Source organism: Guyparkeria sp. WRN-7, from assembly GCF_001641825.1.
Lineage (GTDB): Bacteria > Pseudomonadota > Gammaproteobacteria > Halothiobacillales > Halothiobacillaceae > Guyparkeria.
In genome coordinates this window covers 172,211-229,317 of the sequence record NZ_LRFH01000002.1, presented here as the reverse complement: position 1 = coordinate 229,317, position 57,107 = coordinate 172,211, and the positions used below count along the sequence as shown (strand labels likewise).

Annotated in this window: 49 protein-coding genes, 1 other RNA gene and 2 pseudogenes (2 of these 52 running past the window's edge); 36 read left to right on the top strand and 16 right to left on the bottom strand. The window is 66.5% G+C overall.

The features are described 5' to 3' along the window. The 4 genes in view from lptA to AWR35_RS01225 are tightly spaced (at most 41 nt apart) and all read right to left on the bottom strand, a layout consistent with a single transcriptional unit that may run on beyond the window. Window positions 1-94, bottom strand: partial view of a lipopolysaccharide transport periplasmic protein LptA gene (gene lptA / locus AWR35_RS01240; protein WP_058574140.1) — the beginning only. 455 nt of this gene lie to the left of the window's left edge; 94 of the gene's 549 nt are visible here — the first part of the coding sequence; it begins with the start codon at window positions 92-94; its stop codon lies off the left edge, out of view. Window positions 95-135: 41 nt separating this feature from the next. Next, window positions 136-744 (bottom strand): LPS export ABC transporter periplasmic protein LptC, encoded by a 609-nt coding sequence (gene lptC, locus AWR35_RS01235; RefSeq protein ID WP_058574139.1) that lies wholly within the window; start codon window positions 742-744, stop codon window positions 136-138. 3 nt (window positions 745-747) lie between these two features. After that, window positions 748-1,281, bottom strand: a complete 534-nt coding sequence (locus tag AWR35_RS01230; RefSeq protein WP_058574138.1) for an HAD-IIIA family hydrolase — start codon at window positions 1,279-1,281, stop codon at window positions 748-750. Beyond that, window positions 1,281-2,267, bottom strand: a complete 987-nt coding sequence (locus AWR35_RS01225; RefSeq protein WP_058574137.1) for a KpsF/GutQ family sugar-phosphate isomerase — start codon at window positions 2,265-2,267, stop codon at window positions 1,281-1,283. Before AWR35_RS01225 ends, AWR35_RS01230 begins: the two co-directional genes overlap by 1 nt. Window positions 2,268-2,412: 145 nt before the next feature. On the opposite strand from AWR35_RS01225, the gene AWR35_RS01220 reads away from it, so the two are divergent. The 16 genes from AWR35_RS01220 to recR all read left to right on the top strand — a co-directional run bounded on the left by AWR35_RS01220 (window position 2,413) and on the right by recR (window position 15,699). Then, on the top strand, window positions 2,413-3,279 hold the full coding sequence (locus tag AWR35_RS01220; RefSeq protein WP_058574136.1) for a formylglycine-generating enzyme family protein: 867 nt from the start codon (window positions 2,413-2,415) through the stop codon (window positions 3,277-3,279). 75 nt (window positions 3,280-3,354) lie between these two features. Beyond that, window positions 3,355-3,843, top strand: a complete 489-nt coding sequence (locus tag AWR35_RS01215; RefSeq protein ID WP_058574135.1) for a hypothetical protein — start codon at window positions 3,355-3,357, stop codon at window positions 3,841-3,843. 23 nt (window positions 3,844-3,866) lie between these two features. Continuing rightward, complete coding sequence (locus AWR35_RS01210) at window positions 3,867-4,667, top strand: ATP-binding cassette domain-containing protein (protein ID WP_058574134.1); 801 nt, start codon at window positions 3,867-3,869, stop codon at window positions 4,665-4,667. After that, window positions 4,664-5,452 carry a lipid asymmetry maintenance ABC transporter permease subunit MlaE gene (gene mlaE, locus AWR35_RS01205; protein ID WP_058574133.1) on the top strand — a complete coding sequence of 263 codons (789 nt, stop codon included), beginning with the start codon at window positions 4,664-4,666 and terminating at the stop codon, window positions 5,450-5,452. The genes AWR35_RS01210 and mlaE overlap by 4 nt, the downstream gene beginning before the upstream one ends. 4 nt (window positions 5,453-5,456) lie before the next feature. Then, window positions 5,457-5,915, top strand: coding sequence for an outer membrane lipid asymmetry maintenance protein MlaD (gene mlaD / locus AWR35_RS01200; protein ID WP_058574132.1), 459 nt, complete (start codon window positions 5,457-5,459; stop codon window positions 5,913-5,915). After that, the gene (locus AWR35_RS01195; protein WP_082663826.1) at window positions 5,912-7,312 is read left to right on the top strand and encodes a TolC family protein; all 1,401 of its coding nucleotides are present in this window, start codon (window positions 5,912-5,914) and stop codon (window positions 7,310-7,312) included. The genes mlaD and AWR35_RS01195 overlap by 4 nt, the downstream gene beginning before the upstream one ends. Next, window positions 7,309-8,010, top strand: coding sequence for an ABC transporter substrate-binding protein (locus AWR35_RS01190; RefSeq protein WP_156413889.1), 702 nt, complete (start codon window positions 7,309-7,311; stop codon window positions 8,008-8,010). Before AWR35_RS01195 ends, AWR35_RS01190 begins: the two co-directional genes overlap by 4 nt. Beyond that, window positions 8,000-8,329 (top strand): STAS domain-containing protein, encoded by a 330-nt coding sequence (locus tag AWR35_RS01185; RefSeq protein WP_058574129.1) that lies wholly within the window; start codon window positions 8,000-8,002, stop codon window positions 8,327-8,329. Before AWR35_RS01190 ends, AWR35_RS01185 begins: the two co-directional genes overlap by 11 nt. A 28-nt stretch (window positions 8,330-8,357) precedes the next feature. Then, window positions 8,358-9,617, top strand: a complete 1,260-nt coding sequence (gene murA, locus AWR35_RS01180) for a UDP-N-acetylglucosamine 1-carboxyvinyltransferase (protein WP_058574128.1) — start codon at window positions 8,358-8,360, stop codon at window positions 9,615-9,617. Between the two features lie 5 nt (window positions 9,618-9,622). Continuing rightward, complete coding sequence (hisG, locus tag AWR35_RS01175) at window positions 9,623-10,264, top strand: ATP phosphoribosyltransferase (RefSeq protein ID WP_058574127.1); 642 nt, start codon at window positions 9,623-9,625, stop codon at window positions 10,262-10,264. After that, window positions 10,264-11,565 carry a histidinol dehydrogenase gene (gene hisD / locus AWR35_RS01170; RefSeq protein ID WP_058574126.1) on the top strand — a complete coding sequence of 434 codons (1,302 nt, stop codon included), beginning with the start codon at window positions 10,264-10,266 and terminating at the stop codon, window positions 11,563-11,565. Before hisG ends, hisD begins: the two co-directional genes overlap by 1 nt. A 3-nt stretch (window positions 11,566-11,568) precedes the next feature. Beyond that, entirely contained in the window at window positions 11,569-12,654 is a 1,086-nt protein-coding gene (hisC, locus tag AWR35_RS01165; RefSeq protein ID WP_058574125.1) for a histidinol-phosphate transaminase, read from the top strand. 97 nt (window positions 12,655-12,751) lie between these two features. Beyond that, window positions 12,752-12,848: signal recognition particle sRNA small type (gene ffs, locus AWR35_RS01160), an RNA gene on the top strand. Between the two features lie 26 nt (window positions 12,849-12,874). Further along, window positions 12,875-14,668, top strand: coding sequence for a DNA polymerase III subunit gamma/tau (gene dnaX / locus AWR35_RS01155; RefSeq protein ID WP_058574124.1), 1,794 nt, complete (start codon window positions 12,875-12,877; stop codon window positions 14,666-14,668). Between the two features lie 22 nt (window positions 14,669-14,690). Next, window positions 14,691-15,014 carry a YbaB/EbfC family nucleoid-associated protein gene (locus AWR35_RS01150; protein ID WP_058574123.1) on the top strand — a complete coding sequence of 108 codons (324 nt, stop codon included), beginning with the start codon at window positions 14,691-14,693 and terminating at the stop codon, window positions 15,012-15,014. A gap of 79 nt (window positions 15,015-15,093) precedes the next feature. Beyond that, on the top strand, window positions 15,094-15,699 hold the full coding sequence (gene recR / locus AWR35_RS01145) for a recombination mediator RecR (RefSeq protein ID WP_058574122.1): 606 nt from the start codon (window positions 15,094-15,096) through the stop codon (window positions 15,697-15,699). A 48-nt stretch (window positions 15,700-15,747) separates the two neighbouring features. Here recR and AWR35_RS01140 read toward each other — a convergent pair whose 3' ends face one another. Then, window positions 15,748-16,833, bottom strand: coding sequence for a GGDEF domain-containing protein (locus AWR35_RS01140; RefSeq protein WP_058574121.1), 1,086 nt, complete (start codon window positions 16,831-16,833; stop codon window positions 15,748-15,750). Window positions 16,834-16,928: 95 nt separating this feature from the next. After that, entirely contained in the window at window positions 16,929-17,300 is a 372-nt protein-coding gene (locus AWR35_RS01135; RefSeq protein WP_058574120.1) for a PilZ domain-containing protein, read from the bottom strand. Window positions 17,301-17,427: 127 nt separating this feature from the next. On the opposite strand from AWR35_RS01135, the gene AWR35_RS01130 reads away from it, so the two are divergent. Next, window positions 17,428-17,841 (top strand): secondary thiamine-phosphate synthase enzyme YjbQ, encoded by a 414-nt coding sequence (locus AWR35_RS01130; RefSeq protein WP_058574119.1) that lies wholly within the window; start codon window positions 17,428-17,430, stop codon window positions 17,839-17,841. After that, entirely contained in the window at window positions 17,838-19,790 is a 1,953-nt protein-coding gene (gene mnmC, locus AWR35_RS01125; RefSeq protein ID WP_058574118.1) for an FAD-dependent 5-carboxymethylaminomethyl-2-thiouridine(34) oxidoreductase MnmC, read from the top strand. The genes AWR35_RS01130 and mnmC overlap by 4 nt, the downstream gene beginning before the upstream one ends. A gap of 21 nt (window positions 19,791-19,811) precedes the next feature. Here mnmC and AWR35_RS01120 read toward each other — a convergent pair whose 3' ends face one another. Together AWR35_RS01120 and AWR35_RS01115 are read right to left on the bottom strand one after the other, a co-directional pair. Then, complete coding sequence (locus AWR35_RS01120) at window positions 19,812-22,664, bottom strand: valine--tRNA ligase (protein ID WP_058574117.1); 2,853 nt, start codon at window positions 22,662-22,664, stop codon at window positions 19,812-19,814. A 45-nt stretch (window positions 22,665-22,709) separates the two neighbouring features. Next, on the bottom strand, window positions 22,710-23,153 hold the full coding sequence (locus AWR35_RS01115) for a DNA polymerase III subunit chi (RefSeq protein ID WP_058574116.1): 444 nt from the start codon (window positions 23,151-23,153) through the stop codon (window positions 22,710-22,712). Between the two features lie 241 nt (window positions 23,154-23,394). Between AWR35_RS01115 and AWR35_RS01110 the strand changes: the two genes are divergently transcribed. Further along, a complete protein-coding gene (locus tag AWR35_RS01110) occupies window positions 23,395-24,315 on the top strand; it encodes a lysylphosphatidylglycerol synthase domain-containing protein (RefSeq protein WP_058574115.1) in 921 nt (306 codons plus the stop codon). Here the strand turns inward: AWR35_RS01110 and AWR35_RS01105 are convergent. Then, the gene (locus AWR35_RS01105; protein ID WP_058574114.1) at window positions 24,293-27,871 is read right to left on the bottom strand and encodes a diguanylate cyclase; all 3,579 of its coding nucleotides are present in this window, start codon (window positions 27,869-27,871) and stop codon (window positions 24,293-24,295) included. The two genes, AWR35_RS01110 and AWR35_RS01105, sit on opposite strands and share 23 nt — an antisense overlap. Window positions 27,872-28,212: 341 nt before the next feature. Here AWR35_RS01105 and AWR35_RS01100 point away from each other — a divergent pair, with 341 nt between their 5' ends. From AWR35_RS01100 to moeB, 7 genes are all read left to right on the top strand, one after another. Next, window positions 28,213-29,256, top strand: coding sequence for a glycosyltransferase family 2 protein (locus AWR35_RS01100; protein ID WP_058574113.1), 1,044 nt, complete (start codon window positions 28,213-28,215; stop codon window positions 29,254-29,256). Continuing rightward, entirely contained in the window at window positions 29,253-30,077 is an 825-nt protein-coding gene (locus AWR35_RS01095; protein WP_058574112.1) for a phosphatase PAP2 family protein, read from the top strand. The genes AWR35_RS01100 and AWR35_RS01095 overlap by 4 nt, the downstream gene beginning before the upstream one ends. A gap of 48 nt (window positions 30,078-30,125) precedes the next feature. Further along, complete coding sequence (gene hemA / locus AWR35_RS01090) at window positions 30,126-31,454, top strand: glutamyl-tRNA reductase (protein ID WP_082663821.1); 1,329 nt, start codon at window positions 30,126-30,128, stop codon at window positions 31,452-31,454. Between the two features lie 113 nt (window positions 31,455-31,567). Next, window positions 31,568-32,659 (top strand): peptide chain release factor 1, encoded by a 1,092-nt coding sequence (gene prfA, locus AWR35_RS01085; RefSeq protein WP_058574111.1) that lies wholly within the window; start codon window positions 31,568-31,570, stop codon window positions 32,657-32,659. After that, complete coding sequence (gene prmC, locus AWR35_RS01080) at window positions 32,656-33,546, top strand: peptide chain release factor N(5)-glutamine methyltransferase (protein ID WP_156413888.1); 891 nt, start codon at window positions 32,656-32,658, stop codon at window positions 33,544-33,546. The genes prfA and prmC overlap by 4 nt, the downstream gene beginning before the upstream one ends. Window positions 33,547-33,646: 100 nt before the next feature. Then, a complete protein-coding gene (locus tag AWR35_RS01075) occupies window positions 33,647-34,063 on the top strand; it encodes a hypothetical protein (protein WP_058574109.1) in 417 nt (138 codons plus the stop codon). 97 nt (window positions 34,064-34,160) lie between these two features. Next, on the top strand, window positions 34,161-34,922 hold the full coding sequence (gene moeB, locus AWR35_RS01070; RefSeq protein ID WP_058574108.1) for a molybdopterin-synthase adenylyltransferase MoeB: 762 nt from the start codon (window positions 34,161-34,163) through the stop codon (window positions 34,920-34,922). Between the two features lie 7 nt (window positions 34,923-34,929). Here moeB and AWR35_RS01065 read toward each other — a convergent pair whose 3' ends face one another. Then, window positions 34,930-35,985: a quinone-dependent dihydroorotate dehydrogenase gene (locus AWR35_RS01065; protein WP_058574107.1), complete on the bottom strand. Its 1,056-nt coding sequence runs from the start codon at window positions 35,983-35,985 to the stop codon at window positions 34,930-34,932. Between the two features lie 147 nt (window positions 35,986-36,132). On the opposite strand from AWR35_RS01065, the gene AWR35_RS01060 reads away from it, so the two are divergent. The 10 genes from AWR35_RS01060 to AWR35_RS01015 all read left to right on the top strand — a co-directional run bounded on the left by AWR35_RS01060 (window position 36,133) and on the right by AWR35_RS01015 (window position 47,732). After that, window positions 36,133-37,698, top strand: coding sequence for a glycosyltransferase family 39 protein (locus tag AWR35_RS01060; RefSeq protein ID WP_058574106.1), 1,566 nt, complete (start codon window positions 36,133-36,135; stop codon window positions 37,696-37,698). Between the two features lie 130 nt (window positions 37,699-37,828). Next, window positions 37,829-38,320, top strand: coding sequence for a DsrE family protein (locus AWR35_RS01055; protein WP_058574105.1), 492 nt, complete (start codon window positions 37,829-37,831; stop codon window positions 38,318-38,320). A 51-nt stretch (window positions 38,321-38,371) separates the two neighbouring features. Next, window positions 38,372-39,415, top strand: a complete 1,044-nt coding sequence (pyrC, locus tag AWR35_RS01050) for a dihydroorotase (protein WP_058574104.1) — start codon at window positions 38,372-38,374, stop codon at window positions 39,413-39,415. Continuing rightward, window positions 39,408-40,553, top strand: a complete 1,146-nt coding sequence (locus tag AWR35_RS01045) for a tRNA pseudouridine(13) synthase TruD (protein WP_058574103.1) — start codon at window positions 39,408-39,410, stop codon at window positions 40,551-40,553. The genes pyrC and AWR35_RS01045 overlap by 8 nt, the downstream gene beginning before the upstream one ends. A gap of 47 nt (window positions 40,554-40,600) precedes the next feature. After that, window positions 40,601-41,080 (top strand): TspO/MBR family protein, encoded by a 480-nt coding sequence (locus AWR35_RS01040; protein WP_058574102.1) that lies wholly within the window; start codon window positions 40,601-40,603, stop codon window positions 41,078-41,080. An 85-nt stretch (window positions 41,081-41,165) separates the two neighbouring features. After that, on the top strand, window positions 41,166-41,732 hold the full coding sequence (yjgA, locus tag AWR35_RS01035) for a ribosome biogenesis factor YjgA (RefSeq protein ID WP_058574101.1): 567 nt from the start codon (window positions 41,166-41,168) through the stop codon (window positions 41,730-41,732). Then, a complete protein-coding gene (locus AWR35_RS01030) occupies window positions 41,729-43,096 on the top strand; it encodes a UDP-glucose/GDP-mannose dehydrogenase family protein (RefSeq protein ID WP_058574100.1) in 1,368 nt (455 codons plus the stop codon). The genes yjgA and AWR35_RS01030 overlap by 4 nt, the downstream gene beginning before the upstream one ends. A gap of 41 nt (window positions 43,097-43,137) precedes the next feature. Next, a complete protein-coding gene (locus AWR35_RS01025) occupies window positions 43,138-43,827 on the top strand; it encodes a rhodanese-like domain-containing protein (protein ID WP_197408093.1) in 690 nt (229 codons plus the stop codon). A gap of 285 nt (window positions 43,828-44,112) precedes the next feature. Beyond that, window positions 44,113-45,072, top strand: a complete 960-nt coding sequence (locus AWR35_RS01020) for an ABC transporter substrate-binding protein (RefSeq protein WP_058574098.1) — start codon at window positions 44,113-44,115, stop codon at window positions 45,070-45,072. Next, window positions 45,069-47,732, top strand: coding sequence for a PAS domain S-box protein (locus AWR35_RS01015; protein WP_058574097.1), 2,664 nt, complete (start codon window positions 45,069-45,071; stop codon window positions 47,730-47,732). The genes AWR35_RS01020 and AWR35_RS01015 overlap by 4 nt, the downstream gene beginning before the upstream one ends. Window positions 47,733-47,816: 84 nt before the next feature. Here the strand turns inward: AWR35_RS01015 and AWR35_RS01010 are convergent, their stop codons facing one another. The 6 genes and pseudogenes from AWR35_RS01010 to AWR35_RS00985 all read right to left on the bottom strand — a co-directional run. Beyond that, the gene (locus AWR35_RS01010) at window positions 47,817-49,535 is read right to left on the bottom strand and encodes a BCCT family transporter (RefSeq protein ID WP_058574096.1); all 1,719 of its coding nucleotides are present in this window, start codon (window positions 49,533-49,535) and stop codon (window positions 47,817-47,819) included. Between the two features lie 120 nt (window positions 49,536-49,655). Beyond that, window positions 49,656-50,213, bottom strand: a complete 558-nt coding sequence (locus tag AWR35_RS01005) for an SgcJ/EcaC family oxidoreductase (protein ID WP_058574095.1) — start codon at window positions 50,211-50,213, stop codon at window positions 49,656-49,658. A gap of 172 nt (window positions 50,214-50,385) precedes the next feature. After that, entirely contained in the window at window positions 50,386-51,570 is a 1,185-nt protein-coding gene (locus AWR35_RS01000) for a hypothetical protein (RefSeq protein ID WP_058574094.1), read from the bottom strand. A gap of 986 nt (window positions 51,571-52,556) precedes the next feature. Next, window positions 52,557-53,357, bottom strand: coding sequence for a hypothetical protein (locus AWR35_RS10550; RefSeq protein WP_197408092.1), 801 nt, complete (start codon window positions 53,355-53,357; stop codon window positions 52,557-52,559). Window positions 53,358-53,473: 116 nt separating this feature from the next. Beyond that, window positions 53,474-54,535: pseudogene (locus tag AWR35_RS00990) on the bottom strand (ribonucleotide-diphosphate reductase subunit beta); the annotation flags it as partial. A 243-nt stretch (window positions 54,536-54,778) separates the two neighbouring features. Continuing rightward, window positions 54,779-57,107 (bottom strand): annotated as a pseudogene (locus tag AWR35_RS00985) (ribonucleoside-diphosphate reductase subunit alpha) (its annotated part continues 473 nt past the right edge of the window); the annotation flags it as partial.

The window sequence follows — 57,107 nt, the reverse complement described above, 5'->3', positions numbered from 1 at the left end:
TGGCCAGCCCGCCGGCCAGGACGAGAGCCAGTCCCAGTGCCGGCAGTGCAGTGGCCGCCCGCAGGCGAGAGGAGTTTGAGGTAATGATCGCCATGATGCGTTTCCTGTCTGCGCGTCGTTGCTGTGCGGTTGCGCTCATCGGCGCGGTGCCTGTTGCGATTGAATCCGGTCCCGCACCCGGTCGGACTGCGTCAGGACGCGCTTGTCCCAGTCCAGGTGGAGATCGTCGGCCTCGCTGGTCCAGCGAATCTCCCCGCTCTCGTCGAGCTCGCGGAGGGTGCTGGGGATGTCGGTTCGGGCGACCTGGCGTTGCGGGTAGACCCACAGTCGGTCGGTGCGAAGTTCCAGTTGGCCCCGATCCTGGTGGGGGGCGCGGGCCACGCGCACCGACCCGTCGAGCCGTACGGTATCGCCGCCATCGAGCAGGGTGCCGCGCTCGGCGTTCAGGGTCCAGGGGGGCGTGTCCGCAGCGTTGATCAGTTCCGCCTCGGGAGCCTGCAGTTCATAGCGGTCGTCGGCATCCAGCTGGACCGCGCTTGGGGTGACCAGGTGATAGGCCAGCCGGCCTTCCTCGTCGTACTGCCAGCTCGCCGTCTGTTCGAGCCGCTGGGCGTAACCGCCGGTCTCCTCCATCTCGGGGATGAGTTCGTCCGAGACGTTCTCCCAGGCAAGCCAGCCCAGCAGGGCGATGCCGGCAAGCGCGAGCAGCGTACGGTTGGTTTGCGCCGGGAACGGCCAGCTCATGGCTCAGGTATACCGCGCCAGGACGTCGTCCCACTGGCCACGGGCATCGATGAGCGTGTCGATGAGCGCACGGACCGCGCCGGCGCCGCCGGGTAGCGGGCTGATCCAGTCGACGCGCGAGCGAATGACGACGGGTGCGTCGCTGACGGTGGCCGACAGGCCGGCCCGGTTGAGCATCGGCAGGTCGAGGACGTCGTCGCCCATGGCCGCCATCTGTTCGAGCGGCACGTTCACCAGCTGAGAGAGCTCCTCGATTGCCTGTCCCTTGTCGGTTGCGCCCAGCACCACGTGCTGGATGCCGAGGCTCTTGGCCCGGCGCGTGACCGCCTCGGAGGCACGGCCGGTGATGATCGCGACGTCGATGCCCAGCTCCTGTATCAGCTTGATCCCGTGGCCGTCACGGCTGTGGAAGATCTTGTGTTCCTGGCCGTCCTCGGTCAGGTGCAGGCGCCCGTCGGTCATCACGCCGTCGACGTCCAGCACCAGCAGGCGGACGTCGCGGGCGCGCTCGAACCAGTTCTTTTCGCTTGTATTCATCAGGCGACCCCCGCGCGCAGCAGATCGTGCATGTTGAGTGCCCCGACGAGCTGCTTGCGCTCGTCGACCACCAGCAGGCCATTGATCTTGTCGCGCTCCATGATCGCCATGGCCTCGGCGGCGAGGACGTTGTCGCGGCAGGTGCGCGGATCGGGCGTCATTACCCGCTCGATGGCCGAGTCGAGGTCGAAATCGCTGCGATCGAGCAGACGGCGCAGGTCGCCGTCGGTGAACAGTCCCAGCAGTCGGTCGTCGTCATCCACCACCGCCGTCATGCCCAGTCCCCCGGAGGACATCACCAACAGGGCCTGCTTGACGCTCTGGGTGGGTCCGACGCGGGGGAGCTTCTCGCCGGTGTGCATCACGTCGCGGACGTGCAGCAGGAGGCGCCGGCCAAGCGAACCGCCGGGGTGCGAGAGGGCGAAATCCTCGGGCTGAAAGCCGCGCGCATCGAGCAGGGCGACGGCGAGCGCATCGCCCATCACCAGGGTCGTGGTGGTGCTGGCGGTGGGGGCGAGGTTGAGCGGGCAGGCCTCGCGCTCGACGCCTACGTCCAGGTGCACGTCCGCGGAACGAGCCAGGGTCGAGTCGGGGCGGCCGGTCATGGCCAGCAGGCCCACGCCGAGGCGCTTGATCACCGGCAGAATGGCAAGCATCTCGGCGGTCTCGCCGGAATTCGACAGTGCCATGACCACGTCGCGTTCGGTGATCATGCCGAGATCGCCGTGGCTGGCCTCGCCCGGATGAACGAAGAACGCGGGCGTCCCGGTGCTTGCCAGGGTGGCGGCGATCTTGCCGCCGATATGGCCCGACTTTCCCATGCCGATGACGATCACCCGTCCTTCACAGCCAAGCATCAGACGACAGGCCTCGACGAAGGATTCGTCGAGGCGCGACGACAGCGCTGTGATGGCGTGGTTCTCGATCTCGATTACCTCGTGCGCCATGCGCAGGAGGTTGTCGGGATGCAGGGATTTTTGCTCCATGAGGGGTCCGGTCGGCATGCTAAGATTTTCGGGTTTCGGAGTATATCAGTCCGGCGCGTCGGGTCAGGCTCGCCGGTGTTTCAGACGTGCCGACGGACGGGGTTCGATTGCCCCGTTGGTCGTGTCAGTCCCGGGAGGTGAGTGAATGCAGGCGGCAGCCACGGTCACGCAGGCAGGGTCCGACGATCCGGTAGTCGAGCGGCAGCGGCAGGCGGCCGAGCGACTCGGCCTTGACGTCTACTTCCGCGATGGTGCGGCCGGCGGCGAGGCGGCGCCGGAAGTGGTCGTCATTCCCGAGGGCGGCTACTGGATGGGCAGTCGCGCCAGCGAACACCAGGCGCGCTCGTTCGAGCAGCCACGCCACGAGGTCCGCGTCGACCAGCCGTTCGCGATGACCCGCGGTGCCATTCGCCGCCGCGAATACTTTGCCTTCGTCGAGGCCAGCGGCCACCGCCGGCCGCGTCCCTATTCGTGGAACGATCCGGAACTGCCGATGTACAACGTCTCGGCCAGGGATGCCGAGGCGTATGCCGAGTGGCTCAGCGAGATCACCGGCGCGCGCTACCGCCTGCCGACCGAGGCGGAGTGGGAGTACGCCGCCCGGGCGGGCACCGACACGATGTTCTGCTTCGGCGACCGGATCCGGCGCCAGGAAGTGAATTGTGCCGGGGGTATCCACTGCACAAGGGGGCTATTCCTCTGCGGTCTTGGCAAGCCGGTCGCGGTGGGCAGCCTGCCGCCGAACCCCTGGGGGCTCTACGAGATGCATGGCAATGTGCAGGAGTTCACCCAGGACCACTGGAGTGACCATTACCCGGCCGGGCCGCGAAGGGCTGCCGAGGCACACCGCAGCGCTGATGCGCGCAACAGCCGTTTGCGAGCCGTGCGCGGCGGGTCGTGGTTCGATCCGCCCGGCGCCTGCCGCAGTGCCTCCCGAACACCGCGCCAGGCCAACGAATTCGACCTCAACCTGGGTTTCCGCCTGGTGCGGGAGATCGGGGAAACCGTATGACGTGTATCATGCGCGGCCTCGAGGCGCGCGGCGGCAGGCCGCGTCGCCAGCGTTTCCACCGGTGGGCGAACTGACATGAAGGCGGTACACCTCGGCCTGCGCCGACGCCGATCCCCGGCACTGGCATCGAGCTTCTTCGATCCGGACATGCCGGCGGAATGGCGCGTGGCCTTTCTCCTCAACGAGCAGGATGCCCTGTGGGTGGCCGGGGACGATCCGGATGTCGAGACCGTCCTTGCCGAGCTTGCCGAAGCCCCCGCGCCGGTTGTCGTCGTGGTCGAGGCAGCCGCCTGGTCGCCGGCCTGGGACGAAGTTTGTGACGGCGGGTATCACCGCGTGATTCGCGTGGACAGTGACACGTCGGTCTGGCGCCCGGAGGACGACGTGCGCGGCGCGTCGGTCGGTCTGGTGCCCGCGAGCGACGATGCCGCCATGCTGCGCGACTGGCTCGACCGTTTCGCCGGCCAGGCGCCGGCTGAGGCCGCGCTGTTCGTCGACGGTGACCCGCCATCGGTGGCCACGGTCGATCGGCTCCGCACGCTGGTCGAGTTGATGGGTCTTTAAGCGTGGCAGGGGAGTCGAGCGGCATGATCGAACTCGAGGACGTGCGCTTCGCACGCGGGTCGCAGGTAATCTTCGACGGCGTCGACATGCGTTTTCCGCGCGGCCAGGTCACCGCCGTGCTCGGCCCGTCGGGCACCGGCAAGACAACATTGCTGCGCTTGATCGGCGGGCAGGTGCGCCCGGCGAGTGGCCGGGTTCTCGTTGACGACACCGAGGTGTCGCGGGCCCGGCGCAAGGCGCTGTATGCGCTGCGCCGGCGAATGGGGGTGCTGTTCCAGAACGGGGCGCTGTTCACCGATCTGACCGTGGGCGAGAACGTCGCCTTTCCCTTGCGGGCACACTCGCGGCTGGATGAAGCGTTGATCCGTCGTATCGTGCTGTTCAAGCTGGAGGCGGTCGGCCTGCGGGCCGCGCGGGACAAGTACCCGGCCGAGCTTTCCGGCGGCATGGCGCGCCGGGCGGCACTGGCGCGGGCCATGGCGCTCGACCCGGAAATCATGCTCTACGACGAGCCGTTCGCCGGGCAGGATCCGGTCAGCATGGGCGTGTTGCTGCGTCTGATCCGGCGCATCAACGATGCGCTCGGTCTGACCAGCATCGTCGTGACCCACGATGTCAGCGAGGCGCTGAGCATTGCCGACCAGGTGATCGTGATTGCCGGCGGGCGGGTGATCGGTCGAGGCTCGCCCGACGAGGTGCTCGCCCAGCGGCACGATGAGCCCGCGCTGGCACAGTTTCTCGACGGGGCCGCGGAAGGGCCGCTCAACGCGAGCGATGCGGAAACGCCGCTGGCGGCTGATCTTGGTCTGGGGATGGCGCGATGAACCGATTTATCGACCCGGTTGCCCGTCTTGGTCGCCTGGTGATCGGCGGGGTGCGTCATGCCGGCGCGATGGCGCTGTTCGCCATCGAACTGGCCTGGGTGCTGATTCCCAGCTGGGCGCGGCCGCGCGATATCGCCCAGCAGGTCTATGCCGCCGGCGTGCTGTCGCTGGTGATCATCCTGGTGGCCGGCGGGTTCGTCGGCCTGGTGCTGGGGCTGCAGGGCTACAACATCCTGTCGAATTTCAATGCTAGCGAGTCGCTCGGCGTGATGGTCGCGCTCTCGCTGGTGCGGGAGCTGGGGCCGGTGGTCGCCGCGTTGCTGTTCGCCGGTCGGGCCGGTTCGGCGATCACCGCGGAAATCGCGTTGATGAAGACCACCGAGCAGCTCGCCGCGCTGGAGATGATGGCGGTCGATCCGTTGCGCCGGGTCATCGGGCCGCGATTCTGGGGCGCGATGATTTCGGTGCCGTTGCTGGCCGCGCTGTTCTCCTTGGTGGGGATCATCGGCGGGTATCTGATTGGCGTGGTGGTGCTGGGCGTCGACCAGGCCTCCTATTGGGGGCAGATCGCCGAGCAGATGGAGGCCTGGGATGACGTCGGCGGCGGGGCGATCAAGTCCGTGGCCTTCGGCGCGGTGATCGCCTTGATCGCCGTCTACGAGGGCTATACCGCCGAGCCGACGGCCAGCGGCATGGCGCGGGCGACGACGCAGACCGTGGTCCTGAGCTCGCTTGCGGTGCTGGGACTGGATTTCGTAATGACAGCTTTCATGTTTGGGGCGTGATGGGATGAATGTGCAACGCGGAGTCGAACTGGTGGTGGGGCTGTTCGTGCTCGCCGGGATCGCCGCCCTGATGGTGATGGCGCTGCAGTGGAGCAATTTCGGCGCCAGCCGAGTGAGCGGCTACGAGATCACCGCGCGCTTCGACAATATCGGTGGACTGACGGAGCAATCGCCGGTCAAACTGGCCGGGCTGACCATCGGCCGGGTGGATTCGATCGAACTCGATTCCCAGACCTTCCAGGCGGAAGTCCACATGGTGATCGACGACAAGTACGACAACCTGCCGACGGACTCTTTCGCCAATATCTATACTGCCGGCCTGCTGGGCGCGCAGTACGTCGAGATTTCGCCCGGAGGGGCGCTCGAATCGCTCGAGGACGGCGATCGCATTACCATGACCCAGTCGGCGATCATCCTCGAAAGCGTGGTTTCCAAGTTCCTGTTCGACAAGGCAAAAGAATGAAAAAACGTCACGGAATCGTCGCTCGCAGCTGCCGGGGCATCATGGCGCTCTCGCTGGTCGCGCTTGCCGGCCCGGTCGCCGCCGCGGTGCCGAACGAACCCATCACGCTGGCACAGGCCACCGAGATGGCGCTGAACAGCGACCCGCGTATCGACGAGCAGCGGGCCAACGTCGCCCGGGCCCAGGCCCTGATCGAACGGGTGCAGGGCGAGGGCGGCGTGCGGGTATCCGCCAACCTGTTTGCCGGGCTTGCGCCCAAGGCCTCCGACGGCATCTTCACCAACGGCACGAACACCTGCCCGGCAGGCGGTTGCACGCTGCGTGATGACGGCAACGAGCTGGACGAGGGCATCACGGTCACCTCCGGCCTGACCGCTTCGATCATCCAGCCGCTCTACACCTTCGGCAAGCTCGAGAACTATGGCGAGGCCGCGCGCCTCAACCGCGACGTCAAGGCATCCGAGGTGTCGCTGGCACGCGCCGAGACCTGGCTGACCGTCCGTCGGGCCTACTGGGGCTACCTGGCTGCTCGCGATACCCGCCGGATGCTCGCGGGGGTCAAACGCAAGGTCGAGGATACCCGTGACGATCTGCGTGAGGATGTCGACGAGGGCCGGGCGACCATGAGCCAGCTCTACGCGATCGAGAGTGGGGCGGCGCGTCTGGAGCGCTACCTCGCCGAGGCGAAAAGCGTCGAGTCGATCGCCATCGATGGCCTCAAGACCATCATCGGCGTACCGATCGCCGCCGAGATCCAGGTGGCCGAACGGCGGATCGAGCCGGTTGCCCTGCCGGAGCGTGAATTGGCCGAGCTGGCGGATCGGGCGCTGGCGCAGCGTCCCGAGATGGCGATGGCCGAGAACGGCCAGGCAGCCATGCGAAATTACGTCGCGGCGCGCAAGAGCGAGCGTTACCCGAACCTCTACGCCGGTGTGGTTGCCGGGGCGACGTACACGCCGGGACGCGAACGACTCAACAACCCGTACATCAATCAGCCGCTCAACCAGACGTATGCCACGCCGGTCGTCGGGATCAAGTGGGATTTCAATCCCGGGGTCGTGCGCGCCAACATCAGTGACTCGGAGGCCCAGTTGCAGGCGGTGGTCGCCAAGGCCGAACTGGCCCGTCAGGGCATCCCGTTCCAGGTGGCCGAGGCCTACCATCAGGCCCATGGTCTGGATCGGCAGATCCGCGCGCTCGACACCGCGAAGGACAATACCCGCAAGTGGATGGTCTCGAGCTTCCTCGACTTCCAGGCCGGCCTGATCGACGGCGGCAAGGTCGCCGAGGCGGTCAAGGCCAATACGGAGGTCCAGGCCGACTATTTCCGCGCCATCAACGACTACAACATGAGCGTTGCCCGCCTTGCCGTGGCAACCGGTGACTACCCGCAGTGAGCTTCACTATGCCGTTCCCGACCCGTCTCTTGCAGCCGTTTCATCAACTGCGCCATGTCGTCCTGCTGGCCCTGATCGTCGCGCCGGTGACCGCATTCTCGGCGGCGGCCCAGGCCAATCATCATGGCAATGCAGTCGCGCCGAACACATCGGCTGGACCGAGCGAGAGCGAGGCGCGCGAGCTGGTCGAGTCGACTGCCGAGGCGGTGATCCGCGAGATTCGCGAGCACCAGGAGGAGGTGAGCGAGGATCCCGAGGTGCTGCTGGCAATCGTCGATCGCCTGCTGTTGCCTCATGTGGATGCCGAGCGCATGACGCGGCTGGTGCTGGGACGTTACTACCGCAGCGCCAGCCCGGCACAACGCGAGGCGTTCACCAAGCAGTTCCAGCGGCTGCTCGTGCGGACCTACGCCGGCCCGCTCTCCGAACTGGGCGACCAGAGCATCGTCATCACCGGCACCAAGCCGGGCGGCGGCGAGGACGAGCTGATCGTCGAGACGGAAGTGGTCGGAGGCGATCTGGGCGTGATCCCGGTGGCCTACCGCATGGCCCCCGAGAACGGTGGATGGAAGTCGTATGACGTGATCGTCGACGGCATCAGCCTGGTCAACAACTACCGCGGCAGCTTCGCGCAGAAGATCCAGCGCGACGGCGTCGACGGGTTGATCCGCACCCTGCGCGAGCAGAATGAAGGCTGACGAGGCCGCCGCCAACGTCGGCTGGGAGTGGCGCGTCGAACCGGGCCTGATCCGGGTTTCCGGTAATCTGCTCCGTTCGACGCTGGACCGCCGCCGGCCGGGTCTGCCTGATGGCGTGGTCGGTCCCGAGGTGGAGGTGCATCTCGGTCAGTTGCGGCGCATCGATACGGCAGGGGTGGCCTGGCTGGCCGCGGTTCAGGCCGAGGCCGAGGCAAAAGGCATTCGTCTGCGATACACTCACGCGCCCCAGGCCATGCGCCAGATGCTGGGTGTCTACGGGCTCGACGAGCTGATGACACTCGAGACCGGCCTGGATTAGCCCACGGCTTGAGACTCGATCCGACCTGATGAATAAGCTCCTGATCCGCGGCGGCAAGCCGCTCGACGGCGAGATCCGCAGTTCCGGCGCCAAGAACGCGGTGCTGCCGATGATGGCCGCCTCTCTGCTGGCCGACTCGCCGGTGACCATCGAAAACGTCCCGCATCTGCAGGACGTCACCACCACCATGGAGCTCCTCGGGCGCATGGGCGCCACGCTGACGGTGGGTGACCAGATGAGTGTCGAGGTGGACACCACCACCGTCGACATGCTCGAGGCCCCCTACGATCTGGTACGCACCATGCGCGCCTCGATCCTGGTGCTGGGGCCGATGCTGGCCCGGTTCAAGAAGGCGCGCGTCTCCCTGCCGGGCGGTTGTGCCATCGGCACCCGGCCGGTCGACATTCACCTCAAGGGGCTCGAGGCCCTCGGCGCGGACGTACGTGTCGAGGGTGGCTATATCGAGACGTCGGCCGAGCAGCTGGTCGGCGCGCGCATCGTGCTCGACCAGGTCACCGTCACGGGGACCGAGAACCTGATGATGGCCGCCGTATTCGCCGAGGGCGAGACGGTAATCGAGAACGCCGCGCGCGAGCCGGAGGTGGTGGACCTCGCCAACTTCATGAATGCCATGGGCGCGGACGTGCGTGGCGCGGGCAGTGACGTGATCCGCATCCACGGCGTCGAGCGCCTCGAGGGCGTGCGGTATCGCGTCCTGCCCGACCGGATCGAGACCGGGACGTACCTGGTCGCGGCGGCCATGACCCGCGGTCGCATCCTGGTACGCGACACGCGTCCCGAACTGCTTGATGCCGTGCTGGCCAAGCTGGAGCAGGCGGGTGCCGAGATCGAGACCGGCGAGGACTGGATCCGGCTCGACATGCACGGGCGCCGGCCGAAGGCGGTCGACATCCGCACCGCGCCGCACCCGGGCTTTCCCACGGACATGCAGGCGCAGTTCGTGGCGATGAACGCGGTGGCCGAAGGGACCGCCACGGTGGTCGAGACCATCTTCGAGAACCGCTTCATGCACGTCCAGGAGATCCAGCGCATGGGCGCGGACATCCATATCGAGGGCAATACCGCGGTCATCCGCGGGGTCGAGGCGCTTTCCGGCGCACCGATCATGGCGACCGACCTGCGTGCCTCGGCCAGCCTGGTGCTGGCCGGGCTGGTCGCCCGTGGCGAGACCGTCGTCAATCGCATCTATCACATCGACCGGGGCTACGAATCGATCGAGGAGAAACTCTCCCGCCTCGGCGCCAATATCCAACGGATCACGAGCTGATCACCATGTCCCAATCCGACCAGATCGTCGTCGCGCTCTCCAAGGGGCGCATCTTCAAGGAAACCCTGCCGCTGCTGGCCTCCGTCGGCATCGAGCCGCTCGAGGACCCGGACAAGAGCCGCAAGCTGATCCTCGAGACCAGCGATCCGAGCGTGCGCCTGCTGATCCTGCGCGCCTCGGATGTGCCGACCTACGTCCAGCATGGCGCGGCCGACATCGGCGTGGCCGGCAAGGACGTGCTGATGGAGCACGGTGGTGAGGGCCTGTTCGAACTGGTCGATCTCAAGATCGCCCAGTGCAAGCTGATGGTGGCCGGCAAGCCCGGTGCCCTTGATCGGGCAGGGCGCATCCGTGTCGCCACCAAGTACACCCGTTCGGCCGAGTCCTATTTCGCCGACCGGGGGCGGCAGATCGAACTGATCAAGCTGTACGGCTCGATGGAGCTCGCCCCCCTGGTCGATCTGGGCGACTGCATCGTCGACGTGGTCGACACCGGCAACACCCTGCGCGCCAACGGCCTGGAGCCGCTCGAGCATATCGCCGAGATTTCCTCGCGCCTGATCGTCAATCGCGCGGCGCAGAAGCTCAAGCACGCCCGGGTAACCGACTTCGTCGACCGGGTGGAGCAGTACCTGGAGGGCAAGTGATGATCCGTCGCATGAACGCCCGCGCCGCGGGCTTCGATCGCCAACTCGACGAGCTGCTTGACTGGTCCGGTGTTGCCGACGACCGGGTCGAGGGCATTGTTCGCGATATCCTTGCCGACGTGCGCAAGCGCGGTGACGAGGCGGTGGTAGAGCACACCCGTCGGCTCGACCGCCTCGATGTCGACAGCCCCGCGGCACTGGAGCTCTCGGCCGACCGTCTCGACCAGGCGCTCGAGGCCATCCCGGCGGACGTGCGCGAAGCGCTCGAACTGGCCGCCGGGCGTCTGCGCGCCTATGCCGAGCGCCAGAAGGGCGAGAGCTGGTCGTACACCGAGGCCAACGGCAACGTCCTCGGCCAGCAGGTCACGCCGCTCGACCGGGTCGGTCTGTACGTCCCGGGCGGCAAGGCCGCGTATCCCTCGTCCGTGCTGATGAACGCCATTCCGGCCAAGGTCGCCGGCGTCGCGCAGGTGGTGATGGTCGTGCCCACGCCGGACGGCGTGCAGAATGACACCGTGCTCGCCGCCGCGCGCATTGCCGGAGTCGACCGGGTGTTCACCGTCGGCGGGGCGCAGGCCGTGGCCGCGCTCGCCTTCGGCACCGAGACCATCCCGGCGGTCGACAAGATCGTTGGTCCGGGCAACATCTTCGTCGCCGCGGCCAAGCGCGAGGTCTTCGGCCGGGTGGGCATCGACATGATCGCCGGTCCTTCCGAGATCCTGATCGTCTGCGACGGACACACCGATCCCGACTGGATCGCGATGGACCTGTTCTCGCAGGCCGAGCACGACGAGCAGGCCCAGGCCATCCTGGTCGCGCACGACCCGGACTTCCTCGACACGGTGGCCGCCTCGATCGAGCGCCTGCTTCCCGAGCAGCCGCGGGCCGAGATCATCGCCAAGGCGCTGGAATCGCGCGGCGCGCTGATCGAGGTCGCCGACATCGACCAGGCGATCGAGCTGACCAACCGCATTGCCCCCGAGCACCTCGAACTGTCGTTCGCGGGTGCCGAGGAGCGCCTGGGCGAGATCCGCAATGCCGGGGCGATCTTCGTCGGCCGCTACACCGCCGAGGCGCTGGGCGACTACTGCGCCGGGCCGAATCACGTCCTCCCCACCTCGGGTACCGCGCGCTTCTCCTCGCCGCTGGGGGTATACGACTTCCAGAAGCGCTCGAGCATCATTCACTGCTCGGCCGAGGGCGCCGCCGAACTGGGGCAGGTCGCCGACCGGCTTGCCCGTGCCGAGGGGCTGGAAGCACACGCCCAGTCCGCCCGCTACCGGGTTGAATCCGGGGACTGAACGATGGCGCAGTCGAATGCCTTCTGGTCCGATGATCTCGGTGCTCTCTCGCCGTACGTACCCGGCGAGCAGCCCAAGATCGCCGACCTGGTGAAGCTCAATACCAACGAGAACCCGTTCCCGCCGTCACCGCGGGTGATCGAGGCCATCAACGACGCCGCCGACGACGGGCTGCGCCTGTATCCCGATCCGAGCAGCCAGGCACTGCGTGCGGCCATCGCCGACTACCACGGCGTGACCGACGCCCAGGTGTTCGTCGGCAACGGCTCGGACGAGGTGCTGGGGTTTCTGTTCCGCGCCCTGTTCCAGCGCGGTCGACCACTGGTCTTCCCGGACATCACCTACTCGTTCTACCCCGTCTACTGCCGCCTGTTCGACATCGAGCCGCGGATCGTCCCGCTCGATGACGAGCTGGCCGTGGACGTCGAGTCCTTGTGTGCCATCGACCCCGCGAGTGTCGGGGGCGTGATCCTGCCCAACCCGAATGCGCCCACGGGGCGCCTGCTCGCGATCGACCAGGTCGAGCGCCTGGCCTCGCACTTCCATGACTGCGCCGTGGTGATCGACGAGGCCTACGTCGACTTCGGCGGCGAGTCCGCCGTGGGCCTGGTGGACAGCTATCCCAATCTGCTGGTCACCCAGACACTGTCCAAGTCGCGTTCTCTTGCCGGGCTTCGCGTCGGCTTCGCCATCGGCGACAGCGGCCTGATCGAGGGGCTCACCCGCGTCAAGGACAGCTTCAACTCCTATCCGGTCGACCGGCTGGCCAGTGCCGGTGCGATCGCCGCTTTCGCCGACGAGGCCTACTTCCGCGAGACGCGCGATGCGGTTGTCGCCATGCGCGAGCAGCTGAGCGCGGATCTCGAGTCCCGCGGCTTCGAGGTGCTGCCGTCGGCAGCCAACTTCGTGCTCGCGCGGCACAGCAGCCGGACGGGCGCGGAACTGGCCGCCGGGCTGCGGGAACGGCGCGTGATCGTGCGTCATTTCGACAAGCCGCGCATCGGCGATCACCTGCGGATCACCATCGGCAGCGAGTCGCAGAATGCGGCCCTGCTGACTGCACTCGACGAGGTACTGGCCGGCGCATGATGTGTGCCGCGGCCTGTTTTCGGGTCGGCACGCGTGTTATTCTTCGTTCGCGTTCTGGCCAGCCGGACTGGCCGCGACGCCACCCAATGGTGCCCTGTGTTCGTCCCTTCGCGACGGATCTCCGTGAATTCCGCCAGGCCCGGAAGGGAGCAACGGTAGCGGTCGATCCGGGCGCCGGAGACCGGCGGATGCAGGGTGCCACCCAATTGGATCCCGCGCTATGAGTTATCTGGTACTGGCACGTAAGTGGCGCCCCCGGCGATTCGACGAGATGGTCGGCCAGGGTCACGTGCTCCAGGCACTCACCAACGCGCTGGATCGCGACCGTCTTCACCACGCCTACCTGTTCACGGGTACCCGCGGCGTGGGCAAGACGACGGTCGCCCGCATCTTCGCCAAGGCACTCAACTGCGAGCAGGGCGTCTCCAGCCAGCCCTGCGGCGAGTGTGCCGCCTGCCGCGAGATCGATTCCGGACGTTTCGTCGACCTGATCGAGGTCGACGCCGCCTCGCGCACCAAGGTGGACGACACCCGCGAACTGCTGGACAACGTCGTCTACCTGCCGGTGAAGGGCCGCTTCAAGATCTACCTGATCGACGAAGTGCACATGTTCTCGCAGGCGAGCTTCAACGCCCTGTTGAAGACGCTCGAGGAGCCCCCAGAGCACGTCAAGTTCCTGCTCGCGACCACCGATCCGCAGAAGTTGCCGGTCACGGTGCTGTCGCGCTGCCTGCAGTTCAATCTGCGCGCGTTGCCGCAGGCGCATATCGAGACCTATCTCAACGACATCCTCGGGCGCGAGGGGATCGAGGCCGAGCCCGAGGCCCTGCGGCTGGTTGCCGATTCGGCCGGCGGCTCGATGCGCGATGCACTGAGCCTGATCGACCAGGCCATCGGTTTCTGCGACGGCCGTCTCGAGACAGAAGCAGTCGCGGACATGCTCGGCGTGACCGACCGGCGGCTGCTGCACGGCTTGCTCGAGGCCCTCGCGGCGGGCGAGGCCGACACCCTGTTTTCCCTGGTCGACCAGGCACTGGAACGGTCGGTCGATCCCGCTCGCTTGCTCGCCGAACTGGCCGAGGCCGTCCACCACGCCGCGCTGGCCCAGTGGCTGCCGGACGACGGCATCCGCCTTGAGGTGGACCCGCAGACGCTGCAGCTCTGGTACCAGATCGCGCTGGCCGGGCGGCGCGATATCGGTTGGGCGCCGTCGCCGCGCGTCGGCCTCGAGATGACCCTGCTGCGCATGCTGGCATTCGAGCCGGGGACGTCACCGACGCCCGCCGGGCAGGGCCAGGGTCGAGTCGCGACCAGCAATGCGCAGGGAGCGCCGACAGCCACACAACAACCGCCACGAGTGACGGATCAGGAGCCGGCGGGTTATCGCGCCGAGCCACCGGCCGGTGACGCGCATGGCTCGTTCCAGGGGACGGGCGAGGCGCCGATGACAGAGACGGTCGAACCGCCGGCCGGCGCCGCTGAAACGGTAACGAACGACTCCCCGCAGCCGGCGGATGGTTTGATGATCACTCCCGACAACTGGGCCGATGTGGTCGGTCGGTTGTCGATGCCGGCCCGCAGCCTCGCGGAGCGTTGTCACGCGACCACGGACGAGGACAGCGTGGTGCTGGTCATCGATCCCGGCTTTCGATCGATGGCCTCGAAGGCGACACAGGAGCGCCTGACCGCTCAGCTGGCGCGTCTGGGTGTGCGTCAACCGGTGCGCTTCGTGGTGGGTGACGCCTCCACCGCTGCGCCGGTCGCGCCACCGGCACAGGCGGCCGCCGTCGCACCGGCCGCCGAGCCGCCGGCCGCGGAACCGGCCGCGCCGGCCATGGCAGCAGTGGAAACCCCGGCCCAGATGCGTGAACGCAACGAACAGGCCGAGGCAGAGGCACGCGAGGCCTCGTTGCGCGAGCACCCCGCGGCCAGCGTGCTTGCCGAGCGCGCCGGCGCCGAACTGATTCGAGAATCCGTGCGTCCGATCGACGGACCCGGCACAGTCAACGACTAACAGCCAGCAGGAGACCGCAGAGATGAAAGGTGGTATGGGCAACCTGATGAAACAGGCGCAGGCGATGCAGGAAAACATGCAGCGCATGCAGGAAGAAGTCGCCAAGATGGAGGTCGAGGGCCAGTCCGGCGGCGGGCTGGTCAAGGTGACCCTGACCGGCAAGCACGAGGCCCGTCGTGTCACGATCGATCCGAGCCTGATGGAAGACGACAAGGACATGCTCGAGGACCTGATCGCCGCGGCGATCAATGATGCGACCCGGCGCATCGAGCAGGAGCAGCAGGAGAAGATGTCGGGCATGACCGCCGGCATGAACCTGCCGCCGGGCTTCAAGATGCCGTTCTGAACTGGCGTCACTCGAGCCTGTCGCCCGATCCGTCACGGGTCGGGCGTTTTTCGTTTAGAGCGTCCCAAGGAGCCGTTCCGTGCAATTCTCGCCCAGCTTCCAGCAACTCATCGATGCCCTGCGCTGTCTGCCGACGGTCGGGCAGAAGACCGCCCAGCGGATGGCGCTGCACCTGCTGGAACGTGATCGCACGGGCGCGGCGCACCTCTCGGATGCGATCGGCGAGGCCCTGGAGAAGCTCGGCCACTGTGCGTCCTGCCGGGTGTTCACCGAGGGTGAACTGTGTCCGATCTGCCGGGATGCCGAGCGAGACGATCGCCTGCTGTGCGTGGTGGAATCGCCGGCCGACTGGATCGCGATCGAGCAGTCCGGCGCCTACCAGGGGCGGTATTTCCTGCTGCTCGGCCGCCTTTCGCCGCTCGATGGCATCGGACCGGAGGAGTTGCGCCTCGATCAGCTCGAGACCCGTCTGGATCAGGCCGGTCTCGAGGAAGTGATCCTGGCGACGAGCGCGACCATCGAGGGCGAGGCGACCGCCGGCTATGTCACCGAGCTGGCTCGGTCCCGGGGGCTTCGGGTGACCCGTCTGGCGCAGGGCGTGCCCATGGGCGGTGAACTGGAATACATCGACGCCAGCACCCTCAGTCTCGCGCTGAAAGGGCGCCGGGAGCACGACGGCAGCTGACTGGATCGGGAGGCGCCGGCCGGTGTGCCGGCGGGCACCGCTGACGGATCAGATCGTGGTGTTGTCGTTCTCGTTGATCAGCGTGTCCGGGCCGGTCGTTTCCGGATCGGCCGGATTGTGGATCACCCGATCGCGTCCCTTGCGCTTGGCCGCCAGCAACGCGTCGTCGGCCCGCTGGATGATCCCGTCCGGGAAGTCCTCCGGGATCACGTTGGTCAGGCCGATGGAGATGGTCAGTTCGCCCAGCTCTCGGCCGCTCTCGGCGAGGCGCAGCTTCGACTGGGAGATGATGTTGCGCAGCTTGTTGGCCACGGCCACCCCGCCATCGGCCGGTGTTTCCGGCAGGATGATCGCGAATTCCTCGCCACCGTAACGCAGCACCTGGTCCTGTCCCTTGACGTGCTCGCGCAGCGTGCGGGCGATAAAGCGCAGGATCTTGTCGCCGACGAGGTGACCGTAGTTGTCGTTGATCTGCTTGAAATGGTCGATGTCGGCCAGCAGAAACGACGCCTGGTCGCCGTTCGACAGGGCGGCGGTGACCTGCTTCTGCAGCATGTCGGCTAGGCCGCGGCGGTTGGGCAGGCCGGTGAGCGGATCGGTGCGCGCGTCGCGGCGGGCGCTTTCCAGCTCCTTGCGCAGCTTGGTGATCTGGTCGCCGGCACTGTTCATCTGGTCGGAGGAGTCGAGGGCGGTCTTCTCGATCAGCTTGGTGTCCTCCATGACCTCCTCGGTCAGGGTGCGCAGGGCCTCGACCGACTCGCTGCGGTCGATCTGGCGGACGAAGTCGCCCAGCGTCGATGCGAAGTTGGAGAATTCGTTACCCGTGTTCAGCATCTGCAGCATCATGTTGCGCATCACGCGCAGCATGATGTCCTGGGCGCGGGTCATCTGCTTGAGCGCGCCGTTGAGGACGTGAGTGTCGAACAGGTCCTGCGCGACTTCCGGGGGCAGGCCCTTGCTGCTGTTGATCGCGTCGTCCATGTCCTTGGTCAGGCTGGCGTCGCGCTTGAGCGCGCGCTCGTAGAACAGCGTGATGTAGACGGGGGTTGGCGGCAGCCCCAACTCGGCGAGCTGAGACAGCACCATCCGCATTATCTCGCTGGCCTGACGTCGGTCATGGGTGTAATCAAACATGTCGCGTTCCGGTATTGCATGTCACCAGCCGGTGACATCTTTCGATATATGGGTATGTCGTCGTATCAGGATTCAGCGCACAACAGGCACGACTCTCAGTCGTCGAGGAGTTCCGACAGCTCCCGGCTGAGTTGATCTTCTTCCACGCCGTTGTATTGCAGCAGCTCGCGCAGGTGCGTCAGGGCATCGAGCTCGATGCTCGACCAGGCAAGTGCAAGAGAGCGGTCGGTCTCGCGGACGATGCGCGCGGTGAGTTCCACCAGAACGGTCTGATCGGGATCCGAGAGGATCTGGATATCGAGCGGGCCGGCGACACAGTCGTGGCTGAGCGAGCCGGGCACGTCGAGGTCGATCAGGATGCCCTTGAGCGATACGTCGAGAATGGTGCCCCGCAGCGTTTTCTCCGGGCAGCAAATGCGCACCGGGAGCGGGATCTCGACACGAGCGAAGCGGCGTTGCGTGATCATTCCGTTGTCATGCTCCTGAACCACTTGTGCGCACTGAACCGGGGTAGGAGAAGCATACTTTTTTCCTATCCTGAGCGCCACTACGGGAACACGCAACCAGCATGCCTCGACTCGGCGAACTGCTAGAATGGCGCTCATGCCGAAAGTGATCGAAATCCGTACCCCGGGACGGGGCTTCACCAACATCACGCGCGAGGTGCAGGGCGAGCTCGCGGGCAGTGGTCTCTGCCACCTGTTCCTGCAGCACACCAGCGCCTCGCTGATCCTGACCGAGAACGCCTCGCCCGAGGTGCGAACGGATCTGGAGACCCTGATCAGCCGCGCCGCACCGGACGGTGACCCGGCCTACCGGCACGACGACGAGGGCCCGGACGACATGGCCGCGCATTTCCGCACGCTGCTCGCCGGCCACGAGCTGTCGCTGCCGGTTGCCGACGGACGGCTGATGCTCGGCACCTGGCAGGGCATCTTCCTCTGGGAGCATCGCGCCCACCCGCACCGCCGCCGCATCGTCATCACCCAGCTGCCCGAGCGGCAATGAGCGAGGTGGCGGGCGGCTGGCCGTTGCAGACGGCGCAGCTGGCGTGGAACGAGGGCGATACGCCCAGAAACGAGGCGTTCGGCGACGTCTATTTCTCGCCCGAGGGAGGCTTTGGCGAGAGCGAGTACGTCTTCATTGCCGGCAACGACCTGGCAGCCCGCTTTGCCCAGGGCAAGGGCACCCGCATTCTCGAGACCGGCTTCGGCACCGGCCGCAATTTCCTCGTCACCGCCTTGCTGTTTCTCGAGCTGGCCCCGCCAGAGGCGACGCTGGACTTCGTCAGCGTGGAGAAGCATCCAGTCGCGTCCGGTGACTTTCCCCGGCTGATGGCCGCCCAGCAGCGCCTTGCGGCCCGATGGCTGGCCGACCACCCTCGCATGCCCGCCGATACCCTCGATCGCCTGAGGATGTTGCAGGCCTCGCTGCAGGGGCAGTGGCCGGATCCCGTGCCCGGCTTACACCGCCGACTGATGGCCGACGGGCGCATCCGTCTGACGATGATCTGGGGGGAGGCGCACGACCAATTGCCCCGCATCGCGGGGCGCTTCGATGCGTTCTATCTGGACGGCTTCGCGCCCGATCGCAATCCCGAGCTGTGGCAGGAATCCCTGATCGCCCGCTTGGTCGAACTGGCATCGCCGGGGGCGACGGCGGCCACCTATTCCGCTGCGCGGCGCGTGCGGGACGCCATGGAAGCGGCTGGTTTCGTCACCGAGAGGCGCGCCGGTTTCGGGCGCAAGCGCGAGATGCTCTGTGCCCGCCTCGGGCGGGAGGTGGTGCCTACCAGCGCGGAGGGTGCCACTGGAGCGGGTGACGGGGCGATCGCGGTGATCGGTGCGGGCATGGCCGGTACGACGACGGCTCGCCAATTGGCCCGGCGCGGTCGCGAGGTCACGGTGTTCGAGTCCGGGCCACGCCCGGCCGGCGGGGGGTCCGGCAACCCGGCCGGGCTGGTCGCCCCGGTGATCAGTCGCGACTGGAACCGCCTGTCGCAGCTGACCGCCACCGGCATGGGTTTCATGCGCGCGGCGCTGGGCGAGTTGATCGACGGTGAGCAGGCCTGCTTCAACGGGGTCATCAAGCTGGCGCGCAGCGAACGTCATGCCGATCGCCAGGCGGGCATTGCCGCCGAACTGCAACCGGACCCGCGGTTTGCCGCCTGGTGCGAACCCGAGCGGTTGCGGGAGCTGTCGGGGGTATCCGATATCGATACGCCGGGCTGGTGGTTCCCCACTGCCGGCTGGCTGCGGCCAAGGGCGGTCATCGACCAGTGGTTGTCGGCTCCGGGTATCGAGGTGCGGCTCGACCAGGTGGTCGGCGCCGTGAGCGGCGAGCCGCGGGCATGGTGGATCGAGACCGAAGACGGCGACCGGCACGGACCGTTTGCCGAGGTGGTCGTCGCCGCCGGTCCGCGGACGGGATCCCTGATCCGCGGCCTGGCCCGCTGGATCGAGCCTTGTCGGGGGCAGGTCAGCTGGGGCAGCCCGGCTGGTGACGGTCACTCGCCCATCAGCGGCCGCCCGCTGATGCGAGAGGGGTATGCCCTTGACCTGCCCGGTGGAGAGCGTCTGTTCGGTGCGAGCTTCCTGCCCGGCGACGAGGGGCTGGAGGAGCGCGCGGCCGAGCACGAGGACAACCGCGAGCGGCTCGCGGCGATCGCCCCGTCCCTGTCGCAGGGACTGACGGCGGACCGACTGACGGGGCGGGCGTCCCTGCGGGCGACCACGCCCGATCGGCTGCCGATCGTCGGCCGGCTGGCTGACGGCCTTTGGGTAAGCACGGGGCATGGCGCCCGCGGGCTTACCTGGTCGGCGTGGCTGGCCGAATATCTCGCCTCGTGCATCGAGGACACGCCGTCACCGTTGCCGCGGGATCTGGCCGCGGGGCTGCAACCCCGCCGTTTCGACGAGCGCGCGGCGCGCAAGGCGGCCCGGCGGCAGGGCGGCTAGAGGCTCTTCCGTTCGGGGGAATCAGTCGGCCAGACGGCGGATCCGTTCGCGCTGGGCGGCCAGTTCCTGCAGCTCGGTCTCGAAGCCCGCCAGCCGCTCGCGCTCCTGGTTGACCACCGCCTCCGGCGCACGCTCGACGAAGTTGGCGTTCGACAGCTTGCCGCGTGCCTTCTCGATCTGCTTTTCCACGCCCTCGACCGCCTTGTTCAGGCGCTCGAGTTCCGCGGCCACGTCGATCAGGCCGGCCAGCGGGATGTGCACCTGCATCTTGCCCACCAGCGCCATGGCCGACTCCGGCAGGTCGCTGCCGGCCTCCGTGATCGACTCGATGCGGGCCACGGCGGTCAGCAGGGGCTCGAGCTCGCGGATGCGGGCCCGGTCGGCGTCGTTCGCCTCGGTGACCAGCACCGGCAGGGGCTTGCCCGGCGCGATGTCCATCTCCGCACGGATGCGGCGCACGCCCAGGATGAAGGTCTGCAGCCAGTCGATCGCCTCGCGCGCCTCGGCGTCGATCTTCGACTCGTCGGCGGCCGGGAAGGGCGCGGTCATGATGGTGTCGTCATCCGAGCGCTTGCTGCCGGCCAGCGGCGCGACCCGCTGCCAGATGGTCTCGGTGATGTAGGGGATGAACGGATGCAGCAGGCGCAGCAGCGTCTCGAGCACGCGTACCAGCGTGCGACGGGTGCCGCGTCGGGCCGCCTCGTCGCCGTGCTTGATGGCCGGCTTGGTCAGCTCGAGGTACCAGTCGCAGTAGGTGCTCCAGGTAAAGTCGTAGAGCGTCTGCGCGGCCAGATCGAAGCGATAGGTCTCGAGATGCTTGGTGACCGTGGCCTCGCACTCCTGCAGCGCGCCGATGATCCAGCGATCGGCGGTGCCCAGCGTGACCGGCGCATCATTCAGGCCCGTGTCCTCGCCCTCGCACTGCATCAGCACGAAGCGGCTGGCGTTCCAGAGCTTGTTGCAGAAGTTGCGATAGCCCTTGACGCGCTCGAGGTCGAAGCTGATGTCCCGCCCGGTGGTCGCCTGCGCGGCGAAGGTGAAGCGCAACGCGTCGGTGCCGTGCTCCTCGATGCCGTCCGGGAATTCGTCGCGGGTGTGCTTCGCGATCTGCTTGGCCTTCTTCGGCTGCATCAGGCCGGTGGTGCGCTTTTCCACCAGTGACTCGAGATCGATGCCGTCGATGATGTCGATCGGGTCGAGCACGTTGCCCTTGGACTTGGACATCTTCTGGCCGTGGGCGTCGCGCACCAGGCCGTGGACGTAGACCTCGCGGAACGGCACATCCTTGCCGAAGTACTTGCCCATCATCACCATCCGGGCAACCCAGAAGAAGATGATGTCGAAGCCGGTGACCAGCACGCTGGTTGGGTAGAAGCGTTCGAGTTCCGGCGTCTGCTCCGGCCACCCCAGGGTGGAAAACGGCCACAGTGCCGAGGAGAACCAGGTGTCGAGCACGTCCTCGTCCTGGGTCAGTGCCTCGTCGGGGCCGATCTCGTACTTCGCGCGTACCTCGGCCTCGTCCCGGCCGACGAAGATGTTGCCGTCACGATCGAACCACGCCGGGATGCGGTGGCCCCACCACAGCTGCCGGCTGATGCACCAGTCCTGGATGTTCTCCAGCCACTGGAAGTAGGTGTTCTCCCAGTTGCCGGGCACGAAGCGGATGTCGCCGGAGCGCACCGCGTCGATGGCCGGCTCGGTGATCGCCTTTTTGCCGCCGGGCTTGCCGGTGGTGGTCTCGTCGCGGGTCAGGTCGACGAACCACTGGTCGGTCAGCAGCGGCTCGATCACCGTGCCGCTGCGATCGCCGCGCGGCACCATCAGCTTGTGATCGTCGATCTGCACCAGGAGGCCCTCGGCCTCGAGGTCGGCCACGATCTGGCGACGGGCCTCGTAACGGTCCAGCCCCCGGTAGCGCTCCGGGATGTGCGGGTCGATGTCGCGGGCCGCCTCGCCGACGCACTCGGCCGCCTCGCGGATGGCGGCGGTCTCGGTGAGCACGTTGAGCATCGGCAGGTCGTGGCGTTGGCCGATCGCGTAGTCGTTGAAATCGTGCGCCGGGGTGATCTTGACGCAACCCGAGCCGAACTCGGGGTCGACGTAGTCGTCGCTGATGATCGGGATGCGTCGCCCGACCAGCGGCAGGGTGATGGTCTCGCCGATCAGGTGCTTGTAGCGCTCGTCCTCGGGGTGAACGGCCACGGCCGAGTCGCCCAGCATGGTCTCGGGTCGGGTGGTGGCCACGACCAGGTGACCCTCGCCATTGGTCAGCGGGTAGCGCATGTGCCACAGGTGGCCCTTTTCTTCCTCGCTGACCACCTCGAGGTCGGAGACCGCGGTGCGGAGCACCGGATCCCAGTTGACCAGGCGCTTGCCACGGTAGATCAGGCCGTCCTCGTACAGGCGGACGAATACCTCGCGCACCGCCTCGGACAGGCCGTCGTCCATGGTGAAGCGTTCGCGCGACCAGTCGCAGGAGGCGCCCAGACGCTTCATCTGCTCGGTGATGAAGCCGCCGGACTGCTCCTTCCACTCCCAGACCTTTTCCAGGAACTTTTCGCGGCCGATGTCGTGCCGGGAGATGCCCTGACCCTCGAGCTGGCGCTCGACCACCATCTGCGTGGCGATGCCCGCGTGATCGGTGCCCGGCTGCCACAGGGTGGCCTCGCCGCGCATGCGGTGCCAGCGGGTCAGCGTGTCCATCAGGGTGTCCTGAAACGCGTGACCCATGTGCAGGCGACCGGTGACATTCGGCGGCGGCAGCATGATGCAGTAGCCGCCGTCGGCCTGCATGTCCGGGCGGAAGTGACCGCCTTCCATCCAGCGCGAGTAGCAATCCTGTTCGATCTGTCGGGGGTCGTAGGTCTTGTCCATGCGTTAGGTCTGGTTCGCTTGTCGTCGGGTAGGGGGCGTCGGGCTTCAGGTCTCGGCCTGGCGGACCGACTCGATTCGTTGGTGGCTGATCGTGGCACCGGCGGCCTTGTGCTGTCGCCACCGTGCACGGGCTTCGTCGCGAGGCTGGTCGCCGGGCGGGACAACCTCGTCGATGCGTTCCCGTTCGTTCGCGCGGGGGATGGCCGCACCCGAGAGGTTGATCACGCGGGCAAAGCCGCCGGCCTCGGGGTCGCAACCGATGAAGATCGGCGCATGGGCCGCGTCTTCCGGGTCGGCGGTGTGCGGCACGAAGCGGTCGTCGCGGTATGACCAGAGATAGTCGTCGAAGCCCTCGACATGGGCGAGATTGGCGCAGACGACGTAGGTCGGCTGCTCGGCCTCGGCCTGCTCGGCGCAGAGCTCGGCGGCGAAGTACCAGAAGGCATCGTCGGCCGGGTCGTCGATCAGGTGGAATGCAATCTCGCTCATCGGGGTCTTCGGCGTGGTCGCTGTCGCTGGGTGTGTCGCGTCCGGTGAATCCTGAGGCGGCCGTGTCAGGCGCGGACCTGCGGCTCGGGCCGTCAATCGGTATGCTGCCTGTCGAAAACGGCCGGTAGCGGCCATGACACGGCCACGTCACGGAGCAAACGAGCATTATGCCCAAATACCCCATGCCGCCCAAGGCAGTGACGCCCGACAGCGAGCGATCCGCCATCGCGAGGGCGCGCCCATGACCGTTGTGCGCAGGCATGTCGGCGCGTTTCTCGGTTGGGCGGCCGTTCTGCTGCTCCTGGTCGGGGCGGTCGGCTGGATCGGACCGGAGCGATTGATCGCCCCATGGCAGACGATGGACCCCTTGGCGTTGCTGATCGCCCTGGGCCTGATGGTCGCGAGCTACCTGATCCGCACCCTGCGCATCACCCGCTATTTCTCGGCGACGTTACGTGGCCATTTCTGGTCGGCCTTCCGCCTGTCGAGCTGGCACAACCTGATGAACAACCTGCTGCCGATGCGCTCGGGCGAGGTGGCCTTCCCGGTGCTGATGCAACGCTACTACGGCCTGCCAATGGTGCAGAGCGTCCCGGTGCTGCTGTGGTTCCGATTGCTCGACCTGCAGGTGGTGCTGCTGATCGGTCTGGCCGCCGGCGGCCATCTGCTGGGCATCGGCACGGGGCTGCTGGTGTTTCTGACGCTGGGGTTGTTGATCACGCCGCTGGTCGCCTACGGGCTGCGCGGTCGGTTGCGCGACCGGTTGGCAGGGCGGGGAGGTCGGGTAGCCAGCACGCTCGTCTCGATGCTCGACAGCCTGCCGGACCGGCCGGCGCGGTTTGTCGGCACGCTGTTCTGGACCTGGGCCAACTGGCTGGTGAAGCTCGCCGCGCTGGGGTGGGTGCTTGCCACGCTGGCGCCGCTGACATTTGCCCAGGGGGTGCTCGGCGCGATCGGAGGTGACCTGACCACCGTGCTGCCGATCCATGCCCCCGGCGGATTCGGCACCTACGAGGCCGGCGTTGCCGTCTTTCTCGGACCGATGGTGGCCGAGGCACGGACGGTCTTGGCCGCCGCGGTCAATCTCCACCTGTTCGTTCTGGGTACCGCGATGCTCGCGGCGGTCGGGTCGTTGCTGATCAGGCGTCCTCGGCGACACTGACCGCGGCCCTGTCGCGAATCAGGCGGTCCAGTGCGTCGATGAAGCCCTGAAGCCGTGACTCGAACGCGTCGCCAGCAAGGCTGCCGTCGTGGAAATCCTGCAACAGCGAGAGGATGTCGGTCGCCAGCAGGCGGTGCCGGTCCAGGTGTTCCGTCGCCCACCACGCGGCGGCGGCCCTCAGTTCGTGGTGGCGGGCAGAGTGCTCCAGGTGCGCTCGTCCAAGCGCTCGCAACCCCCAGAGTGCGGCCATGGCCCCCAGTGCCGTTCGCGGTCGGTTCGGTTCGACGATGAAATCGAACCTGGCGATCCATTCGGCAAGCTGGGGCTGACGCATCGGTCGGGCGATCGCGAACCCCTGGCCGAGCTGACCGCCGAGCAGGGCGGTTGCCTCGATCAGGTCGGGCGTTTCCAGCCCCTCCACGACGGTGCGCAGTTCCAGGGCATGAGCCATCTGGATCATCGAGGCGATGAAGGTCAGCACTCGGGCCGGTTCGTGCTGCGCGGCGCGCACCATGCCCTGGTCGACCTTGACGGTGTTGAACGGCAGGCTGCGCAGGCGAAGCAGGTTGTTGTACCCCGAGCCCAGATCGTCCATCGCCAGGTTCACGCCCAGCTCGCCGATCCGCTGCATGGGTTGCGCCAGATCCCAGGGTTCGAGGCCCGTGTCACCCTGTTCGAGCAGTTCAAGCGTCACCCGGCCCGGGCTGATGCCGTGACGATCCAGTGCAGACCGGATGTGCCCAGGTGTGGCCGGGTCGATCAGGACGCTGACGGGCAGGTTGATCGCCACCGAGAGCCGGCGGCCGTCGCGCTGCTCGATCCGATGCAGGCAGTCGAGTGACTGATCCAGCCCCATCTCGAACAACCGCATGATCTGGCCGTCGTTCAGCCAGGGGATGAACATGTTGGGCAGGATTTCCTCGCCATCCGGCAGGTAGAGGCGTGCCAGCGCCTCCAGATGGCTCGGTCGGCCGGTTTGCACGTTGATCACCGGCTGGAAGATCATCTCCAGACCGCCGTCGTAGAAGGCCTGCCGCCAGCGGTCGTAGTCGCCCTTGGCGTAGAGCAGGGTCGATGGGGCACGGATCTGTCGCCAGGCCTGGCTGACCAGCGCCATCAGCCGGCTGGTGAAGCCCTGCGCCAGCGGAGTCGCGAACATCCCCGTGAGCCTGCCATGCAGACAGATCACCGCGATCGGCTGGTCGCGGTTGTCGAGAATCGGTACGGCGACCGAGGCGGCGATGTCGCGGGCCGCGGCCGCCTCGCGCCAGATTTCGCCGCCCGGGTCGTCGCGATAGTTGTTGATCGCGGCAATGCGCGCCTCTCGATAGGCGAGGGACACGGGGTGGCCGGATTGCGGACGCTTGAGGTCGAGCGAGGCCGCCTGGTCGCCCCCCTGCGGAGCGGTGAACAGGTCGGCCCCCTCGGTATAGGTGGCGACGAAGCGACCGTCGGGGTCCGGGGAAAGGATGCTGACGCCGATGACTCCCGGCAGGGCCGTGAGCGTATCGAGCAGGTGTTCATTGAACGCCGGCCAGTTGTGTTCTGTGCGCCGCCGCCGGTCGAGCTCGGCAAGGGCATTCTGGAATTCGTCGTCGACGGCCTGGCCCGCGTCGAGCTGGTACGACAGTTCGCGGCTGAGCCGCTCGGTGAATACGCGTTCGAGCCGGTTCTGGTGGCGCTGGTTGAGATGCGCCCGATTGAAGGTCTCGTTGAACTCGTGCATGTAGACCGTGATCGCACGCACCAAGTCGCTGGCGGACACGCCGGTCAGCGCGTGAATGTGGCCGATCTGGCGGGCGCGGTTCGCGTGGGTCTCCTCGGTGAGATCCGGGTCGAGCAGAAACGCGAGATGCCCTGCCTGTTGCGCCTTGACGTCCTGGAACTGCGCCGCGGTGAGTCGGTCGAGCACCTGCCGGATCGAGGCCCGCTGCGCGAGCTCCTCGTAGAAGCGTTCGATGAAATGGTGGGTGAGCCGGTCGACATCGGGCTGGATGCGTTCGAGAAGCGTGCGCGCCTGAGGACCATAGGGAGGAACCGCGACCGGCATTTCCGAGTTCGACTCGACGTGACCGGTATTGCGTTCCCATATGACCCAGTCGCTGGTACGGACGTTCTTGCTGTTCTTGGCGGCATAAAGAGCCGCGTCGGCGTTGCGGATCAATTGTTCCGGCGCGCTGTTGTCGATCGGATAGCGGGTCACGCCGATCGAGCCGTTGGCGTGGACCTCGATCCCGTCCTCGAGGTAGATCGGCTGGCGAATGGTCGCGCTCACGCGCTCGAGCACGCGGGCCAGACCGGCATCTCCGTCGATGTCCTCGAGAATCAGCAGGAACTCGTCGCCGCCGAGGCGCGCGGCGGTGTCGGTCTCCCGGATGGCGCTCTTGAGCCGGGAGGCCAGCGTCATGAGCATCTGGTCGCCGGCGGCATGGCCAAACCGGTCGTTGATCGGCTTGAAGTCGTCCAGGTCGAGCAGGGCAACGGCAAGCATCTGATCGTGACGGTCGGCGCGGCCGATCGCCTTGGGCAGTTCCGCGTCGATCGCGCGACGGTTCGCCAGGTTGGTCAGCGGATCGTGGTAGGCCAGATAGGTGTTGCGTTGTTGCTCCTCGGCGAGCCGGGCGCGCAGGTCGAGCTGGGCCAGGCTGCGGTTGACCAGCTCGCCCAGATGCACCAGCACGTCGGTAACCTGCTGGTCGAGGTCGGATTCGGCCGCGGCGATCACCACCAGGAAGGCCCAGAGGTGCTGCTCCCGGTAGAGCGGGATCAGCGCGCCCAGGGGTGGGGTATCGAACCACGAGAGGCGGGCGAAGGGTTCGCCGATCCGCTCGTCGAGGACGATCGGGTGTCCGGCGTCGGCCAGCGCGTGCGCCCGTCGGATGGCCGAGACAAGGATCGCCCGGGTGGTGGCGTCGGGGCGATTGATCAGCTCGCTGTCCCCGCCGGTGGCGATCGGGGTGATGCCGTGTTCCGCCGGCGCCACCCAGCCGCCCAGGAACAGCCCGGTTTCGACCAGCTGGGTGCAGACGACCTCCAGCATGCGCTGTTCGTCGTTGGCCAGGATCAGGGTGTCGATCTGGGCGAGCAACGACTGCATCAGCGCCTGGTCCCGCTCGAGGCGCTCGATGCGTTGGGTCTGGCGTTGTTCGATCTCGGCGGCATCGTCGCGCTTGCTCTCGAACACCTGCTGGACGAGCGCGCGCAGGGAATCGAGCGTCTCGGTCTCGGGCAGGGGGGCGTCGACCTCGATGGCCCAGTAGCCCGGGGTCTCCTCTCCGGATGTCAGCGCCTGCAGCAGGAGCCGGTCTTCGTGGTCCGGCTGGAAGTCGGCCGGGGCATCGGCCAGCGAGGCGTCGGGCAGGAGGCTGCGGTCGAACCCGGCGCTGGCGGCGACCAGTCGCCCGGCTTCACTGAGGAACACGGCGGTGCGGCCAAGGGCCGGGTGACAGGCTGCGATCGCCTCCAGCAGGTTGGCCAGCGCCTCGTCGCGAGGCAGGCGCGCGGCCAGCGAATCGGCCAGCGCCGACAGGCGTGATGTGGGGGAGGCGGCCGTCATCAGCGGGCCGCGCGGATGGGGGACATGACACGACATGGTCCGCGGCCGGCTTGCCGGTCACGGAGGGGCGCTGCACGCTGTGAATCAAACTGCCGTGAAGTCATGGTTCTCCGGTTCGTCGAGTCGCGACGAGCGGTCGGTTGGTTTGTCGGTCGGCCAACGGTCGGTCTGCCGGCCCACTCGGCGCATGGTTGCTACGACATCCACGGGACGGGCGGCTGGCGATCGGTGAGCCTCCTGCCGTACACTGCCCGCGTTTTTACGTGCGATCGTCGTGACGGACCCGTAGCCGGGTTGAGGCGGATCGCACGATCACGCATTCCCGAGGGGTGTCCCATCCGATGACGACCATGCTTTCCGCACCGCTATCGATCGTCGTGCCGATGTTCAACGAGCAGGAGAATGTCGCCCCGCTGGTCGATCGGGTCCACCAGGCACTCGCGCAGTATAACGGAGCCTGGGAGTTGCTGTTGGTCGATGACGGCTCCTCGGATGCGACGGTCGCCCAGGCCCGCCAGATGCGCGAGCGTTACGGCACCCACGTGCGCCCGATCCCGCTGACCCGCAATTTCGGTCAGACTGCCGCGATGCAGGCGGGCATCGATCTGGCGCGCGGCGAGGTCATCGTCACGATGGACGGAGACCTGCAGAACGATCCGATCGACATCCCGCGCATGGTCGACCGCCTGCTGCGCGAGGACCTGGACCTGGTGGCCGGCTGGCGGCGGGACCGCAAGGACAATCTCTGGATCCGCAAGGTGCCGTCTTGGCTGGCCAACCGGCTGATTCGACGCCTCACCGGGGTCAATCTGCACGACTACGGCTGCAGTCTCAAGGTGTTCCGCGGCGAGGTGATCAAGAGCGTGCGCCTCTACGGCGAGATGCACCGCTTCATTCCGGCCTGGCTGGCGACGCAGACCGCACCCAGCCGTATCGCCGAGGAGGTGGTCACGCATCACCCCCGTACCGCCGGCACGTCCAAGTACGGTCTGTCGCGCACATTCCGCGTGGTGATCGACCTGATCAGCGTCTACTTCTTCATGCGCTTCTCCGCCCGGCCGGCGCATTTCTTCGGCCTGCTGGGTACCGGGTTCGGTCTGCTAGGCGGGCTGGGCATGTTCTACCTGCTGATCGAGAAGCTGCTGGGCCACGACATCGGCGATCGGCCGTTGCTGCTGGTTTCGATACTGTTCGTGCTGATCGCCGTGCAGATCCTGACCACGGGCGTGCTCTCCGAGATGCTGTCGCGGACCTATTACGAATCACGCAACGTGCGCACCTACCACCTGCCGGTGCGCTTCGATGCCGAAGGCGAGCACGATGCCTTTCACGAGCCGGGCGCGACCGATGCGAACCCGGCTGAGACGCAGGAGCCAAGGGGATGACCGCTTCGGTCGAACAACGTCGCGACCCGGATCCGGCCAGCCAGCTGGTGCTGGCCTTCATCGTCACGGCCGCGGTGCTGCTGATCGCCGTGTTTGCGTGGCCGGGCGGACGGGAAGTCCTGTTCCACCAGTTCAACGCGCTGGGCGGCATCGAGACGACGGTGCCGTTCTGGGCGGGAGTCAACGCCCTGGCCGACACCTGGTTGGCGCTCGGGCTGTTGCTGCCGTTCGTACTCTGGCGCCCGCGACTGGCCATCCTGACCCTGTTCGCCGTGATCATCGCCACCGCCATCACTCATGGCCTCAAGCCGTCGCTGGACGTGCTCAGGCCACCGGCCGTGTTCGAGCCGGGGGGCTTCCACCTGATCGGCCATTCGATCTCGAGCGAGGCCTTCCCCTCCGGGCACACGGTCACCGCCTTTACGCTGGCCGGTCTGCTGATCTTCGGCCTGCGCCCGACGTGGCCGTGGGTCGTGGGCCTGCTGGCCGCGGCCTCCCTGATGGGCATCAGCCGGATGGTCGCCGGGGTCCACTGGCCGACCGACGTGCTGGCCGGCTCGATTATCGGGCTAGCTTCCGCCTGGGCGGCCGCCGGGCTGGCCGATCGATGGCCGGCGGCCCGGCGCGCACGCTGGCCGGTGCCGCTCGCCGTGGTCGTCTGCGCGATCTGCGCCCTGGGCGCACCGTGGGTGGACGTCGGCTATCCGCAAGGGATGTGGGCGAACTGGCTGGTGGCGCTGCTCGGCGTGCTGTCGCTGTTCGTCGCCACCTTCCGCTACTGGCCGGGCCGGGGGCGTCGTCTCGGCAACTGGTCCCGATGAGCGCATCGGGGATCGTCAAATCGGGGTGTCCGAGGCTATAATTCCGCCATGTCACTGATCGCCTTCGGGGTTAACCACAAGACCGCACCGGTGGACGTGCGCGAGCGAATCGCGTTCGGCCCCGATCGCGTGCAGGAAGCCCTCAAGGATCTCATCGACGACTGTGGGGCGCGCGAGGCGGCGATCGTCTCGACCTGCAACCGAACCGAGATCTACACCCATTCCGAGTGCGTGGTCGATGCGCTGGTCGAGTGGCTGGCGACCTCCCACCGGATGTCGCCCGACACCCTGCGCCCCTACATCTACTCGCATACCGACGAATCGGCGATCCGCCACCTGATGCGGGTGGCCTGCGGGCTCGACTCGATGGTGCTGGGCGAGCCGCAGATCCTCGGCCAGATCAAGGACGCCTTCACGCTCGCGCAGGACGCCAACGCCCTCGGGCCCATCCTCGGCCGGCTGTTCCAGAATACCTTCGCGGTGGCCAAGCAGGTGCGCACCGACACGCAGATCGGCGCCTCGCCGGTGTCGGTCGCCTTCGCGGCCGTCAGCCTGGCGCGGCAGATCTTCGGCTCGCTCGAGGAGAAGACCGCGCTGCTGATCGGCGCGGGCGAGACCATCGAGCTGTGCGCCCGTCACCTGCAATCGGCGGGCCTGTCGCGGGTGATCGTCGCCAACCGCTCGATCGAGCGGGCCCACATGCTCGCCGAGCAGTACCAGGGCACCGCGATCGGGCTGGGCGACATTCCCGCCCACCTGCACCGCGCCGACATCGTCATCTCCTCGACGGCCAGCTCCCTGCCGGTACTCGGCAAGGGGGCGGTCGAGCAGGCGATCCGCGAGCGCAAGCGCCGGCCGATCTTCATGGTCGACATCGCCGTGCCGCGCGACATCGAACCGCAGGTGGGCAAGCTCCAGGACGTCTACCTCTACACCGTCGACGACCTGAAGACCGTCATCGACGAGGGGCAGCGCAGCCGCCGCGAGGCGGCCGAGCAGGCCGAGGAGATCATCGACGTCCAGGTCGAGCACTTCCTGCAATGGGTCCAGCTGCAGACCGGCGCGGAGCTGATACGCAACTATCGCCAGCGGGCCGAGCAGATGCGCGACGAGACGCTGGCGCGGGCCCGCTCGATGATCGAGTCGGGTCGCGACCCGCAGCAGGCGCTCGACTATCTCGCCCGCACCCTGACCAATCGCCTGATCCACCAGCCCACGGTGGTCCTGCGTCAAGCCTGTGTCAGCGGCGATCTGGCGACCGTTCAGAGCGTCTCGCACGTGGTCGGGCTGGACGAGGACGCCCAGTCGCTCGCCCAGCGCGCGCTGCCGGTGGGGCAGTGGGGCGGTCGCTCGACCGACGACGACCGCGGATCCTAGCTGCCCGGCGCATAGCCACTTGCCCGCGCCCCTTCAGGGAGCCGCGGGCGCTCTCGCTGCACGTCGCCTGACGATCCTCCGTTCACCCTTCGCTTTCGACTACCTCGCCCCTTATGCATAAAGCCCTCGTCGCCCGTCTCGACAATCTGGTGGAACGTTTCGAGGAGGTCACCGCGCTGCTGGCAGACCCCGAGGTGATCGCTGACCAGGAGCGCTTCCAGCGCCTGTCGCGCGAGTTCGGCCGGCTCGAGGCGCTGGTCAAGAACGTCGATGCCTTCCGTTCCGTGGAGAGCGATCTCGACGAGGCCCGCTCCCTGGTGGAGAGTGGCGACCCGGAGATGGCCGAGATGGCGCGCGAGGAACTGGGTGAGCTCGAGGCGCGGCATGCCGAGCTCGACGCCGAGATCGAGCGTCAGTTGCTGCCCGAGGATCCCAACGACGAAGGCGACGTGTTCCTCGAAATCCGGGCCGGTGCCGGCGGCGACGAGGCGGCGATCTTCGCCGGCGACCTGTTCCGCATGTACGGCCGCTTCGCCGAGTCGCAGGGCTGGAAGGTCGAGGTGCTGTCCGCCTCCGAAGGCGAGCACGGCGGTTACCGCGAGCTGATCACGCGGGTGAGCGGCGCCGGCGTCTATTCGTGGCTCAAGTTCGAGTCGGGTGCCCACCGCGTCCAGCGGGTGCCGGTCACCGAGACCCAGGGGCGCATTCACACCTCGGCGGCCACCGTCGCGGTCATGCCGGTGATCCCGGCGGCCGATGCGCCCGAGATCAACACCAACGACCTGCGGGTGGATACCTTCCGGGCCTCCGGTGCCGGCGGCCAGCACGTCAACAAGACCGATTCGGCCATTCGCATCACCCACCTGCCGACCGGCACCGTGGTCGAATGCCAGGAGGAGCGCTCCCAGCACAAGAACCGTGCCCGCGCCATGGACCTGCTGGCGGCCAAGCTGGCCGACGAGGCCCGGCGGGAGCAGGCCGAGGCGACTGCCGCCAGCCGCAAGGCGCTGGTGGGCAGCGGTGATCGTTCCGACCGCATCCGCACCTACAACTTTCCCCAGGGTCGGGTGACGGACCACCGCATCAATCTCACCGTCCATCAGCTCGACAAGATCCTCGGCGGCGACCTCGAACAGGTGGTGGTCCCCCTGCGCCAGGCAGATCAGGCCGCGCAGCTCGAGGCCCTGGCACAGGAAAGCGCGTGACAGGGCCGACGGGCGTGACCGGTCAGTCGCTCGATGCTCTGCTGCGCCGTTGTGCCGATGCGATCGCCGCGGGCCGTGGTTGCGACCGGGCCGAGGCCGTGTTCGAGGCCCGCCTGCTGGCCGGTTTCGTCACCGGGCTTGATACCACGGCCCTGATGCTGGCCGGCGACCGGCCCGTGACCGTGGAGCAGAGTCAGGCACTCGAGCGACTCTGCCAGCGCCGCGCGGCGGGCGAGCCGGTGGCCTACCTGGTGGGCGAACGCGGTTTCTGGCGCCATCGTTTTCACGCCGCGCCGGGGGTGCTGATCCCGCGACCGGATACCGAAATCCTGGTGGAGTGGGCGCTCGACCGGATTCCCCCGACGGCATCACCCCGTGTGCTGGATCTCGGCACGGGCACCGGCGCGATCGGATTGTCGATCGCCGCCGAACGGCCCGAGGCGCAGGTGCATGTCGTCGACCGCAGCGGGGTGGCCATCCGGCTGGCGGCACGTAACCGCGCATTCCTGGCCGAGCAGGGTGCGCCGGTGACCGCGGGGCTGTGGCAGGGCGACTGGCTCGAGGCGATCGCGTCGCAATCGGTCGACCTGATCGTGAGCAATCCGCCCTATATCGCCGCCGACGATCCGCATCTGGTGCAGGGCGACCTGCGCCACGAACCGGCAGAGGCACTGGTCGCCGATGAGCAGGGGTTGGCCGACTATCGCCGCATTGTCGATCAGGCGGCTCGGGTGCTGCGCCCGGGCGGCTGGCTGCTACTGGAACACGGATTCGAGCAGGCCGAGGCGGTTGCCGGACTGCTTCGCGAGGCGGGATTCGAGGCGATCGAGACCCGCAGGGACGTCGCCGGTCACCCGCGCGTTACGGGTGGCAGACGTCGCGCCTGAGGTCGCCGTCATCGCGCGAAATCCTGCTTCTTGGTTCGCCTTGCCAACTGCGCTAGTCTTGACCGGTGACAGCCCGAACGGGGCGAACATAGGCGCCGGCATGGACGAGAAGCAACTGATCAAGATGCACGAAATCTGGTTTCGTGGCCCGCACCAGGAAGGTGAGCCGGCCCGGGCCGCGGAGCACTTTGCCCGCTGGTTGCCCGGGGTGATCGAGGCGCGGCGGCGCGGCCCGCTCTGTCTCGAGGTGGAGTACGACCTGGCCGCCATCTGCCTCAAGGCCATCCGTCAGGCGCTGCAAGCGGGCGGCTTTCACCTCGACGCCGCCCTGATGGAGAAGCTCAAGTGCGCGCTGGTCGACTACACCGAGCAGAACCAGCGCGAGGCACTCGGGATCGAGGGCTGCAACCTGCCATTGCAGAAGTATCGCGCCACCGGGGAGGCCGGGGTCATCCGCGATCGCCACGCCGACGAGAGTCCCGAACGACCGGACGATCCCTGGCGGCACTACCTCTGACCGCCGCGACTGACGCGATCGGTTGACCATGCCCGGCTCATGCCGGGCATTTGCGTTGGCGGTATCCGTAACCAAACGAATCAACCTCGACCAGACCATGAACGACGACCAACTGCTGCGCTACGGGCGCCACATCATGCTCGACGGCCTCGATTACGCGGGCCAGCAACGCCTGCTCGATGCACGGGTGCTGATCGTCGGTCTTGGCGGGCTGGGATCGCCGGTGGCGCTCTATCTCGCCGCAAGCGGGGTCGGCGAGCTCCATCTGGCGGATTTCGATCGGGTCGACCTTTCCAACCTGCAGCGCCAGGTGGTGCATGACCAGTCGCGCGTGGGAGAGAGCAAGGTCGAGTCGGCCGCCGCCCGTCTGCGCGAGGTCAACCCGGAGGTGCGATTGGTGCCGATCGAGGCGAAGCTTGCCGGCGAGCGGTTGGCCGACGCGGTCGCCGGCGTGGACCTGGTGGTCGACTGTTCGGACAATTTCGAGCTGCGTTTCGCGCTGAATGCCGCCTGTGCCGAGCGTCGCGTGCCGCTGGTTTCGGGCGCGGCGATCCAGTGGGCCGGTCAGGTGACCGTCTTCGATCATCGCGACGCGGACGCGCCTTGCTACCGCTGCCTGTATCGCGAGGAGGGTGGCGATGAGCTGCGTTGCGCCGAGACCGGCGTGCTCTCGCCGTTGGTGGGCATGATCGGCAGCCTGCAGGCCGCCGAGGCGATCAAGGTCCTGGCCGGTTCGGGCCGGTCGCTGGTCGGCCGCCTCGCCCTGTTCGACCTCAAGGATGCCGAGTGGCGCACGGTCAAGTACCGCCAGGACGCGGATTGCCCCGTCTGCGCCGGCCGCCGCGCGGCGGCCGGGTGACCCTCCCTCAGGCGTCCGATTCGGCCCCGAGCGCCGGCTCGCTCACCTCGGCGATTGCCCGGGCGACATCGCGGACCAGCTGCGGGCCGCGGTAGATCAGGCCGGTGTAGACCTGCACCAGATCGGCCCCGGCGCGGATCTTCTCCAGCGCGGCATCACCCGAGTCGATGCCGCCCACCCCGATGATCGGGAACCCTTCCGGCAGCTGCTCGCGCAGTGCGGCGATGACCTCGGTGGAGCGCTCGCGTACCGGCGGACCACTCAGACCGCCGGCCTCGTCGGCCTGCGGCAGGCCCGAGACCAGCGGTCGGCCGACGGTGGTGTTTGTCGCGATCACCGCATCGATGCCGTGCTCGACCAGCGCATCGGTCAGTGCCGGCAGCTCGTCGTCCTCGATGTCCGGGGCAATCTTGATCGCCAGCGGCACGTGCCGGTCGTGGTGTTCGGTGAGCCGGGCGCGTTCCTCGGCCAGCCCCGCGAGCAGGGCGGCGAACGCCTCGCCGCCCTGCAGGTTGCGCAGGTTGGCGGTGTTGGGCGACGAGATGTTGATGGTGACGTAGTCGGCCTCGGCGTACACGGCGGCAAGCCCGGCACGATAGTCATCGAGCGCGTCTTCGATCGGCGTGTCGAAGTTCTTGCCGATATTGATCCCCAGCGGCACGTCGCGCGGGGCGTCGGCGATATTCGCCAGGGCCGCCTCGATGCCGTCGTTGTTGAACCCCATGCGGTTGATCAGCGCCTCGGCCTGCGTCAGGCGAAACAGACGCGGCGCCGGGTTGCCCGGCTGTGGCCGCGGGGTCAGTGTTCCCACCTCGATAAAGCCGAACCCGAGGCAGGAAAGCCCGCGGATGTGGGCGGCATTCTTGTCCAGCCCGGCGGCGAGGCCGACGCGGTTGGGAAAGTCGAGCCCCATCAGGGTGATCGGGTCCTCGGCCACGCCACGACGCTGCATGCCGCACCACGGCGTGCGCGCGGCCAGGTCCACCAGGTTCAGGGTGACGCGGTGAGCCGTCTCGGGGTCGAGCCGGAACAGCAGGGGGCGGAGCAGGGGATAGAGGTCCATATGGGCATCACGTTCTGAAGGCAAAACGCCATTGTAGCGACTTCGGGGCGTGTGTTGCGGTCGATCCCGGTGCTGCGGTTGGTATACTGCCGCGCCATCGCCATTGTCCTCGCCCGCGAGGCCATTCGACCGTCACGAGACCGCCTCATGCTCGATTCCCGTCGATTTCACCTGATCGTCCTCTCCATCGCCGTGGCGATCGGCTACGTCTGGGGCATCGGCAGCCTGCCGCTGTTCGATCTCGACGAAGGGGCCTTCACCGGCGCGACCTGGGCGATGTTCGAGCGTGGCGATTTCCTCACGCCGTATCTCAACGACGAGCCGCGCTTCGCCAAGCCGGTGCTGATCTACTGGCTGCAGGCGCTCTCGGTGGGTCTGTTCGGCTTCACCGAGTGGGCCTTCCGGCTGCCGTCGGTGCTGGCCTCGGCGGCCTGGATCGGAATGATCTACGCCTTTGCCGACCGTCACCTCGGCGCGCGCCAGGCGTTTTTCGCCGCCCTGATCGCCGCCACCTCCCTGATGACCACCGTGGTGGGCAAGGCGGCGATCTCGGACGCGGTACTGCTATTCTTCCTCACCGGCGCGACCTTCGCCACCTTCAACCACTGGGTGACGGGCGAGCGCCGCTGGGTGCGCTGGGCGTATCTCGCCATGGGTCTGGGCTTTCTCACCAAGGGGCCGGTGGCGGTGGTCATCCCCGCGGCGGCGAGCTTCTTCTTCTATCTCGCCACCGCACGGGGACGTGACTGGTGGCGCGCGGTGCTCGACTGGCAGGGCATCCTGCTGTTCCTGGCGGTCGCGGTGCCGTGGTACGTGGCGGTCTGGATCGAGCACGGCCAGTACTTCATCGACGAGTTCTTCCTCAAGAACAACGTCGGCCGATTCGGCGAGGCGATGGAAGGCCACTCCGGCGGCTTCTGGTATTACCCGGTGGTCACGCTGGTCGCCCTGCTGCCGTTCACCGGCGCGGTGCTGGTCTCGCTGCGCTATCTGCGCGCCGACTGGCAGGGCGCCTACGGCCAGCCGGCCTCGATCCCGCTGGCGCTGAGGCGCTTCGGCTGGATCTGGTTCGGTCTGACCCTGCTGCTGTTCTCCTTCTCCGGCACCAAGCTGCCGCATTACCTCAACTACGGGCTGATGGGGCTGATGCTGGTGATGGCCTCGCACCTGCCGCAGGTGAAGCACCGCTGGCTGCACCTGTTGCCGCCGGCGGCCTTCCTGCTGTTCGTTCTTCTGCTGCCGTGGCTGGTGGAGATCAACTTCGACCAGATCAAGCCGGCCTACGTGCAGGACATGCTGGCCGAGCGCGACCGGTTCTTCGGCTCGTCCTGGTACCTGATCGTCGGTGGGGCGCTGGTCCTGGTGGCGGCGGCCGGCCTGTCCCGCAACTGGTCGCTGCCAAAGGTGATGATCCCGGTGGCGCTGTCGTTCTCGCTGGTGGTCAACGCGCTCGTCCTCAATGCCGTCGGTCAGATGCAGCAGGGACCGGTCAAGGAGGCCGGCCTGCTCGCACGGGATCTTTCCGGGCCGCTGGTGATGCGGGGGATGAACACGCCCAGTTTCGGCGTCTACGCCCGGCAGGTGGTGGAGCGCCGCGATGTCCGTCCGGGCGACCTGCTGCTGACCCGTGCCCAACGGGTCGAGGGCATGCCCGGAGAGGTGATCTACGCCAAGGGTGGGGTGGTGCTCATGCGGGTCGGCGAGGAGAAGTAACGGCGCCCGCGCCCGGGGCGATGAGCTACCATGATCAGCGGGGACCGAAGGATGGCCCGGTCATGCGTTGCGACGGAACGTTGAAAACCATTGACGAGCAGGCACGGCCTGCCGCGTTACGAGGTGAGGAATGCAGGATTTTCTCAAGAACCGACGTCGTTTCATGACGGCACTGGCGGGCGCCGGTGCGGCACTCGGTATCGGCCGCGCCCAGGCGCAGACCGGGGAGCAGGAGGAACTGTTCTTCCCCGGCGACGAGCCGGCGCATCACGTCATCTATCAGCTCAATCACGCCGACGTGGACTACCAGACCCACGTGCTCAACTCGATGAACGCCATGATCGGCAAGTACGGCGGCAACGTGAAGATCGCCGTGGCCTGCTTTGCCGGCGGCGTCCATCTGCTGGCCAAGGAGCCCAAGCGTGAAGTCGACCCCGAGATCTACGCCCGGGTCGAGGGTTTCGCCAAGAACTACGACGTCGAGTGGATCGCCTGCGGCAACACCATGAACACCGTCGGCTACGCCGAGGAAGACATGCGGGACTTCGCCCGCATCGAGCAGGTGGGTGCCGCGGCGCTGATGGAATACCAGGAAGACGGCTACGCCTACATCGCCTGGTAATCCCGTCTCTCGATATATCGTGTAACGAACTGAAAAAGGCAGTGTTTTCTTTTGGATGAGCTGATCATTCGCCAGCCCGACGACTGGCATCTTCATCTGCGCGACGGCGCGATCCTCGACGCCGTGGCCGGCTTCTCCGCGCGCCAGTGCGCCCGGGCGATCATCATGCCCAACCTGGTGCCGCCGGTGACCACGGTGGCCGAGGCGCATGCCTACCGCGACCGGGTACTGGCCGCCGTCGGGGCCGAGCACGACTTCCAGCCCCTGATGACGCTGTATCTCACCGACCAGACCACGGCCGCCGAGATCGAGCAGGCCGCGGCCGACCCGCACATCCATGCCGTCAAGCTGTACCCGGCAGGCGCGACCACCAACTCGGAGAACGGCGTCACCGACCCGCTCGCGATCGAGTCGGTGCTCGGCGCGCTGGAACGCACCGGCCTGCCGCTGCTGGTACACGGCGAGGTGGTCGACCCGGCGATCGACATCTTCGACCGCGAGGCGGTGTTCATCGAGCGGGTGCTCTCGCCGATGCTGGAGCGCTACCCGGATCTCAAGGTGGTGATGGAGCACATCACCACCGCCCAGGCGGCCGCCTTTGTCCGCTCGCAGGGCGAGCGTCTCGGCGCGACCATCACCGCGCACCACCTGATGTTCAACCGCAATGCCATGCTGGCCGGCGGCATCCGGCCGCACTACTACTGCCTGCCGATCCTCAAGCGCGAGAAGCATCGCGAGGCATTGCTCGAAGCGGCGGTCGATTCCTCCGGCAAGTTCTTCATGGGCACCGACAGTGCCCCGCACCCGAAAGGGGCCAAGGAATCCGCCTGCGGCTGTGCCGGCGCCTTCACCGCGCCGGTGGCCGTCGAGCTCTACGCGCAGGTATTCGACCAGCTGGGTGCCTTGGACCGGCTCGAGGCCTTCACCAGTCTCAACGGGCCGCGCTTCTACGGCCTGCCGGTCAACGAGCGCCGCCTCAAGCTCGAGCGCCGTGCCCAGACCGTCCCGGCCCCGGTGAAGGTCGGCGGCGACACGGTCGTGCCGTTCTTGAGCGGCGAGTCGATCGACTGGACCGCGACCCTCCTGGATGAATGACGCCGAGCAGCCCCCGCGCGTGCCGGCACCGCGTGACTGGCTCGGGGCGCCGGACACCACGCGGCCGCGTGTCTGTGGCCAGCCCGAGTGGCGAGCCGGCCTGAAGGCGACGCCCGAGTCCTTCCGCGTCGACGAGCTGCTCGGCTTCGAGCCGACCGGTGCCGGCAATCACTGGCTGGTGCGGCTGGAAAAGCGCGACATGACCACCGGCGCGCTGGTCGACTGGGCGGGCAAGGCGACCGGGACGCGCAGTCGCGACATCGGCTTCTCCGGTCTGAAGGACCGCCATGCCGTCACCACCCAGTGGTTGAGCTTCCCGCACGAAACCTTTGATCCACAAGCCTTTCAGGCGCAATGCGCCGAGGCCGGGATCGGCGTGCTCGCGCTGGATCGTCACGACCGCAAGCTGCGTCGCGGCACCCATCGCGCCAACCGCTTCCGGCTGACCCTGAGCGATGTGGCGGCGATCGATGGCCGCGGTGACGAGCTGTCGACCTACCTCGATCACCGCCGGGCGGTGCTTGCCGAACACGGCATGGCCAACTACTTCGGTACGCAGCGCTACGGGCGGGGGTATTCGAACCTGCGCGGGCTGGTCGAGTGGGGCACCGGCCAGCGCACGGGCAAGCCCAAGCGCTCGGTGCGCAACTGGCTGATCTCGACCCTGCGCAGTGCGGTATTCGATCACGTCCTCGCGACACGTCTGGATGCCGACGAGCTCGACCGGGTCCTGCCGGGCGATCTGCTTCAGCTGGCCGGCTCGCGCAGTCGTTTCCTGGCCGAATCCGACGAGCTCGATGCGCTCCAGCAGCGGTTGGCCGAGGGCGACGTGACGCCCACCGGTCCACTGTGGGGCGAGCAGGGCAGCCAGGCGGCCGACGGTGTGGCCGAGACCGAAACGGCCCTGGTCGGGGCCATGATCGAGCGGCTTGGCGGGCAGACGTGGATCGAGTGGTTCGCCAACTGGCGGGTGGCATCCGACCGCCGTCCGCTGGCCGTGCGCGTCGACGACCTCGACTACCGCATCGACGAGAGCACCGTGGCGCTCGAGTTCTCGCTGCCGCCCGGCAGCTACGCCACCGAACTGGTGGCCGAACTGTTCGCCCCGATCGAGGCAGATCAGGCGCAAGACGACTAGTCTTCCTGCTGTCGTGCACAGGAACCGGCACAGGAAGGGGAGTCCGCATGCTCGAATCCGTAGTCGCTCTGATGGCCTCCATCGGCCTGGTCGCCCTGACCGCGCTGACGGGCGGGGTGTTCCGCCCCGACGACTGGTACCGGGCGCTGCGCAAACCCGTCTGGACCCCGCCGGATCGCGTCTTTCCGGTTGCCTGGGCACTGCTCTACCTGCTGATGGCGGTGGCCGCGTGGCGGGTCTACATGAGCGAGCCGTCGTCGGCCCGCGACGCCGGCCTGGTCCTCTATCTGATCCACCTGCTGTTCAACGCCGTCTGGTCGTACCTGTTCTTCGGCCGTCGGCGCATGGTCGCCGCCCTGGTCGACATCCTGCTGCTGTGGATGCTTCTCTCCCTGGTGATCCTGCTGTTCTGGCAGGTGAGTACGCTCGCCGCGCTCCTGCTGGTCCCCTACTGGTTCTGGATCGCCTTCGCCGCTCTGCTCAATGCCCGTCTCTGGCGCCTGAATCCGGTCGCGTCATCAAGCTGACACGCGTGCCCGGCAGGCTGCGATCGTCGTCGGCGCGGCGAATTGGGTAGAATCGAGGCCTTTTCCGCCCAAGCCGAGTGCCGCCATGTCTGATCCGAATCTGCCGAACGACCCCGCGGACGAACACGACGAGGAGTACTGGGGGCCGAGCAAGTCCCAGGTAAAGCGCGAGGCGCATGCCGCCCAGCGCATCGGCGAGAGTCTCGCCGAACTGGATGCCGAGTCGCTCGACCAGCTGCCGATCACCGACCGGCTGCGCGAGGCGATCGAGGATCTGCAGCGGATCCGCTCGCGCGGGGCGGGCAAGCGCCAGCGCCAGTACGTCGGCAAGCTGATGCGCGAAGAGGACGTCGAGGCCATCGAGGCCGGTTTGCGGCGTCTCGACCCGAACTCGCCGGAGAATCAGCGCCTGCAGATGCAGGCCGAGGCGTGGCGGGACGCATTGATCGACGAGAACGACGCCATCACGCGCTTTATCGACGACTTTCCGGGCGTGGACGTCCAGCAGTTGCGCCAGCTGCAGCGCAACGCGCGGGCCGAGGCCAAGCGCGAGGAATACGGCAAGGCGACGCGCGCGCTGTTCCAGGCCGTGCGTGCCGAGATCGAGGCGGCGGGCGACCGACAATCATCCGAAGGAACCGAGAGCGAATGAAGGTAGCGATCTTTGGCACCGGCTACGTGGGACTGGTAACCGGTGCCTGCCTGGCCGAGGTGGGACACGAGGTCATGTGCGTGGACGTCGATCCGCACAAGATCGCGCGCCTGAACGACGGCGTGATCCCGATCTACGAGCCCGGCCTCGAGCCGATCGTGCGCGAGAACCACGCCCAGGGGCGGCTGCATTTCAGCACCGATGCCGCCGAGGGCGTCGCCTTCGGCGAGTTGCAGTTCATTGCCGTGGGCACGCCACCGGACGAGGACGGCTCGGCCGACCTGCAGTACGTGCGTGCCGTGGCGGCCACCATCGCCGAGCACATGGACGCGCCCAAGATCATCATCGACAAGTCGACCGTGCCGGTGGGCACGGGCGACCAGGTGCGCGAGGTGGTGGCCGAGACCCTGGCGCGTCGCGGCGCGGAGCTGGCGTTCGACGTGGTCTCCAACCCCGAATTCCTCAAGGAAGGGGCGGCGGTCAACGACTTCATGAAGCCCGACCGCATCATCATCGGCACCAGCGACCCGCATAGCGAGCAGGTGATGCGCGAGCTCTACGCGCCGTTCAACCGCAACCACGATCGCGTGATCGTGATGGACCTGCGCTCGGCCGAGCTGACCAAGTACGCCGCCAACGCGATGCTGGCGACCAAGATCAGCTTCATGAACGAGCTGGCCAACATGGCCGAACGGCTGGGGGCGGACATCGAGCAGGTGCGCCTCGGGATCGGTTCCGACCCGCGCATCGGCTATCACTTCATCTACCCCGGTTGCGGCTACGGCGGCTCCTGCTTTCCCAAGGACGTGCAGGCCCTGTCGCGCATCGCCCACGCCGTCGACCACGAGCCGCTGCTGCTGGATGCCGTCGAGGCGGTCAATCGCCGGCAGAAGAGCCGCCTGGTCGAGTTGGTGATCCAGCATTACGGCGGGCGGGACAAGCTTGCCGGCAAGACCTTTGCCCTGTGGGGGCTGGCCTTCAAGCCCAATACCGACGACATGCGCGAGGCCCCCTCGCGCGTGCTGATGGAGGCACTCTGGGCCGCCGGTGCCAGGGTGCAGGCCTTCGATCCCGAGGCGATGGAGGAAACCCAGCGGATCTACGGCCAGCGTGACGACCTGGCGCTGGTCGGCACGCGCGATGCGGCGCTGAAGGGTGCCGATGCGCTGATCGTCTGTACCGAGTGGAAGGCCTTCCGCGCCCCGGACTTCGAGCTGATGCGCGCCTCGCTCACCGATCCGGTGATCTTCGACGGCCGCAACCTCTACGACCCGGCGCGTCTGGCCGAGACCGGCTGGCACTACTACGGCATCGGTCGTGGCAAGACGGTCCGCCATCCGGCCGCCCTGAACGCGAGGGGCTGACCGACTAGACTCCCGGTAGGCTTCACTAACGGGAGACGGCCATGAATACAGCAACCTGGATGTGCCACCCGGCGTCTCGGTGGTTGACCGCTCTGACGCTGGGCGGTGCCCTGCTTGGCGCGGCGACCCTCGCTGCGGCCGAGGAGATGAAGGTCAAGGTCACGCGGGATATCGGCTCGGTCACCGTCGAGCACAACGGCCAGCCGGTCGAGATCAAGCGCAGTCAGGACCCTGACAATCGCATCGACGAGGACTACACCAAGACCAGCCGCGAGTGCCCGCCGTTCTGCGTCCAGCCGATCCAGCTGTTGCCCGGCGTGCATACCATCGGCGAGATCGAGCTGCTCAAGATGCTCGAGGCGCGCGCGAACGGCGAGGACGAGTTCCTGCTGATCGACTCGCGCACCCCGGACTGGTTCAACAAGGGCACCATCCCCAGCGCCATCAACATCCCCTGGACCCGGCTCTACCCGGGGTCGTCGAGCTACGATCCGTTCGTGGCCGAGGCGCTGCTGCTCGACGAGTTCGGCGTGAAGAAGGACGACGGTCTGTTCGACTTCCGCCAGGCGAAGAAGCTGGTGCTGTTCTGCAACGGCCCCTGGTGCGGCCAGTCGCCCACCAACATCAAGGCACTGGTGTCCTATGGCTACCCGGCCGACAAGATCTACTGGTACCGCGGCGGGATGCAGCTGTGGCACGTGATGGGCCTGACCACGGTCGACCCGTCTTAGCCCCGCCACGGTCCCACATCGTGCAGCTCGAAGACCGGCCCGGGAGGCCGGTCTTTTTTGTGTCGGTGGCACGGACCGGCACGCATTCGGCGAATCGCATTAATATCAGCGTCCGCTTGTGGTGTTGGCGCCGGTTTTTGGATAGCGTTGACGCAAGCGCCATGAACGCTCCGAGCCGCAGCGGAATGCCTTTTGCTAGAGACGGGCTCGGGTGGCCGGGAGCTGCCGGCGGCCGCTCAATCGCAGGGCCTTCACCGCGAAAGCCAGGGATATCGCACAAAACGTATGCAACGACGCACCTTTTTGATCACCATGCCGGTCGCCGTTGCCTCGCTCATCAGTGGCTGTCGCGCCCACGCTCAGCGGATTCGTATCGCCTACCTCCCGTGGATCGGTTACGAGACGCTGATGCTCGCGGAGCAGTTCCACTGGTTGCCACAAACCGTCTCGCTGGCACGCCTGGGATCGGCCAGTCTGTCGCTGGCCGCCTTGCGCCGCGGCGAGGTCGATGCCGCGGCCCTGACACTCGACGAGGTCATGCGGGCGCGGCTCGGCGGCATGGATCTGGTGGTGGTGATGGTGTTCGACGTCTCCGCCGGGGCGGACGTGCTGCTGGTCGACGAGGAGATCGAGTCGCTCGGGGACCTGGCCGGCAAGCGCATCGGCGTGGAGCTGGGCGGGGTGGGCGAGATGCTGCTCGACCGGGTGCTGGCTCGGGCCGGGCTCGACTGGGGTGAGATCACGATCGTCGACCGATCCGCCGACCAGCAGCTGCATTCCTGGCGTGACGGCGAGCTGGACGCGGTCGTCAGCTACGAGCCGGTCGCCTCCCGTCTGCGCGCCGCCGGCGCCCGCTATCATCTGGACAGTCGCGACTTCCCCGACCTGATCTTCGACGTGCTGGCCGTGCGTCGCGAGCGCCTCGATGATGTCGGCGGCGTCCTGACCGAGGTGATCGATGCGCACTTTCGCGGCCTTCATCACCTGCGCAGCAATCGGCAGGACGCCATCTACCGGATTGCCGATGCCCAGCGCATCGACGAGCAGGCGGTCACCCGCGCGATCGCCGGGATACTCCTACCCGATCTGGAGGCCAACCGCCGCTATCTCTCCGAGGAATCCCGCCTGATCGATGCCATCCGTACCCACTACCCGCACATGACCAACGGTGGCGAGCGGCCCTCGCCGAGCGAGGTCGAAAGCTGGGTGACACCCGACTACCTGCCGACGGAGTCGAGCGCATGAGGTGGGGCCGAGCGACGGCCGCGTTCGTGCTCGCCCTATTGTCTTGGGTCGGCTCGGCCCAGGCGGCCCTGACGGAGAACGAGGTCACCGTGGGGGTGTTCGGCATGCGCCCGACCCCGATCATGGAGCAGCGTTTTCAGCCGCTGGTCGACTACCTCAACGACTCGGTCGAGGGGGTACGCTTTCGCCTGGCGGTCCTGCCTCCGGACGAGCTCGACCTGGCGATCCGGCGTAACCAGGTCGACCTGCTGCTGACCAATCCGACCCACTACATCATGGTCCGCTCGGAGAACACGCTTTCCGGCGTGCTCTCCACGCTGGTCGCCCGCCACGACGGCACCATCACGCGCAGCCTGGGCGGGGTGATCGTCACGCGGCAGGATCGCGACGACATCGAGACGTTCGAGGATCTGGTCGGCACGACCATCGCCGCGCCCGGAACGCGCTTTCTGGGCGGTTATCGTGCGCCGCTGTACGAGGTATTCGATTCCGGCATCGACCTGCGCGAGGAGGCGAATTTCGATTTCGTCGGCACCCATGATGCCGTGATCGAGGCGGTGCTCAACGGCAGAGCCGATGTGGGCTTCATCCGTACCGGGGTGCTGGAAAGCCTGCGCAAGCTCGGCGCCCGGCATATCGAGCAGCTGCGCGTGGTCCATCCACAGTCGATGGGCAGTTACCCATTCCAGGTATCCACGCGGCTTTACCCGGAGTGGCCCATGGTGACCATGCAGCACATGGGGGCGGACCTGGAGCGACGCATCGGGGCGGCGCTGTTCTCGCTCGACCCAGGCGACCCGGCGGCAATGCTCTCCGGCATCGCCGGGTTCGGCCCGCCCGGCGACTACGCACCGGTCGAGGAGATGACTCGCCGCCTGGGCCTGCCGCCGTTCGACGCCCGGCCCGAGATCACCATCGCCGACATCTGGCAGCAGCACCGCGTGCTTGCCATCGTCTCCGGTGTGTTCATCCTTGTGGTGGCCGCCCTGTCCGTGGCGCTGCTGCTGCGAAACGTCGCGTTGCGTCGCAGCGAAGAACGGTTTCGATGCTTCTTCGAGGACAACGCCTCGGTCATGCTCCTGATCGATACCGACACGGACCTGATCGTGGACGCCAACGAGGCGGCCGCCACGTACTACGGCTGGCCGCGAGAGGAACTCAAGGGGCGTCCCGTCAGGGACCTGTGGGCGAGCCACTGCCGTCACTACGACGCAATCTTCCATGACAAACGCCGGAAGGCGGGCTGCCATCTGCACACCCACCGTCTGCGCGACGGCGAGTTGCGTCGGGTGGAAGTGCACGTCACGCCGCTCGAGGATCCGCACGACGGCGAGCGGATGTTCGTGATCGTTCACGACATTACCGAGCGTGACCGGGCCGAAAAGGCCCTCAACAACGAACGGGAGCGCCTGAACAACGTCATCGAGGGCACCAACGTCGGCACCTGGGAGTGGAACATCCAGACCGGCGAGACGGTGTTCAACGAGCGCTGGGCGGAGATGATCGGCTACCAGCTGGCCGACCTGCAGCCCACCACCATCGAGACCTGGATGGCGTTCGCCCACCCCGAGGATCTCGAGAAATCCGAGCAAGTCCTGCAGGCATGCTTCCGTCAGGAGCGGGACTACTACGAGGTCGAGGCGCGCATGCGCCACCGCGACGGCCACTGGATCTGGGTACTCGATCGCGGCCGCGTGCTCGAGTGGACCGACGACGGCGAGCCGCTGCGCATGTGGGGCACGCACCAGGACATCACCGCGCGCAAGCAGATGGAGCAGGAACTGCAGCTGGCCGCGTCGGTGTTCGTTCACGCCCGCGAGGCGATCCTGATCACGGATCTCGAGGCGCGCATCGTCGACGTCAATGCCGCCTTCACCGAGATGACCGGCTGGCGACGCGACGAGGTGATCGGCCACACGCCCAAGTTCCTGCAGTCCGGCCGTCAGGACAATCGCTTCTACCAGCAGATGCGCGACCGCCTGCGCACGGTCGGCTACTGGTCCGGCGAGCTGTGGAACCGGCACAAGAACGGCGAGCTGTTCGCCGAGCGCCTGACGGTCAGTCTGGTGCGCGATGCCGGCGGTCAGCCGCGCAACTACATCGCGCTGGCCACCGATATCACCGACATCAAGACCTACCAGAGCGAACTCGAGCACCGCGCCAGCCACGATCCGCTGACCGGTCTGCCCAACCGGGTGCTGATGGCCGACCGTCTGCGCCAGGAGATGGCGCGGGTGCGCCGCCGGGGCGGCATGCTGGCCGTGGCGTTCCTCGATCTCGACGGCTTCAAGGGCGTCAACGACCAGTACGGCCACGACATGGGCGACAAGCTGCTGATCGAGATGGCGCGGGACCTGAGCGAACAGCTGCGCGAGACCGACACGCTCGCGCGCATCTCCGGCGACGAGTTCCTGGTGCTGCTCGGCGGGGTGTCCCACGAGCGCGATGCCCGGCCGATCATCGACCGGCTGGTCGAGACCGCCGCCGAGGAGCGCATCATCGAGGGCAAGCCGATCCAGGTCACCGCGAGCATCGGTTACACCTTCTACCCGCAGGCCAACCGGATCGACGACGAGACGCTGATCAAGCAGGCCGACTCGGCCATGTACGAGGCCAAGCAGGGTGGGCGCAACCGGGCCTGCCGTTTCCATCGCTCCTGACGGGGCGCGACCGGCTCGCGCCATCCGCCACCGGGCCGGCTAACGGAAACGGCTCTCCGGCCCATCGGCCGGGCCTTCTGGCGGTCATTGGCCGGTGGGCTTTTCTTCGCCCTCGGGCACCTGAACCTGCTGGCCGACCCGGCTGAGGTGTGGGGCGTCCGGCCCGAGCTCCGAGTCCGGGGCGGAGGGGTGGACCTCTTCGGCCGCCTCCCGCTCGGCCTCGCGCTCCGATTCCCGCAGCAGCATGTTCTCGATGCGCTGGCGGATCAGTCGTTCCTTCTCTTCGCGCTGCCAGAATTCCTGGGTCAGGTCCCGGTGCAGGGCGAAGGCCATCAGGATCATCAGGATCATGAAGGGGAAGGCGGCGATGATCGACACCGTCCGCAGGCCCTCCAGACCGCCGGAGAGCAGTAGCACCACCGCCATGGCCAGCTGCAGGAAACCCCACAGCACGCGCACGAAGCGTGTCGGGTTGAGCACGCCCTTGGAGGTGAACATGCCCAGCACGAAGGTCGCCGAGTCGGCGGAGGTGACCACGAAGATGCTGATCAGGGCCAGTGCCGCCATGCCCGCATACATGCCCCAGGGGAGTTGGTCGAGCAGGGTGTAGAGCCCGGCAGGCACCTCCTGGGCGACGGCATCGGCAATCCCCACCCCCTCGTTGAGCTCGAGGAAGATCGCGCTGCCGCCGAAGGTGGAGAACCACAGGAATGACAGGCCCACCGGCACGATCATCACGCCCAGCACGAACTCGCGGATGGTCCGCCCGCGCGAGATCCGCGCGATGAACGACCCGACGAACGGCGCCCAGGACAGCCCCCAGGCCCAGTAGAACATGGTCCACTGCTGCACCCAGTGCTCGCTGGAGTAGGGCGTGGTCACCAGGCTCATCTGCATGATGTTGCCCAGGTACTCGCCCACCGTCTGGGTGAATTCCTGGAAGATGAACGAGGTCGGGCCCAGCAGCAGGACGTAGAGGAACAGGCCGACCGCCACGATCATGTTGATATTGGAGAGAAAGCGGATGCCGTGGCTCAGCGGCGTCATCGCCGAGATCGTGAACAGCACGGCGAGGCCGGCGATGATCATCAGCTGGGCATTGGTGCCGTAATCGATGCCCTCGAACTGGGCGAGACCGCTGTTGATCTGCAGGGCGCCCAGGCCAAGCGTGGTGGCGACGCCGAAGATGGTCGAGACCACCGCGAGCGTATCGATCAGCTTGCCGCTGAAACCCTCGACGTGCCGGCCGAACAGCGGGCGGAAGGTCTCGGAGATCAGGCCGCGGGCGTTGTGGCGAAAGCGGATATAGGCCAGCGCCAGGCCCACCAGGGCGAAGTTGGCCCACTGGTGCAGGCCCCAGTGGAAGAACGAATAGCGCATGCCGATCTGCGCGGCCTCGGCCGAGCGGGGCTCGCTCAGGCCCATCGGCGGCTCGTTGAAGTGCATCACCGGCTCGGCCACGCCCCAGAAGACCAGACCCACGCCCATGCCACCGGAGAAGATCATGGCAAGCCAGCTGTTGAAGCTGAACTCCGGCGGCTCATCCGGCGGGCCGAGGCGCACGTTGCCGAACTTCGACAGCCCAAGGAACAGGACGAACAGCAAGAAGCCCGTGGTCGCCAGCAGGTACATCCAGCCCATCTTGTTGGCCGTGAAGTCGAGCACCTGCTGGGCGACCCGTTCGACGTCGTCCGGGTACATGGCGGCGAGCGTGACGAAGCCGCCGATGATCAGCACGGAGAGGTAGAACACCGTGCCGACGTCACCGAACAGTCGACCCAGGAAGAGCGAAACCTTGTTCATGGGCTGCGAACCGCTGTGCGAGTGGGCGTTGGATGACTCCCCGCCACTCTAGCCGATTCGGGTCGCCGGGTCAGGGTGACCGGCGAGCGCCACCGGGGTGGTGGCGCGAAGGGGAGGGGATCAGGCGGTCGGCATCATCGAGGAGTGGTGATGCACGATCAGCCAGTCGTCGCCGCGCTTCTCGTAGACGAAGGTGTAGCGCGCCGGGACTTCCTTGGTGCCCGACTCGTCGGTGACGCGGAAGGTGTAGGTGCCGGCGTCGGTCAGCTTGTTGCAGCCGATCTTGACGTTGCGGGTGTTGATGAAGCCGAACGGCTTTTTCTCGAGGAAGTGCTCGAAGTAGTCCTCGATCTCGGCGTGGCTGGTGCGCGGCACGTTGGAGACGGTCGGCAGCAGCACGCCGTCCTCGGCGTAGAGTTTCGTGACCTCGCGGGCATCGCCGGTCTGTAGGGCGTCGTTCCAGCGCTCGAACAGGTCCTTGGCCAGTTGCAGGGTGGCCGGGGCGCAGACCGTGCAGCTCTCGTTGGCCGGGACGTCGATCGGGGCGTCCGCGCCGGTACCGGTGACGGGATAGTGCGTGTCGCGGTGGGAGGCGCCCATGCTGAGGCGCTCGCGCGGGGCGATGTCGGCGTTGATGAACTGGGTGCCGCTGATGCGGGGGCGGTTGGATTGGGTCACTTGAAGGTTCTCCGCTTTCTAGGCGTCGGGACGCCTTGGTTTGGCGGGGATTGTACGGCAGGGGGTGATTGGTGTCATGCCGGGGCGAGGCATGGCCACGTTCCGACTGACGTTGTCGTGATCCCGTCCCGAGGCGCCTGTTACCGGGATGGCGAGTAAGGCCCACCCAAAATTATTGGGCAGTACCGCTGGATGACGAATCCGCCGTTTCGCCGACATATCGAAAGCGTGGCGGAATTATCCGCACCCATCGTATGCCGAGTGCGCCCGGGTGTTCTTCGATGACCACCGGGTAGCCCGACCGCACCTTGCCGTATAGAAATATGCCGACTCGCAGCGTGGTGACGTCCTGCAAGTCTCCCCAGGGCTCCAGGTTCAGAAAGAAACTTGAGTGGCGTCCGTGAGTGCTGTGTTTCTCCAGTACTTGCACCACGTGGCGTTCGCCGGCGGAAAAATCGAGTGCCATATTGGCCTCACGCAGCAAGGTGAAGCTCGTCAGGGCAAAGCCGATAGAACCGATAAATACGAGTTCCATCAATACCAGGTGCGTGCGGGACGTTCGTCCTAGCCAGGTCATCGTCAGGACAACCAGTAACGCCACGATTACCGCCGAGGTGATCAGCGAGGCGATGATGAATGGTTGCTCTTCGAGCGGGGGCGTCGACGGCACGAACACTTCTTTCCCCAGCAGGTAAATGCCCGTGAAGAAGGTGGCCGAGCTCACCCCGACGATGGCAGCGGCCTTCCAGGTGAAATGGTCCTTCACGTTCAGTGCCGTCTCAGGAATCTCTGCATCCATCGTGGCTGAAAGCTCGCGCAGGTGGGGCACGAAGGATTGGGCCAGATCCACCCCACGTGGTGCCAGCTTGCGCTTGCGGGCAACGACTTCCAGCCAGACCCGACCCCGACGGATGCGTACTTGACGGAATCGGAGGTCCTGTTGCTCGCACCGCCCCTTGAGTTCAAGTATCTGTTGCTGGGTCTGCGGGCAGAGATTGAGGGCCCGGCAGACCGGTGCGGCATCGGTGACCAGATAAAAGGCCCGATCGAATGCCGGGTTGCCGGTTCGGCAGGCGACCGAGATGCCCACGGTCGTGAAGAGGCGATCCCACCAGCGTTTGCGCTTGATGCGCACTTGGATTTGGGGCGCGGCGTCGTAGCCGATTCGCTGGATCGGGGCGAGGTATCGACGATCCCTGTAATCGTAGAGGGAGCCCGGCGGTGGTGTGCCGAGGTGTTTGCCGGTGCGGAAATCGCGGGTCGAGATGCGCGTGACGGGCCAGCGGTCCTCGCGTCGCGAGCGAATCATGTACCACGTCATGCCGATCAGCGTGATGACGCCGGTTAGCATCCACATTGGACATCTCCTTGTCCTGTCTTTCGTCCTGAAGATGGATCAGTGTCGGCTACGTCCTGTGTAACCGTCTGATCCGTGGGTATGAAGCATGCCGGGTGGCATATGTTGGCGCAAGCGTTACGCGACTGTGAGGCCGGGGGTGGGGCGCCTTGGTGTGGAGGTGGTTGGGGTTTCGGGCGTTTGTAACGTTTGGCGACTTGCGGTGAGACGTGTTGCCGACGCCCGAGGCACTTTCTATTGCTTGTCCAATAGAAAGTGCCCAAAGACAAGGACACCCCGCTGCCTTGGCCCTTCGGGCTTCCCTCGTCAGCGTTGGCTTGCTGTCGGGCCCGGTTCGACGCGACGTCCTGTCGCGGCGAACCTCTGGGCGGCGTCCATGCCGCCCAGGCCCGGCAAGCCATCGCTGACGAGGCAAGGCACAGGGGGCCCCGGGGGGTGCCAGCCGCGAATCTCTAGGTGAGGAGATGGCATTTTTGCCCGCCCGCGCGCAGGACAGCCGCACAGCGGCTTTCGCGGTCAAGGACCGCTCCCACAACCAACCGATCCCCTGTGGGAGCGAGCCCCGCTCGCGAAACGCGCCGCCGGCGCGTGCCCAGTAAGAAGCCGCACCAAGCGAATTCTTAGTGGCACCGAGTCATCAGGCTCGGAAGTCCCCTTCGCCCTTGCCGAGCGGCCGGGGTGCCGCAGGGTCGGCGCTACATGGACGTAGCGCCGAGGTTCGCCGCGACAGGGAGTCGCGGCGAACCGACCCGTCCGCGGCACCCCGGACGGGAGGGAAGCCCGTAGGGCCAAGGCGAGGGGTGCCGTTCTCTTTGGGCACTTTCTCTTGGGCAAGCAAGAGAAAGTGCCTCGCGCGCCTAGCGGGGTGGGGTGGTGATTAGTACTTGCGCTGGATGCGTGCGAAATCACAGATGCGCTTTTGATACCTGTTGGCCGATCTCCGCTTTTCCATTGATGAAGAGCTGAAGAAGCGCTCAGCTTATTGCTCAGTAAAGAGTTTTCGTCACTTTTTCGACCCCGTCAATCAGGTCTTCTACTTGATCAGTTGAAGGTTCGGATTTTTTGTTGTGGCCGCAGAGGTTTCGGATATCGGCCAGATGTTGGTGGAAACGCCACTGAGGAACGTCAATGACATCTGCTTGCTTAAGCTTATCGTTAAAATCAGATATCGTCGGATGTTTCTTTTTGATCGATATGTTGTGGTTTTCGCATACTTGAGAGAGGTGCTTTTCCAGGACCACGCCCGATATTGCGCCAGCGCCTCTAGAGAAGCCATTCTTTAGAAGCTCTCTGGCTGCCTCGATTTCGCTGTCGAAGAGATCTGCTTGCACAAGCTGTTTGATATCAAATAGGGAGCTTTCAAAACGATTTTGTACTGCCGACAAAATGGCTATTTGTTGTTCCAGGTGCGGGAATGCTGATTCAGCGCTTGCAATAACATCGATTCCTCTCTTTGTCTGCAACCCCTGCAAAGCATCCTCTATGCGATAGCTCTCAAAGGTTACCTCTTTTCTATTTTTGGGTTTTTCATATAGCCTGATGAAATCTTGATATCGATCAGGGAGAAGTTGTTTTATTAATCGAAGTGATTCGGAGTACCACGCTTGGTACGAGTGTTTAAAATCAGGAAGGTCCTTTATGTATTTTTCCGTTTTTTGAATGTCGCCATCGAAGTTCTGCTTAATGGCTTCTTTGAAATCATCGCCATATATCTTGCTTAGAAAAGATAGCCTTAATCTTTCTCCTTCTTCCATGAGGCGATTGCAGTCTTTTTTGTATTTTTCCATGTTGGTTTTCATATGATGAGCCACAGAGGCGTTAGAGTATTTTTTTAATTAAAAAAATAACGCCCCGTTGTTTGAATTTACGGGGCGTTATCGTTAAGCCAGTTGGCCTCTAGGTCTTACCAGGTGAGGGCGCCCCCAGTCTGATAATCGGTCACCCGAGTCTCGAAGAAGTTCTTCTCCTTCTTCAGGTCGACCACCTCGCTCATCCACGGGAACGGGTTGGTCGCGCCCGGGTAGAGCTCGGCCAGGCCGATCTGGCTGCAGCGGCGGTTGGTGATGAAGTGCATGTACTCCTCGCACATCTCCGCGTTCAGGCCCAAGAGGCCGTTCGGCATGGTGTCGCGGGCGTAGTCGATCTCGAGTTCGCAGGCTTCGCGCAGCATCTCGTGCACTTCGTGCTGGAAGGCCTCGCCCCACAGCTCCGGGTTCTCGATCTTGATCTGGTTGATCAGGTCGATGCCGAAGTTCAGGTGGATGGACTCGTCGCGCATGATGTACTGGTACTGCTCGGCGATGCCGGTCATCTTGTTGCGACGGCCGAGGCTCAGGATCTGCGCGAAGCCGGTGTAGAACCACATGCCCTCGAAGACCACGTAGAAGGCGACCAGGTCACGCAGGAAGTTCTGCGCGCCTTCCTGGGTGGAGGTGTCGAAGGTGCCGGCGGACAGGTCCTGGGTGTACTTGAGTGCCCAGGAGTCCTTGGCGGTGATCGACGGCACTTCGCGGTACATGTTGAACAACTCGCCCTCGGCAAGACCGAGGCTGTCGACGATGTACTGGAAGGTGTGGGTGTGCACCGCTTCCTCGAAGGCCTGGCGCAGCAGGTACTGGCGGCACTCGGGGTTGGTGACCTGCTCGTAGACGGCCAGCACGATGTTGTTGGCGACCAGGCTCTCCGCGGTGGCGAAGAAGCCGAGGTTGCGCATCACCATGTAGCGCTCGTCTTCGGTCAGGCCGTCGCGGCTCTTCCACAGGGCGATGTCCGCCTGCATGGAGACCTCGGTGGGCATCCAGTGGTTGTTGCAGCCGGCGAGGTACTTTTCCCAGGCCCACTGGTACTTGAGCGGCAGGAGCTGGTTGACGTCGGCCTTGGCGTTGATGATGCGCTTTTCCGAGACGTCGACGCGCCCGGCGTTGGTCTCGATGCCGCCCAGACCGGTCTGGTCGGCGCCTTCGGCGGCGGACGGGTCGAAGTGCTGCTCCGGCTCGTGCACGAGGCCGTCGTCGTAGGACGCGGGCATCACGTTGGCCGCATCGTGCGACGGCTGCTGGGCCGGTTGCGGGTTGTCGTTGCCTTGCTTCAGCGGATCGTTCCAATCGAGCATGTCGTTCTCCTTGTTCTCTCCGGTGGGTTCACCGGGCCGGGCAGGGCGGCTGCCCGGCGGTAATCACGTCAAATCGGTTTGCCTGGCGGGCCGCCCTTACTGGCAGGCCTCGCACTCGGGATCGTCGATGGAGCAGGCCTTCGGGGCGGTCGGCTCGGCGGAGACGCCGCGCAGCTTGCCGTCGAGCTTGTTCATCGTGGTCTTCTCGATCCGCGTCTTGGAGGCGGCGCGCAGGTAGTAGGTGGTCTTGAGACCGCGGACCCACGCGAGCTTGTACATGTTGTCGATCTTCGGGCCCGAGGGCTCGGCCATGTACAGGTTCAGCGACTGGGCCTGGTCGATCCACTTCTGGCGGCGCGAACCGGCCTCGATCAGCCAGCGCGGGTCGACCTCGAAGGCGGTGGCGTAGAGCTTCTTGAGCTCGTCCGGCACGCGGTCGATCGCCTGCACGGAGCCGTCGAAGTACTTGAGATCGTTGACCATGACCTCGTCCCACAGGCCCAGATCCTTGAGATCGCGGACCAGGTACGGGTTGACCACGGTGAACTCGCCCGAGAGGTTCGACTTGACGAACAGGTTCTCGAAGGTCGGCTCGATCGACTGCGAGACGCCGCAGATGTTCGAGATGGTCGCCGTCGGCGCGATCGCCATGGTGTTGGAGTTGCGCATGCCCTGTTTCTTGATCTTCTTGCGCAGGGCGTTCCAGTCCAGGGTCTGGTCGCGGTTCATGTCGAGGTAGTCACCGCGGGACTCGGCCAGCAGCTCGATCGAGTCGATCGGCAGGATGCCGCGGCTCCACAGCGAGCCCTCGTAGCTGGCGTAGCGGCCACGCTCGGCGGCGAGATCACTGGAGGCGGAGATCGCGTGGTAGCTGACCGTCTCCATGGAGCGGTCGGCGAACTCGACCGCCTCGTCGGAGCCGTAGGCGAGCTTCTGCTTGTAGAGGGCATCCTGGAAACCCATGATGCCGAGGCCCACCGGGCGGTGGCGCAGGTTGGAATTGCGCGCCTGCGGGACCGAGTAGTAGTTGTACTCGATCACGTTGTCGAGCATGCGCATCGCGGTCTTGATGGTGCGCTCGACCTTCGCCTCGTCGATGCCGTCCTCGGTGACGTGCTGCGCCAGGTTGACCGAGCCCAGGTTGCACACGGCGATCTCGCCGTCGTTGGTGTGCAGGGTGATCTCGGTGCAGAGGTTGGAGCTGTGCACCACGCCGGCGTGCTGGTTGGTGTAGCGCAGGTTGCAGGGGTCCTTGAAGGTGACCCACGGGTGACCGGTCTCGAACAGCATCGAGAGCATGCGGCGCCACAGGTTCACGGCCGAGACCTTGCGGAAGTTCTTGATCTCGCCGCGATCGACCTTCTCCTCGTACTGGAGGTAGGCCTTCTCGAACGCCTGGCCGGACAGGTCGTGCAGGTCCGGCACGTCGTAGGGCGAGAACAGGGTCCACTCGCCTTCCTCGGCGACGCGCTTCATGAACAGGTCCGGTACCCAGTTGGCGGTGTTCATGTCGTGGGTGCGGCGGCGGTCGTCACCGGTGTTCTTGCGCAGGTCCAGGAATTCCTCGATGTCGAGGTGCCAGGTCTCGAGGTAGGCACAGACCGCGCCCTTGCGCTTGCCGCCCTGGTTGACCGCCACGGCGGTGTCGTTGGCCACCTTGAGGAACGGCACGACGCCTTGGCTCTTGCCGTTGGTGCCCTTGATGTGGCTGCCCAGCGCCCGGACGCGGGTCCAGTCGTTGCCCAGCCCGCCGGCGAACTTGGAGAGCAGGGCGTTGTCGCGGATCGAGCCGTAGATGCCGTCGAGGTGGTCCGGCACGGTGGTGAGATAGCAGCTGGAGAGCTGCGGGCGCAGGGTGCCGGAGTTGAACAGCGTCGGCGTCGAGGACATGAAGTCGAACGACGACAGCAGGCGGTAGAACTCGATCGCGCGCTCCTCGCGGTCGATCTCGTTGATCGCCAGACCCATGGCGACGCGCATGAAGAACGCCTGCGGCAGCTCGAAGCGCACGTCGTCGTGGTGCAGGAAGTAGCGGTCGTAGAGCGTCTGCAGGCCGAGGTAGGTGAACTGCAGGTCACGCTCGTGGTCGAGCGCGGCACCCAGCTTGTCCAGATCGTACTGCTGCAGGGTCGGGTCGAGCAGCTCGTGCTCGACGCCCACCTTGATGTACTCCTTGAAGTAGTCCGGGTAGATGGCGGCCATCTCGGACTGGGTGCAGGTGGTGACCGGGTTGTGCACGAAGCGCAGCGCCTCGGTGCGCATGGAGTCGAGCAGCAGCCGCGCGGCGACCTGGGAGTAGGCCGGGTCGATCTCGATCAGGGTGCGCGCGCTCATCACCAGCGCGGTGCTCACCTCGTGGTCGGCGACGCCGTCGTAGAGGTTGCGGATGGTCTCGTCGACGATGCGCTGGGCATCGACGCTCTCG

Coding starts and splice junctions, on each gene's coding strand:
- lptC (WP_058574139.1), bottom strand. CDS start 744: ATGAGCTGGCCGTTCCCGGCGCAAACCAACCGTACGCTGCTCGCGCTT.
- AWR35_RS01230 (WP_058574138.1), bottom strand. CDS start 1,281: ATGAATACAAGCGAAAAGAACTGGTTCGAGCGCGCCCGCGACGTCCGC.
- AWR35_RS01225 (WP_058574137.1), bottom strand. CDS start 2,267: ATGGAGCAAAAATCCCTGCATCCCGACAACCTCCTGCGCATGGCGCAC.
- AWR35_RS01220 (WP_058574136.1), top strand. CDS start 2,413: ATGCAGGCGGCAGCCACGGTCACGCAGGCAGGGTCCGACGATCCGGTA.
- AWR35_RS01215 (WP_058574135.1), top strand. CDS start 3,355: ATGAAGGCGGTACACCTCGGCCTGCGCCGACGCCGATCCCCGGCACTG.
- AWR35_RS01210 (WP_058574134.1), top strand. CDS start 3,867: ATGATCGAACTCGAGGACGTGCGCTTCGCACGCGGGTCGCAGGTAATC.
- mlaE (WP_058574133.1), top strand. CDS start 4,664: ATGAACCGATTTATCGACCCGGTTGCCCGTCTTGGTCGCCTGGTGATC.
- mlaD (WP_058574132.1), top strand. CDS start 5,457: ATGAATGTGCAACGCGGAGTCGAACTGGTGGTGGGGCTGTTCGTGCTC.
- AWR35_RS01195 (WP_082663826.1), top strand. CDS start 5,912: ATGAAAAAACGTCACGGAATCGTCGCTCGCAGCTGCCGGGGCATCATG.
- AWR35_RS01185 (WP_058574129.1), top strand. CDS start 8,000: ATGAAGGCTGACGAGGCCGCCGCCAACGTCGGCTGGGAGTGGCGCGTC.
- murA (WP_058574128.1), top strand. CDS start 8,358: ATGAATAAGCTCCTGATCCGCGGCGGCAAGCCGCTCGACGGCGAGATC.
- hisG (WP_058574127.1), top strand. CDS start 9,623: ATGTCCCAATCCGACCAGATCGTCGTCGCGCTCTCCAAGGGGCGCATC.
- hisD (WP_058574126.1), top strand. CDS start 10,264: ATGATCCGTCGCATGAACGCCCGCGCCGCGGGCTTCGATCGCCAACTC.
- hisC (WP_058574125.1), top strand. CDS start 11,569: ATGGCGCAGTCGAATGCCTTCTGGTCCGATGATCTCGGTGCTCTCTCG.
- dnaX (WP_058574124.1), top strand. CDS start 12,875: ATGAGTTATCTGGTACTGGCACGTAAGTGGCGCCCCCGGCGATTCGAC.
- AWR35_RS01150 (WP_058574123.1), top strand. CDS start 14,691: ATGAAAGGTGGTATGGGCAACCTGATGAAACAGGCGCAGGCGATGCAG.
- AWR35_RS01140 (WP_058574121.1), bottom strand. CDS start 16,833: ATGTTTGATTACACCCATGACCGACGTCAGGCCAGCGAGATAATGCGG.
- AWR35_RS01135 (WP_058574120.1), bottom strand. CDS start 17,300: ATGATCACGCAACGCCGCTTCGCTCGTGTCGAGATCCCGCTCCCGGTG.
- AWR35_RS01130 (WP_058574119.1), top strand. CDS start 17,428: ATGGCGCTCATGCCGAAAGTGATCGAAATCCGTACCCCGGGACGGGGC.
- mnmC (WP_058574118.1), top strand. CDS start 17,838: ATGAGCGAGGTGGCGGGCGGCTGGCCGTTGCAGACGGCGCAGCTGGCG.
- AWR35_RS01120 (WP_058574117.1), bottom strand. CDS start 22,664: ATGGACAAGACCTACGACCCCCGACAGATCGAACAGGATTGCTACTCG.
- AWR35_RS01115 (WP_058574116.1), bottom strand. CDS start 23,153: ATGAGCGAGATTGCATTCCACCTGATCGACGACCCGGCCGACGATGCC.
- AWR35_RS01110 (WP_058574115.1), top strand. CDS start 23,395: ATGACCGTTGTGCGCAGGCATGTCGGCGCGTTTCTCGGTTGGGCGGCC.
- AWR35_RS01105 (WP_058574114.1), bottom strand. CDS start 27,871: ATGACGGCCGCCTCCCCCACATCACGCCTGTCGGCGCTGGCCGATTCG.
- AWR35_RS01100 (WP_058574113.1), top strand. CDS start 28,213: ATGACGACCATGCTTTCCGCACCGCTATCGATCGTCGTGCCGATGTTC.
- AWR35_RS01095 (WP_058574112.1), top strand. CDS start 29,253: ATGACCGCTTCGGTCGAACAACGTCGCGACCCGGATCCGGCCAGCCAG.
- hemA (WP_082663821.1), top strand. CDS start 30,126: ATGTCACTGATCGCCTTCGGGGTTAACCACAAGACCGCACCGGTGGAC.
- prfA (WP_058574111.1), top strand. CDS start 31,568: ATGCATAAAGCCCTCGTCGCCCGTCTCGACAATCTGGTGGAACGTTTC.
- AWR35_RS01075 (WP_058574109.1), top strand. CDS start 33,647: ATGGACGAGAAGCAACTGATCAAGATGCACGAAATCTGGTTTCGTGGC.
- moeB (WP_058574108.1), top strand. CDS start 34,161: ATGAACGACGACCAACTGCTGCGCTACGGGCGCCACATCATGCTCGAC.
- AWR35_RS01065 (WP_058574107.1), bottom strand. CDS start 35,985: ATGGACCTCTATCCCCTGCTCCGCCCCCTGCTGTTCCGGCTCGACCCC.
- AWR35_RS01060 (WP_058574106.1), top strand. CDS start 36,133: ATGCTCGATTCCCGTCGATTTCACCTGATCGTCCTCTCCATCGCCGTG.
- AWR35_RS01055 (WP_058574105.1), top strand. CDS start 37,829: ATGCAGGATTTTCTCAAGAACCGACGTCGTTTCATGACGGCACTGGCG.
- AWR35_RS01045 (WP_058574103.1), top strand. CDS start 39,408: ATGAATGACGCCGAGCAGCCCCCGCGCGTGCCGGCACCGCGTGACTGG.
- AWR35_RS01040 (WP_058574102.1), top strand. CDS start 40,601: ATGCTCGAATCCGTAGTCGCTCTGATGGCCTCCATCGGCCTGGTCGCC.
- yjgA (WP_058574101.1), top strand. CDS start 41,166: ATGTCTGATCCGAATCTGCCGAACGACCCCGCGGACGAACACGACGAG.
- AWR35_RS01030 (WP_058574100.1), top strand. CDS start 41,729: ATGAAGGTAGCGATCTTTGGCACCGGCTACGTGGGACTGGTAACCGGT.
- AWR35_RS01025 (WP_197408093.1), top strand. CDS start 43,138: ATGAATACAGCAACCTGGATGTGCCACCCGGCGTCTCGGTGGTTGACC.
- AWR35_RS01020 (WP_058574098.1), top strand. CDS start 44,113: ATGCAACGACGCACCTTTTTGATCACCATGCCGGTCGCCGTTGCCTCG.
- AWR35_RS01015 (WP_058574097.1), top strand. CDS start 45,069: ATGAGGTGGGGCCGAGCGACGGCCGCGTTCGTGCTCGCCCTATTGTCT.
- AWR35_RS01010 (WP_058574096.1), bottom strand. CDS start 49,535: ATGAACAAGGTTTCGCTCTTCCTGGGTCGACTGTTCGGTGACGTCGGC.
- AWR35_RS01000 (WP_058574094.1), bottom strand. CDS start 51,570: ATGTGGATGCTAACCGGCGTCATCACGCTGATCGGCATGACGTGGTAC.
- AWR35_RS10550 (WP_197408092.1), bottom strand. CDS start 53,357: ATGGAAAAATACAAAAAAGACTGCAATCGCCTCATGGAAGAAGGAGAA.